General features: G+C 71.4%; 55 protein-coding genes and 1 pseudogene (1 of these 56 cut by a window edge). 34 read left to right on the top strand and 22 right to left on the bottom strand.

The window, feature by feature from the left end:
* Both GCN81_RS16800 and GCN81_RS31885 read right to left on the bottom strand, forming a co-directional pair.
* Positions 1-342 carry the 5' portion of a basic amino acid ABC transporter substrate-binding protein gene (locus GCN81_RS16800; RefSeq protein WP_156725582.1) on the bottom strand. 447 nt of this gene lie to the left of the window's left edge, so 342 of the gene's 789 nt are visible here — the first part of the coding sequence; the start codon lies at positions 340-342; its stop codon lies beyond the left edge, outside the window.
* A 324-nt stretch (positions 343-666) separates the two neighbouring features.
* On the bottom strand, positions 667-879 hold the full coding sequence (locus GCN81_RS31885; protein WP_197287674.1) for a hypothetical protein: 213 nt from the start codon (positions 877-879) through the stop codon (positions 667-669).
* Between GCN81_RS31885 and GCN81_RS16790 the strand changes: the two genes are divergently transcribed.
* Positions 878-1,600 (top strand): PDZ domain-containing protein, encoded by a 723-nt coding sequence (locus tag GCN81_RS16790; RefSeq protein ID WP_231626776.1) that lies wholly within the window; start codon positions 878-880, stop codon positions 1,598-1,600. The genes GCN81_RS31885 and GCN81_RS16790 overlap by 2 nt on opposite strands.
* A gap of 9 nt (positions 1,601-1,609) precedes the next feature.
* On the opposite strand, the gene GCN81_RS16785 is transcribed toward GCN81_RS16790, so the two are convergent.
* Positions 1,610-2,353 (bottom strand): phosphodiesterase, encoded by a 744-nt coding sequence (locus GCN81_RS16785; protein ID WP_156725445.1) that lies wholly within the window; start codon positions 2,351-2,353, stop codon positions 1,610-1,612.
* Between the two features lie 103 nt (positions 2,354-2,456).
* Between GCN81_RS16785 and GCN81_RS16780 the strand changes: the two genes are divergently transcribed.
* Positions 2,457-3,110: a LysE family translocator gene (locus GCN81_RS16780; RefSeq protein WP_156725444.1), complete on the top strand. Its 654-nt coding sequence runs from the start codon at positions 2,457-2,459 to the stop codon at positions 3,108-3,110.
* Between the two features lie 37 nt (positions 3,111-3,147).
* Here GCN81_RS16780 and treZ read toward each other — a convergent pair whose 3' ends face one another.
* Positions 3,148-4,905, bottom strand: coding sequence for a malto-oligosyltrehalose trehalohydrolase (treZ, locus tag GCN81_RS16775; protein WP_156725443.1), 1,758 nt, complete (start codon positions 4,903-4,905; stop codon positions 3,148-3,150).
* A 133-nt stretch (positions 4,906-5,038) separates the two neighbouring features.
* Positions 5,039-5,941, bottom strand: a complete 903-nt coding sequence (locus tag GCN81_RS16770) for a GNAT family N-acetyltransferase (protein WP_156725442.1) — start codon at positions 5,939-5,941, stop codon at positions 5,039-5,041.
* 452 nt (positions 5,942-6,393) lie between these two features.
* Between GCN81_RS16770 and GCN81_RS16765 the strand changes: the two genes are divergently transcribed.
* Positions 6,394-7,008 (top strand): DNA polymerase ligase N-terminal domain-containing protein, encoded by a 615-nt coding sequence (locus GCN81_RS16765; protein ID WP_156725441.1) that lies wholly within the window; start codon positions 6,394-6,396, stop codon positions 7,006-7,008.
* A gap of 28 nt (positions 7,009-7,036) precedes the next feature.
* Here GCN81_RS16765 and ligD read toward each other — a convergent pair whose 3' ends face one another.
* Positions 7,037-7,966 carry a non-homologous end-joining DNA ligase gene (ligD, locus tag GCN81_RS16760; RefSeq protein WP_156725440.1) on the bottom strand — a complete coding sequence of 310 codons (930 nt, stop codon included), beginning with the start codon at positions 7,964-7,966 and terminating at the stop codon, positions 7,037-7,039.
* Positions 7,963-8,178, bottom strand: a complete 216-nt coding sequence (locus GCN81_RS16755; RefSeq protein ID WP_156725439.1) for an ATP dependent DNA ligase — start codon at positions 8,176-8,178, stop codon at positions 7,963-7,965. Before GCN81_RS16755 ends, ligD begins: the two co-directional genes overlap by 4 nt.
* A 140-nt stretch (positions 8,179-8,318) precedes the next feature.
* Between GCN81_RS16755 and GCN81_RS16750 the strand changes: the two genes are divergently transcribed.
* Positions 8,319-8,876, top strand: coding sequence for a DUF1707 and FHA domain-containing protein (locus GCN81_RS16750; RefSeq protein WP_156725438.1), 558 nt, complete (start codon positions 8,319-8,321; stop codon positions 8,874-8,876).
* On the opposite strand, the gene treY is transcribed toward GCN81_RS16750, so the two are convergent.
* Positions 8,862-11,402 (bottom strand): malto-oligosyltrehalose synthase, encoded by a 2,541-nt coding sequence (treY, locus tag GCN81_RS16745; protein ID WP_156725437.1) that lies wholly within the window; start codon positions 11,400-11,402, stop codon positions 8,862-8,864. The two genes, GCN81_RS16750 and treY, sit on opposite strands and share 15 nt — an antisense overlap.
* A gap of 86 nt (positions 11,403-11,488) precedes the next feature.
* On the bottom strand, positions 11,489-13,606 hold the full coding sequence (gene glgX, locus GCN81_RS16740) for a glycogen debranching protein GlgX (RefSeq protein WP_156725436.1): 2,118 nt from the start codon (positions 13,604-13,606) through the stop codon (positions 11,489-11,491).
* Positions 13,607-13,877: 271 nt separating this feature from the next.
* Between glgX and GCN81_RS16735 the strand changes: the two genes are divergently transcribed.
* Both GCN81_RS16735 and GCN81_RS16730 read left to right on the top strand, forming a co-directional pair.
* A complete protein-coding gene (locus GCN81_RS16735) occupies positions 13,878-15,185 on the top strand; it encodes an SAV2148 family HEPN domain-containing protein (protein ID WP_156725435.1) in 1,308 nt (435 codons plus the stop codon).
* Between the two features lie 109 nt (positions 15,186-15,294).
* The gene (locus tag GCN81_RS16730; protein ID WP_156725434.1) at positions 15,295-15,999 is read left to right on the top strand and encodes a 3'-5' exonuclease; all 705 of its coding nucleotides are present in this window, start codon (positions 15,295-15,297) and stop codon (positions 15,997-15,999) included.
* Between the two features lie 92 nt (positions 16,000-16,091).
* On the opposite strand, the gene GCN81_RS16725 is transcribed toward GCN81_RS16730, so the two are convergent.
* Positions 16,092-16,946, bottom strand: coding sequence for a phosphotransferase enzyme family protein (locus tag GCN81_RS16725; protein ID WP_156725580.1), 855 nt, complete (start codon positions 16,944-16,946; stop codon positions 16,092-16,094).
* 117 nt (positions 16,947-17,063) lie between these two features.
* Between GCN81_RS16725 and mgt the strand changes: the two are divergent.
* The 3 genes and pseudogenes from mgt (at position 17,064) to GCN81_RS16710 (ending at position 19,408) form a co-directional block, all read left to right on the top strand.
* A pseudogene (mgt, locus tag GCN81_RS16720) lies at positions 17,064-18,331 on the top strand (macrolide-inactivating glycosyltransferase).
* Positions 18,332-18,468: 137 nt separating this feature from the next.
* Positions 18,469-19,029 carry a DUF1697 domain-containing protein gene (locus GCN81_RS16715; RefSeq protein WP_156725432.1) on the top strand — a complete coding sequence of 187 codons (561 nt, stop codon included), beginning with the start codon at positions 18,469-18,471 and terminating at the stop codon, positions 19,027-19,029.
* Positions 19,022-19,408 carry a nuclear transport factor 2 family protein gene (locus tag GCN81_RS16710; protein ID WP_156725431.1) on the top strand — a complete coding sequence of 129 codons (387 nt, stop codon included), beginning with the start codon at positions 19,022-19,024 and terminating at the stop codon, positions 19,406-19,408. Before GCN81_RS16715 ends, GCN81_RS16710 begins: the two co-directional genes overlap by 8 nt.
* Here the strand turns inward: GCN81_RS16710 and GCN81_RS16705 are convergent.
* Positions 19,389-19,892: a GNAT family N-acetyltransferase gene (locus tag GCN81_RS16705; protein ID WP_156725430.1), complete on the bottom strand. Its 504-nt coding sequence runs from the start codon at positions 19,890-19,892 to the stop codon at positions 19,389-19,391. The genes GCN81_RS16710 and GCN81_RS16705 overlap by 20 nt on opposite strands.
* A gap of 89 nt (positions 19,893-19,981) precedes the next feature.
* Between GCN81_RS16705 and GCN81_RS16700 the strand changes: the two genes are divergently transcribed.
* The 9 genes from GCN81_RS16700 to GCN81_RS16665 all read left to right on the top strand — a co-directional run bounded on the left by GCN81_RS16700 (position 19,982) and on the right by GCN81_RS16665 (position 27,160).
* Positions 19,982-20,518, top strand: coding sequence for a GNAT family N-acetyltransferase (locus tag GCN81_RS16700; protein ID WP_156725429.1), 537 nt, complete (start codon positions 19,982-19,984; stop codon positions 20,516-20,518).
* On the top strand, positions 20,422-20,694 hold the full coding sequence (locus GCN81_RS32990) for a putative leader peptide (protein WP_407697977.1): 273 nt from the start codon (positions 20,422-20,424) through the stop codon (positions 20,692-20,694). Before GCN81_RS16700 ends, GCN81_RS32990 begins: the two co-directional genes overlap by 97 nt.
* A 125-nt stretch (positions 20,695-20,819) precedes the next feature.
* Entirely contained in the window at positions 20,820-22,517 is a 1,698-nt protein-coding gene (locus GCN81_RS16695; protein WP_156725428.1) for a nitrite/sulfite reductase, read from the top strand.
* A complete protein-coding gene (locus GCN81_RS16690; protein WP_156725427.1) occupies positions 22,514-22,699 on the top strand; it encodes a hypothetical protein in 186 nt (61 codons plus the stop codon). The genes GCN81_RS16695 and GCN81_RS16690 overlap by 4 nt, the downstream gene beginning before the upstream one ends.
* Complete coding sequence (locus GCN81_RS16685) at positions 22,696-23,406, top strand: phosphoadenylyl-sulfate reductase (RefSeq protein WP_156725426.1); 711 nt, start codon at positions 22,696-22,698, stop codon at positions 23,404-23,406. Before GCN81_RS16690 ends, GCN81_RS16685 begins: the two co-directional genes overlap by 4 nt.
* A 20-nt stretch (positions 23,407-23,426) precedes the next feature.
* The gene (cysC, locus tag GCN81_RS16680) at positions 23,427-23,960 is read left to right on the top strand and encodes an adenylyl-sulfate kinase (protein WP_156725425.1); all 534 of its coding nucleotides are present in this window, start codon (positions 23,427-23,429) and stop codon (positions 23,958-23,960) included.
* Complete coding sequence (gene cysD, locus GCN81_RS16675; RefSeq protein WP_156725424.1) at positions 23,957-24,907, top strand: sulfate adenylyltransferase subunit CysD; 951 nt, start codon at positions 23,957-23,959, stop codon at positions 24,905-24,907. The genes cysC and cysD overlap by 4 nt, the downstream gene beginning before the upstream one ends.
* The gene (locus GCN81_RS16670) at positions 24,908-26,260 is read left to right on the top strand and encodes a sulfate adenylyltransferase subunit 1 (RefSeq protein WP_156725423.1); all 1,353 of its coding nucleotides are present in this window, start codon (positions 24,908-24,910) and stop codon (positions 26,258-26,260) included.
* A gap of 159 nt (positions 26,261-26,419) precedes the next feature.
* A complete protein-coding gene (locus tag GCN81_RS16665; RefSeq protein WP_231626775.1) occupies positions 26,420-27,160 on the top strand; it encodes a sirohydrochlorin chelatase in 741 nt (246 codons plus the stop codon).
* A gap of 56 nt (positions 27,161-27,216) precedes the next feature.
* Here the strand turns inward: GCN81_RS16665 and GCN81_RS16660 are convergent, their stop codons facing one another.
* Positions 27,217-28,497: a GAF domain-containing protein gene (locus GCN81_RS16660; RefSeq protein ID WP_156725421.1), complete on the bottom strand. Its 1,281-nt coding sequence runs from the start codon at positions 28,495-28,497 to the stop codon at positions 27,217-27,219.
* Between the two features lie 276 nt (positions 28,498-28,773).
* Between GCN81_RS16660 and GCN81_RS16655 the strand changes: the two genes are divergently transcribed.
* Together GCN81_RS16655 and GCN81_RS16650 are read left to right on the top strand one after the other, a co-directional pair.
* A complete protein-coding gene (locus GCN81_RS16655) occupies positions 28,774-30,072 on the top strand; it encodes a YihY/virulence factor BrkB family protein (protein ID WP_156725420.1) in 1,299 nt (432 codons plus the stop codon).
* A gap of 10 nt (positions 30,073-30,082) precedes the next feature.
* Positions 30,083-30,397: a hypothetical protein gene (locus tag GCN81_RS16650; RefSeq protein WP_231626774.1), complete on the top strand. Its 315-nt coding sequence runs from the start codon at positions 30,083-30,085 to the stop codon at positions 30,395-30,397.
* Between the two features lie 11 nt (positions 30,398-30,408).
* Here the strand turns inward: GCN81_RS16650 and GCN81_RS16645 are convergent, their stop codons facing one another.
* Positions 30,409-31,224 (bottom strand): NmrA family NAD(P)-binding protein, encoded by an 816-nt coding sequence (locus GCN81_RS16645; protein WP_156725579.1) that lies wholly within the window; start codon positions 31,222-31,224, stop codon positions 30,409-30,411.
* A gap of 146 nt (positions 31,225-31,370) precedes the next feature.
* Between GCN81_RS16645 and GCN81_RS16640 the strand changes: the two genes are divergently transcribed.
* Entirely contained in the window at positions 31,371-32,306 is a 936-nt protein-coding gene (locus GCN81_RS16640; protein ID WP_156725419.1) for an AraC family transcriptional regulator, read from the top strand.
* Positions 32,307-32,308: 2 nt separating this feature from the next.
* Positions 32,309-33,052, top strand: a complete 744-nt coding sequence (locus tag GCN81_RS16635) for a helix-turn-helix transcriptional regulator (RefSeq protein WP_231626773.1) — start codon at positions 32,309-32,311, stop codon at positions 33,050-33,052.
* Here GCN81_RS16635 and GCN81_RS16630 read toward each other — a convergent pair.
* A complete protein-coding gene (locus GCN81_RS16630; protein WP_156725418.1) occupies positions 33,036-33,473 on the bottom strand; it encodes a VOC family protein in 438 nt (145 codons plus the stop codon). The genes GCN81_RS16635 and GCN81_RS16630 overlap by 17 nt on opposite strands.
* Positions 33,474-33,632: 159 nt before the next feature.
* Between GCN81_RS16630 and GCN81_RS16625 the strand changes: the two genes are divergently transcribed.
* On the top strand, positions 33,633-34,409 hold the full coding sequence (locus tag GCN81_RS16625) for a 4'-phosphopantetheinyl transferase family protein (protein ID WP_156725417.1): 777 nt from the start codon (positions 33,633-33,635) through the stop codon (positions 34,407-34,409).
* Between the two features lie 42 nt (positions 34,410-34,451).
* Here the strand turns inward: GCN81_RS16625 and GCN81_RS16620 are convergent, their stop codons facing one another.
* Positions 34,452-35,609, bottom strand: a complete 1,158-nt coding sequence (locus GCN81_RS16620; RefSeq protein WP_156725416.1) for a MalY/PatB family protein — start codon at positions 35,607-35,609, stop codon at positions 34,452-34,454.
* Positions 35,610-35,886: 277 nt separating this feature from the next.
* On the opposite strand from GCN81_RS16620, the gene GCN81_RS16615 reads away from it, so the two are divergent.
* The 5 genes from GCN81_RS16615 (at position 35,887) to GCN81_RS16595 (ending at position 41,337) form a co-directional block, all read left to right on the top strand.
* The gene (locus GCN81_RS16615; protein ID WP_231626772.1) at positions 35,887-37,194 is read left to right on the top strand and encodes a TrkH family potassium uptake protein; all 1,308 of its coding nucleotides are present in this window, start codon (positions 35,887-35,889) and stop codon (positions 37,192-37,194) included.
* Positions 37,187-37,906, top strand: coding sequence for a potassium channel family protein (locus GCN81_RS16610; RefSeq protein ID WP_156725414.1), 720 nt, complete (start codon positions 37,187-37,189; stop codon positions 37,904-37,906). Before GCN81_RS16615 ends, GCN81_RS16610 begins: the two co-directional genes overlap by 8 nt.
* A gap of 316 nt (positions 37,907-38,222) precedes the next feature.
* Complete coding sequence (gene rsgA, locus GCN81_RS16605; protein ID WP_156725413.1) at positions 38,223-39,308, top strand: ribosome small subunit-dependent GTPase A; 1,086 nt, start codon at positions 38,223-38,225, stop codon at positions 39,306-39,308.
* A gap of 125 nt (positions 39,309-39,433) precedes the next feature.
* Positions 39,434-40,846 (top strand): DNA-3-methyladenine glycosylase 2 family protein, encoded by a 1,413-nt coding sequence (locus GCN81_RS16600; protein WP_407697983.1) that lies wholly within the window; start codon positions 39,434-39,436, stop codon positions 40,844-40,846.
* Complete coding sequence (locus GCN81_RS16595; protein ID WP_156725411.1) at positions 40,843-41,337, top strand: methylated-DNA--[protein]-cysteine S-methyltransferase; 495 nt, start codon at positions 40,843-40,845, stop codon at positions 41,335-41,337. The genes GCN81_RS16600 and GCN81_RS16595 overlap by 4 nt, the downstream gene beginning before the upstream one ends.
* Positions 41,338-41,361: 24 nt before the next feature.
* On the opposite strand, the gene GCN81_RS16590 is transcribed toward GCN81_RS16595, so the two are convergent.
* From GCN81_RS16590 to GCN81_RS16580, 3 genes are all read right to left on the bottom strand, one after another.
* Entirely contained in the window at positions 41,362-41,736 is a 375-nt protein-coding gene (locus GCN81_RS16590; protein WP_156725410.1) for a PPOX class F420-dependent oxidoreductase, read from the bottom strand.
* A gap of 57 nt (positions 41,737-41,793) precedes the next feature.
* Positions 41,794-42,276 carry a DUF456 domain-containing protein gene (locus tag GCN81_RS16585; RefSeq protein ID WP_156725409.1) on the bottom strand — a complete coding sequence of 161 codons (483 nt, stop codon included), beginning with the start codon at positions 42,274-42,276 and terminating at the stop codon, positions 41,794-41,796.
* An 82-nt stretch (positions 42,277-42,358) separates the two neighbouring features.
* Positions 42,359-43,348: a helix-turn-helix transcriptional regulator gene (locus GCN81_RS16580; RefSeq protein WP_156725408.1), complete on the bottom strand. Its 990-nt coding sequence runs from the start codon at positions 43,346-43,348 to the stop codon at positions 42,359-42,361.
* 291 nt (positions 43,349-43,639) lie between these two features.
* Here GCN81_RS16580 and GCN81_RS16575 point away from each other — a divergent pair, with 291 nt between their 5' ends.
* The 3 genes from GCN81_RS16575 to GCN81_RS16565 all read left to right on the top strand — a co-directional run bounded on the left by GCN81_RS16575 (position 43,640) and on the right by GCN81_RS16565 (position 47,504).
* Positions 43,640-45,079 carry a protein phosphatase 2C domain-containing protein gene (locus GCN81_RS16575; protein ID WP_156725407.1) on the top strand — a complete coding sequence of 480 codons (1,440 nt, stop codon included), beginning with the start codon at positions 43,640-43,642 and terminating at the stop codon, positions 45,077-45,079.
* 70 nt (positions 45,080-45,149) lie between these two features.
* Entirely contained in the window at positions 45,150-46,892 is a 1,743-nt protein-coding gene (locus GCN81_RS16570; RefSeq protein ID WP_156725406.1) for a pyruvate dehydrogenase, read from the top strand.
* 165 nt (positions 46,893-47,057) lie between these two features.
* Positions 47,058-47,504: an ATP-binding protein gene (locus GCN81_RS16565; protein WP_156725405.1), complete on the top strand. Its 447-nt coding sequence runs from the start codon at positions 47,058-47,060 to the stop codon at positions 47,502-47,504.
* A gap of 49 nt (positions 47,505-47,553) precedes the next feature.
* Here GCN81_RS16565 and GCN81_RS16560 read toward each other — a convergent pair whose 3' ends face one another.
* Together GCN81_RS16560 and GCN81_RS16555 are read right to left on the bottom strand one after the other, a co-directional pair.
* Positions 47,554-48,606 carry a DUF2637 domain-containing protein gene (locus GCN81_RS16560; protein WP_156725404.1) on the bottom strand — a complete coding sequence of 351 codons (1,053 nt, stop codon included), beginning with the start codon at positions 48,604-48,606 and terminating at the stop codon, positions 47,554-47,556.
* A gap of 187 nt (positions 48,607-48,793) precedes the next feature.
* A complete protein-coding gene (locus GCN81_RS16555; RefSeq protein WP_156725403.1) occupies positions 48,794-49,657 on the bottom strand; it encodes a (2Fe-2S)-binding protein in 864 nt (287 codons plus the stop codon).
* A 161-nt stretch (positions 49,658-49,818) separates the two neighbouring features.
* On the opposite strand from GCN81_RS16555, the gene GCN81_RS16550 reads away from it, so the two are divergent.
* Complete coding sequence (locus GCN81_RS16550; protein ID WP_231626770.1) at positions 49,819-50,634, top strand: GntR family transcriptional regulator; 816 nt, start codon at positions 49,819-49,821, stop codon at positions 50,632-50,634.
* A 194-nt stretch (positions 50,635-50,828) separates the two neighbouring features.
* Here the strand turns inward: GCN81_RS16550 and GCN81_RS16545 are convergent, their stop codons facing one another.
* The gene (locus GCN81_RS16545; RefSeq protein ID WP_156725401.1) at positions 50,829-51,617 is read right to left on the bottom strand and encodes a hypothetical protein; all 789 of its coding nucleotides are present in this window, start codon (positions 51,615-51,617) and stop codon (positions 50,829-50,831) included.
* Positions 51,618-51,746: 129 nt separating this feature from the next.
* The gene (locus tag GCN81_RS16540) at positions 51,747-53,423 is read right to left on the bottom strand and encodes a PucR family transcriptional regulator (protein WP_156725400.1); all 1,677 of its coding nucleotides are present in this window, start codon (positions 53,421-53,423) and stop codon (positions 51,747-51,749) included.
* Between the two features lie 300 nt (positions 53,424-53,723).
* Here GCN81_RS16540 and GCN81_RS16535 point away from each other — a divergent pair, with 300 nt between their 5' ends.
* Together GCN81_RS16535 and GCN81_RS16530 are read left to right on the top strand one after the other, a co-directional pair.
* Positions 53,724-54,623, top strand: coding sequence for an FAD binding domain-containing protein (locus tag GCN81_RS16535; RefSeq protein ID WP_156725394.1), 900 nt, complete (start codon positions 53,724-53,726; stop codon positions 54,621-54,623).
* Positions 54,569-54,871, top strand: a 303-nt coding sequence (locus GCN81_RS16530) for a (2Fe-2S)-binding protein (RefSeq protein ID WP_407697982.1), incomplete at its 3' end; no start/stop codon positions are given. The genes GCN81_RS16535 and GCN81_RS16530, both read left to right, overlap by 55 nt.

Raw genomic sequence — 54,871 nt, 5'->3', positions numbered from 1 at the left:
GTCGCGGTCCTCGGTGATCGTCATCCCCGCGGCCGCCAGATCGCACTTGCGGATCTTGAAGTCCTGGCCGGTCTCGATGCCCTCGAAGGGCGTGTTGACGATCTCCTGCTTGACGCCCAGCTCCTTGGCGACGAGGTCGACCAGATCCACGTCAAAGCCGACGATCTTGCCGTCCTTCTTCGACTGGAACGGCGGGTACGGCAGATGGGTGCAGGTCTTGAGCTTGCCGGACGAGACGAGCGCGATCTCCGAGCCCTTGGAGCCATCGCCGCCGCCATTGCCGTCGTTGTCTGGCTTGGTGCTGGTGCATCCGACGGCCGTCACTATCGCTATGACGGGCATCGAAGAACGAGCGGACACAAGACCTCCAGGGCAGATGAGATCAACGGCGCTGCGATCGACGGCGTACGTGATCAACAGCGCCTTGTGGTGCGCGAGTTGCGATGCATCCTGCCACTGGTCACCGTCCCTGTCTCTGGCGCGTCGATTGCGTCTGGGTAACGCCCCTTACCGCGAACCGTGTCGTGGCGCGGTCGCGTCAAGGACGCGTCAAGGTGGTGTGGGGTGCCGTAAGAGAGGTGTCAACGACGGACCGATCGGGGCGGATGAGGGGTTTGCTCTCACGAGGCCTCCGTCGTGGAGGCCGCATGCCCCCTCCCGTCTCACTCAGGAGTTCGCGATGGCCGATGTGGCCTTCGTCGTCACCATGATCGCGGTCTTCGCTCTGGTGGCCTTCATCGCCAAGCGTGTCGCGAAGCTGTGACCGCCGCCCGCTCCTGACCTCGGTGTGTTCGTACGGGTGTGCCCGTCGGGTGTCACTCTTCCGGGGATCGTCGTGTGGTTGCGCGCCGGGTAGAGCACTCGGCGGAGGTCAGCCATGGACGAGACAGCTTGGACGGCCGAGACAGTCGAGATGGCCGGGACGGCGTTGCGCCCCAAGTCGATGCCCGGCTCCGCCAGTATGTCTGGGACTGAGTCCGGGGCTGAGTCCGAGACTCAGTCCGGGACGGATGCCGGGGTGGGTGCCGGGGCGGGCAGTGGTCGTCGGCAGCGGGCGGCGCACCGGCGTAGGAGGCGGCCGCTGACCGCTGTTCTGGGCGTGGTGGCCGTACTCGTGCTGGTGTTGACGGGTGTCGGACTCGGCACCGTGGGTGCCACGGTCATCAGCATGGGCAAGCTCGCGGACCTGAAGGAGCGGCCGGGCGAGAGGCCGCCGGGAGGCGCGCCGGACACCCCGGCGAAGCCGGACGGTACGCCACGGCCGTCGGGGCCTGAGCCGCAGGGCGGGCAGAGCGCCACGGCACCGGACGCGGTGCCGGACCGGCCCGCCGCCCGGGCCACGCTCGGCATCGAGGCCATCGACGCCGAGCAGGGCGCGGGGGCGCTGCTCGTGGGCGTGCACATCCCCGGCCCCGGGTACAGCGCGGGACTCGTACGCGGGGATGTGCTGCTCGCGATCGGCGGCCACCCGGTCCGTACGGCGGCGGAGCTGGCCGCCGAGGTGGCGGCGGCGCGTCCCGGCAAGGCGGTGGCGGTGACGGTACGGCACGAGGACGGCGCGCGGGAGTCGCTGTCGGTCAGGCCGGGCGTCGTGACCTGAGAGGGCGGGTCACGCGGGCACCGTGCGGTAGTGCGTCGTCAACCGCCCCGCGTCGTCCAGGACATGGAAGGCGAACCCCGGATCGGCCGCGCGGTCCGCGATCTGCTCGCCCTCCCACGGCAGGCGCAGCGTCCAGGTGACTCCGGGCCCGACGAGCAGCGGCCGTCCCCCGAAGGTGGTGGCGGCGGGGGTGTGGGCGTGCCCGGTGATCAGCGCCGTGATCTCGGGGTGCCGGTCGAGCAGGGCGGCCAGCCGGTCAGGCTCCTGGAGCTGGTACCTGTCCGGGAGGGGGTGGTGCAGGGCGACCGGTGGGTGGTGGAAGGCCAGCAGTACGGGGATGTCGCCGCCCAGCTCGTCGAGGGTGGCCTCGATCCAGGCGTACGTCGTGTCGTCGAGCAGCCCCTCGTCCTGGCCCGGAATGCTGGAGTCGCACATCAGGATCGCGGCGCCGCCCACGCGGTGAACCCTGTTGACAGGGTCGTCCGACGCGGGCTCGCCAAGCAGCGCCTTGCGGTAGGGGCCCCTGCTGTCGTGGTTGCCGGGGCAATGCAGTACCGGGAACGGCGCGTCGAGTACGCGTGCCGCCTCCTCGTACTCCGCCTCCGTGCCATGGTCCGCGATGTCCCCGGTGACCAGCAGCGCGTCCACTCGCGTACCCAGGCCGCGCAGGTGGCCCATGACGCGCTCGGCGCGCTCGGTCCCACGGGCCGTCCCATCGAGATGAAGGTCGCTGATCTGGGCCAGCACGAGCATGGCGACACCTCCAGGCGTTAATGGTTGCAGCGCTATCTAAGCATTAGATCGTGGAGGGGAAAACCCCTGGCTCCGCTGTCGGCCCGCGCGCATGATGGGCCGCATGCTGAGCACCCTCGTCGCCTTCCTCGGCGCCTGCCTCCTGATCGCCGCTTCGCCGGGACCGAGCACCATCCTGATCATCAGGAACTCGCTGCGGAGCAGGCGTTCCGGTTTCTTCACCGTGCTCGGAAACGAGACCGGTGTGTTCGTCTGGGGCCTGTTCGCGGCCTTCGGGCTGACCGCGCTGCTGGCCGCGTCACAGTTCGCGTACGACGTGATGCGCGTCGTCGGCGCCGTGGTGCTCGTCGTCTTCGGCGTCCAGACCCTGTGGCAGGCGCGGCGTGCCAGGCGGGGCGAGGGTGGGGCTGAGAGCGCGGGTGAGGGCCTCGCAGCGGTCGGGGAGGCCCAGCCGGTGCGCACCGGCTGGGCCTCCTACCGAGGCGGGCTGCTGCTGAACCTGGCGAACCCCAAGGCCGCGATCTTCGCCATCTCCTTCCTGCCACAGTTCGTGCCCGCCGGTGCCCCGCAGCTCCCGGCCATGGTGGCCCTCGCCGCGATCTGGGCGGTCTTCGAGGTCGCGTACTACAGCGGGTACGTCTGGTTCGTCGCCCGGCTGCGGGGCGTTCTGTCGCGGGCGGCGATCCGGCGCAGGCTGGAGCAGGTCTCCGGTGGTGTGCTGGTGGCCCTGGGCGCGCGGCTGGCGCTGGAGGGCTGAGCGCCCGCCCTTGACGGTTGACGGGCTGTTTGCGGCTTTACGGCGCGGGCGCGAGCAGGACGCAGGACTCGCCCGGCAGGTTCAGCCGCCCATCCGCCCCCGGCGCCTCGGTCGGCTGCCACGCGGCCAGTACGCGCGCCGCCCCGCCCTGAAGCGGGATCGCGGCCGGTTCCCTGGACAGGTTGACCGCGATCCGTACCTCCCCGCGCCGGAACGCGAACCACCGCGCTGACTCGCTGTAGGCGCTCCGGACGGCCGCCAAATCCGGGTCCAGGAGGTCTGGTTGGGCACGGCGCAGGGCGATCAGCTTGCGATGCCAGGCCAGCAGGCGCGCGTGCGGGTCCTTCTCCAGCTCGTTCCAGTCGAGGCAGGAACGGTCCCGGGTGCCCGGGTCCTGCGGGTCAGGGACGTCCCCCTCCGCCCAGCCGTGCGCCGCGAACTCCCGTCTGCGGCCCCGTCGTACCGCATCCGCCAGCTCGGGGTCCGTGTGGTCGGTGAAGAACTGCCAGGGCGTGCGCGCCCCCCACTCCTCGCCCATGAACAGCATCGGCGTGAACGGCGAGGTCAGCGTCAGCGCGGCGGCGCAGGCCAGCAGCCCAGGCGAGAGCGTCGCCGAGAGCCGGTCGCCCATGGCGCGGTTGCCGATCTGGTCGTGGTTCTGGGCGAACCCGACGAAGCGGTACGCGGGTGTGGTCGTACGGTCCACCGGGCGCCCGTGCCGACGGCCGCGGAACGACGAGTACGTACCGTCGTGGAAGAAGCCGCGGCTGAGCGTCTTGGCGAGCGCGGCCAGCGGCGCCCGCGCGAAGTCCTCGTAGTAGCCCTGGGATTCGCCGGTCAGGGCGGTGTGCAGGGCGTGGTGGAAGTCGTCGTTCGCTTGCGCGTGCAGCCCCAGGCCCCCCTGGCCGCCCCGCGCCCGAGGCGTGATGACCCGGGGATCGCCCAGGTCGGACTCGCCGATCAGGAACAGCGGACGGCCGACCTCGTCGGCGAGCGCGTCCACCGCGGCCGACAGCTCCTCCAGGAAGTGCTGGGCACGGGTGTCGCGCAGCGCGTGTACGGCATCCAGCCGCAGCCCGTCGATCCGGTACTCCCGCAGCCAGGCCAGCGCGCTGCCGATCAGATACGCGCGAACCTCGTCCGAGCCTGGGGCGTCCAGGTTGACGGCGGCGCCCCAGGGGGTCTGGTGGGTGTCGGTGAAGTACGGCCCGAACGCCGGGAGATGGTTGCCGGACGGGCCGAGATGGTTGTGTACGACGTCCAGGACCACGCCGATGCCCAGCTCGTGTGCCCGGTCGACAAAGCGCTTCAGCGCCTCGGGCCCGCCGTACGGCTCATGCACGGCCCACAGCGACACACCCTCGTACCCCCAGCCGTGCCGACCGGGGAACGGGCACAGCGGCATCAGCTCGACATGCGTGACACCCAGCTCGATGAGATGCCCGAGCTGCCGCGCCGCCGCGTCCAGGGTGCCTTCGGGGGTGTACGTGCCGATGTGCAGCTCGTACAGCACCGCGTCCCGCAGTCCGCGCCCGGCCCACTCGGCGCGCCAGTCGTAGCGGGTGTGCTCGACGACGGCGCTCAGGCCGTCGGGGCCGTCCGGCTGCCGCGCGGAGCGCGGGTCGGGGCGTACGGGGCCGTCGTCGAGTACGAAGCCATAGCGCGCTCCGTCGCCCGCCTCGGCCTCGCCCGCCCACCAGTCCGTACGGTCCGGGTCGCGCTCCAACGCGAGGGTGGTGCCCTCCAGTTGGAGCGCGACCCGGTCTGCTTGTGGTGCCCACACCTCGAACCACACGGACGGTTTCCCCCTCGTCCCCTCGCCGATATCGCGCCGTTGCCCGTTGCGCGTTGTCCGTTGTCCCCACTTCCGGCGTCCATCGTGCTCCAGAAGTGATCGACGCGCCGGGGAATCGGGGAGACAGGGCCGCCTAGATGAGGTCGATGCGCTTCTGGACGACGGGATACCCGGCCTTAGCGAAGTTCGCCAGCATCGGGAAGTTCCCGTCATCGGTCGCCGCCACGATGCGCGTCGCGCCCCGCTCCACGAGGAAGTGCGTCGACTCGACGACCAGGTCGTACGCGTAGCCGTGCCCCCGTTGCCCGGGTACGACCCCGATGAACCCGGCCGCGAAGCCGGACGGGACACGGCACGGCAGATGCAGCCCGACGAGTTCGCCCCCCGGCGTGAAGGCCAGCTGCGGCCACGCCTCGGGGCACCAGTGGATGTAGTCCAGGTCCTCCTGGGCGGCCGTATCCAGACCGTGTTCGGCGGTGGCGTGCAGCGCGTGCGCGTCCAGGGTGGCCGAGCTGATCTGGCGCAGGACGTCGAGGAGCACCTGGTCGTCCCGCTCTTCCCGGAAGACCAGCCGCCCTGGGCGCTCGGGAAGCCCCTGCTCGGGCGTCCACGCGTAGCGGCAGCGCTCGACCAGGGCGCGCTTGCCCGCGGCCTCGGCCGCCGCGACCCGGGCCTCACCCGCCGCCAGAGTCGCGGGGTCAGCGCGCCAGTCGGACGGCAGGATGAGCTCGTACTCGACGTCGAACGGAGCCTGGCGCAGCAGCTCGGTACCGGCCTCCTGCTCGCCGTCGGCGAAGTCGAACCAGTTGATGTTGATCGGGGCGGTGTCGTCGGGCCCGCCCCACCACGCACCGCGCGCCACGACCTTGCCGTCGCGCAGGGCGACCAGGGTCCACTCGGGGCGGTAGTCGCCGCCCTGGGCGATGGTGCGGTACTCGATGCCGGTGACGATCCGGCCGACGAGGCCGGGGTCGGCGAGGGTGTGGAACAGGTGTGCGTCGCTCTCGGTGAGCGCGCGGATGACCAGATCGGTCATGGGGGAGATCCTCCGGAAGGTTGGCGCGCTCCCGGCGAGGTGGGGAGGTGGTCAGACAGCCAGACGCGTCAGACCTGGGACGCCGCGGGGACGGGGCGGGAGCGCGGGGATACGTCGATGACCTGCACAGCTCTCGCCTCCTTCCCATGGTGATGGCGTCGTGGCGACGATAGGGGTAACTGGGCCGTCCCGTCCAGGGAGTTTGTTGCCCCGAGGGCCAGGCGGCGAGGACCGGGCAGGCACCGCACTGCGCGTGGGCGTGATTCGGGCCGGGGCAGGGGTACCCGGGTCCATGACTGAGCTGCCCGATGTCGAGGGGTTTGGAGAGGTCCTGGCCTCCTGTGCGCGCGGCTGCCGGATCAAGCGGCTCGAAGTCATGGACGCCGATGTGTCCGCACCGACAGCTCCACCGCGCTCACCGACCTGCACGGACCTGAAGGGAGTCGTCGATCATGACTGGCAAGGCCAGGTCCGGCAAGGCCGTGAGCGGTTCACTGGAGCAGTACCGCTCCAAGCGGCACCCTGACCGCACGCCCGAACCGATGGGCAGTACCTCGGGCAGAGGCGGTCGGCGGCGTTTCGTCGTGCAGAAACACGCGGCCACCTCACTGCACTACGACTTCCGGCTTGAGGCGGGCGGGGTGCTGAAGTCGTGGTCGGTGCCCAAGGGGCCGTCCACCGATCCGCGGGAGAAGCGTCTGGCCCTGCGCACCGAGGACCATCCTGTGGACTATGCCGACTTCGAAGGCACCATCCCGGAAGGGGAGTACGGGGCCGGTGCGGTCATCCGCTGGGACGTGGGCACCTACCGGAACCTGGCCGAGCGCGGCGGAAAGAAGGTCCCCGTGGCCAAGGGGGTGAGCGACGGGCATGTGAAGGTGTGGCTGGAGGGGGAGAAGCTCCGCGGCGGCTACGCCCTGACACGGACGGGGCCCGAGGGCGGGAAGGAGCGGTGGCTCCTGGTGAAGGTCAAGGACGAGGAGGCCGATGCCCGCCGTAATCCGGTGAATTCCGAACCCGCCTCGGTACGGACCGGCCGCACAGTGGAGGACGTCGCCGAGGAGTGACACGCTCGCCGACGCCGGGCGCAGTGGGTCAGCGGTCGTCTTCCTGGGCGAGGGCGTCGAGTCGGCGCCGGGCCGGTCCCAGGGAACGCCGACAGCGGTTCAGCCCCTTCCAGGGGTCGCCCTGCGCGGACAGCCGGTCGGGGAGGGTGCGCAGGGTCCAGCTCTGTGGGCCGGTCCGGCGGTCGTCGAGTTCCTCCCATGTGAGCGGGGTGGCCACCGGGGCGTGCGGACGCGCCCGGACGGCGTAGGGCGCCACTGAGGTCTGGGCGTAGCCGTTGCGCTGCGTATCCAGGTACAGCCGGCCGCGGCGCTTGTTCTTGCGCATCTCGGTCGTCAGCTTGTCGGGGTGCCGTGTGGCGAGGAGATCGGCCACCTGCTGGGCGAAGGCGCGTGTGGTGTCGAAGTCGGCGCGGCGGTCGAGGAGCAGGACGAGGTGCAGGCCGCGTGAGCCGGTGGTCATCAGGGCGGGCCGCAGCCCGAGTTCCGTAGTCAGGAGGTCGCCCAGCTTCCGGGCGGTCCAGCGCACGATCTCGAAGTCCTCACCCGGAGGGTCCAGGTCGAAGATCAGCCGGTCCGGGCAGTCGAGGCGGTCGACACGGCTCAGCCAGGGGTGTGGGGTGATGCACGCCTGGTTGGCGAGGTAGGCGAGGGTGGCGGCGTCGTCGCACACGGCCATGGTGAGGGTCCCGCCCTCCTTGGCGACTTCCTGGCGGTGAATCCAGTCAGGGAAGTAGTCGGGGACGTCCTTGTGGAAGAACGACGTCCCGCCGTACCCGTCGGGGTGGCGTTCCATGGCCACCGGCCGCCCCCGCAGGTGGGTCAGCATGGGGCGGGAAACGCTGCGATAGAAGTCGATCAGTTCGGCTTTGGTGATGCCGTCATCGGGAAACAGCTCCTTGTCCGGATTCGAGATCGCGACGGTCCGCTTTCCGACGCGGATGCTGTCCTGCGTGCTCACCGTTCCTCCTTCGGTCTCTCGCGTACCACCTGCTCGGCGGGCTTGTCGCTACGCAGGCCGACGAACCGGGGGTGGCGCAGCCGGTCGGCTTCGGTCCACTCGGTGAAAACGATCTCGGCGACGAGTTCGGGCCGCACCCAGTGCACGCCGCGCTTGCGGACCGGGCCGCCGGTGAACGGCTGCTGTGCGCATTCCCCCTCGTCTTCGCTCACCTCTCTTGTGTACGGCTACCGAGGTCCAGCCGCTACCGCAACGGGGGTCCTTCAGGGAGCGGAGGATTCAAGCAGGTCAGGGAGGGTCGGAAGTGTCGGGGCCGCTGGACACCCCAGCCGCGCTACCCGACAATCGCTTGGTGACATCGTCCTTCGAGTTCCCTACGTCCCCCGAGCGGGTCTCCGACGCTGAGCGAGACAAGGCCCTCCAGCTCCTGCGCGACGGCGCGGTCCAGGGCAGGCTGTCGCACGACACCTTCGTACGCCGCATGGGACTCGCGCTCGGCGCCCACAGGCCGGACGAGCTCGCCGCGCTCACCGCCGATCTGCCACGTCGGCAGGGCAGGCTGACGCGGCTGGTGACCGGCGCGGTCGGCGCGGTGTCCGCGTTCACGGTACGGGTACGGGGGGCCTGGCAGGCCGAGCGGCTGCCGCAGCTGCTGCTCCCCCTCCCGGCCAGCGCCCCGCATCCGCTGCGGATCGGCCGCGACCCGGCGAGCGGGCTGCGGCTCACGCATGAGTCCGTCTCGCGGGCGCACGCCGAACTGCGGGCGCAGAGCGGCCGCTGGGTGCTGTACGACCTCGGCTCGACCAACGGCACCAGCGTGAACGGCAGGCGGGTACTTGGGGCCGCCATCGTCCAGGTGGGCGACCAGGTGTCCTTCGGCTCGGTGAGCTACCGTCTATCGGTGCAGTGAGTGGGGGGCGGGCCCTAAGCCCAGCAGGGCTACCGGGCGCGTGGCGAAAAGGTCCCGCGCGCGGGCGTGCCCGGAGAACTCCCGGCCCCGCTCTCCCTCCGCGGGCTCCTCGGGGGTGAGCAGGTCGACAAAGCGCCCTGCGGGCAGCGGCAGTTCGGTGTCCCCCCAGCCGCCCGCGTCGGCCAGCCGTAGCGGCAGCCGGGTCACCGCGGTCACCACGCGTTCGGAGCGGGTGAACGCCACGCAGTGGTCGGCGGCCGGGCCGCGCGCCCAGAGCGGCCGGTAGGCCGCCGTCTCGCCGAAGGCCTCCGGGAGGGCGCGTCGCAGCCGCAGGGCTACGCGGGTGAGGGCCAGCTTCTCGCCATCGAGGTCGTCGCGGTCGTCGAGGTCGTCGCGGTCACCGATGTCGCCGAGTGCGTCGAAGTGCACCGGCCGTCGGTTGTCCGGGTCGACCAGCGTCGCCCGCGCGTATTCCGTGCCCTGATAGAGGTCGGGGACCCCCGGCATCGTCAGGTGCAGCAGCGCCGCGCCGAGCACGTTGACCCGTACCCAGGGGCGCAGTTCGGCCGCGAACTCAAGGAGAGTCGCAAGCGGCGGGCCGTGCGTCGCGGCGTCGACGAAGGCGGTCAGGGCCTGCTCGTAGCGCGGGTCCTGCTCGGTCCAACTGGTGAACAGACCCGCCTCGCGCGCGTGCTTCAGCATGGCGTGCCGCAGCCGGACGCTGGGCGGGTCGCCCACCCCTACGGCCGTCTCGCCTACGGCCGTCTCGCTCAGCTCCCGCGCGAAGCCAAGCGCCGTCTGCCAGGTGGCCCACGCGAGGTGCGGATCGGGCGGCTGCCCGCCCTCGCCGCGCGCGGACGCGGCCGCGATCCCCGCGACGAACTCCGCCCACCGGCCCGGGCATTCGGTGAGCACCGCGATCCCCGCCCGGACCTCGGCGCTTCGTTTGGCGTCGTGCGTGGACAGCACCGTGCCGGTGGTGGGCCAGTCACGCTGCACGCGCGCGCCGTACGCGTGGAACTCCCCGGGGGACACGGCGGGCCGCCCAGGGTCCCCGCCCACCTCCGCCGCCGAGACCAGCGGAAAATAGCGATAGAAGGCCGTGTCCTCGACCGCCTTGGCGCGCAGCGCCGACGCTGTCTGCCCGAACCGGGCACGAAACGCCCGTCGCTCCGGACCGCCGTCGCCATCGTCGCCGTCGCCGCGCGGCCCACCGAGCAGCAGATCCCGCACGTCATCGACCACCCGCGCCTCATCCGCCACCGCGAACGCGGCCTTCGCCTCCCGTGCCGCCCGCTCGGTCAGCACGGCCCTGACCGCGTCCCCGGTGCCGTACGGCCGGTACACCGGAATCCGTACGAGGAGCTCGCGTAAGGCCGTACGCAGCGCCCAGGGGGCGTGGTCACGCGACGCGAGACCGACGCCGAGACCGACGCCAACGCCGACGTCGAAGCAGCGGGCGGCGTCGCGGGCCAGCCGGTCGACCTCGGCGGCCAGCTCATGGGTGATGACCCGGTACGCGGCACGGCGCGCCGTCGGCTCCCAGGCGCCGCCACGGTCGGCGGGGCGGCCGGTGAAGTCGCGGTACTGACCGATGAGTTCACCGACGCCGACGGGGTCAACGAACAGCCCGTCGATATGCCGCAACGCGTCATAGCCGGTGGTGCCCGCGACCGGCCAGGAGGCGGGCAGCCGCTCGCCGTCAGCGAGGATCTTCTCGACGACCGTCCAGCGCCCTCCGGTGGCCTCGTGCAGCCGCTGGAGGTAGCCGCCGGGGTCCGCGAGACCGTCCGGGTGGTCGACGCGCAGCCCGTCGACCACACCGTCCCGCAGGAGCTCCAGAACCTTGGCGTGGGTGGCGTCGAAGACGTCCGGGTCCTCGACCCGTATCCCGATGAGTTCCGAAATCGTGAAGAACCGGCGGTAGTTCAGCTCGGTACGGGCCAGCCGCCACCACGCCAGGCGGTACCACTGCGCGTCCAGGAGCGCGGGTAGCGGGAGTCCGGCCGTCCCCTCGCGGAGCGGGAACGCGTGCGCGTGGTAGCGCAGTACGTCGCCCTCCACCCGCAGTGCGTCCAGCTCCGCGCCGATCCGGCGCGCGAGAACCGGCAGCAGCAACCGGCCGCCGTGCGCCGCCCAGTCGATGTCGAAGCAGCGGGCGAACGGCGAGTCCTGGCCCTCGCGCAGTACCTCCCACAGCGCTCTGTTGTGGCGCGGTACGGCGGCCATGTGGTTCGGCACGATGTCCAGGACCAGGCCGAGGCCGTACGAGCGTGCGGTCGCCGCCAGCGCGCGCAGCCCCCGCTCACCGCCGAGTTCGGCCCGTACGCGCGCGTGGTCGACGACGTCATAGCCGTGCGAGGACCCCGGAACGGCCTCAAGTACCGGCGACAGATGCAGATGCGAGACGCCGAGCGCGGCCAGATACGGCACGGCGGCCTCGGCCGCGGCGAACGGAAACGCGGGCTGGAGCTGTAGCCGGTAGGTGGCGGAGGGCGTCGCGGGGCTCAGCGGCACAGGGCTCATGCGCACGTACGTACCCGACCCGCCGCGACCTCAGCCACTCCGCCGCGCAGCCGCGCAGGCCCGCAGCCACTCCGCCGCGCAGCCGCTCAGGCGGGACGCTGCAACACCGTGAGGCTCCGGTCGAGCAGCCTCAGCCGGTCCCCGGCCCGCACCTTGGGACCGGTACGCGGCGGCACCCCCTCCGGCCGCGCCGTATCGGCCACCACCTGCCACTGCCTCCCGTGATTGACCGGAACCACCAACTCCAGTGGCTCGGCCGACGCGTTGAACATCAGCGGGAACGAGTCGTCCTGGATACGCTCCCCGCGCAGTCCGGGCTCGGAGATCGCGTTGCCGTTGAGGAACACCGTCAACGCCCCCGCGCTTGCCCCACTCCAGTCCCGCTGCCGCATCTCCTCGCCCCGCGGGGTGAACCACGCGATGTCGGACAGCTCGTCGTGGGTGCCCTCGACCGGCCGCCCGTGGAAGAACCTGCGCCTGCGGAACACCGGGTGGTCACGGCGCAGCCAGGCCATGGCGCGGGTGAACTCCAGCAGGGGGTCCGGCTCTTCGCCCCGCGCGGGCCAGTGCACCCAGGCCAGCTCGCTGTCCTGGCAGTAGGCGTTGTTGTTGCCGCGTTGGGTGCGCCCCAGCTCGTCGCCGTGCGACAGCATGGGCACGCCCTGCGACAGCATCAGCGTGGCGATGAGGTTCCGTGTCTGCCGCGCGCGCAGCTCCCGCACGGCGGGATCGTCCGTCTCACCCTCTACGCCGCAGTTCCAGGAGCGGTTGTGACTCTCGCCGTCGCGGTTGTCCTCGCCGTTGGCGTGGTTGTGTTTCTCGTTGTACGAGACCAGGTCGCGCAGCGTGAAACCGTCGTGACACGTCACGAAGTTGATGGAGGCGAGCGGCCGCCGCCCGTCGTCCTGATAGAGGTCCGATGAGCCCGTCAGCCGGGATGCGAACTCCGCCAGCGCCCGCGGCTCGCCGCGCCACAGGTCCCGTACCGTATCCCGGTACCTGCCGTTCCATTCGGTCCACAGCGGCGGGAAGTTGCCCACCTGATATCCGCCCTCACCGACGTCCCACGGCTCCGCGATCAGCTTCACCTGGCTGACCACCGGGTCCTGCTGCACCAGGTCGAAGAACGACGACAGCCGGTCCACCTCATGGAACTGCCGTGCCAGCGTGGCCGCGAGATCGAAACGAAAGCCGTCCACCCGCATCTCGGTCACCCAGTACCGCAGCGAGTCCATGATGAGCTGCAGTACGTGCGGAGACCGCATCAGCAGCGAATTCCCCGTCCCCGTAGTGTCCGTGTAATAGCGGCGGTCATCGGCCAGCCGGTAGTACGAGGCATTGTCCAGCCCCCGGAACGACAGCGTGGGCCCCAGATGGTTGCCCTCCGCCGTGTGGTTGTAGACGACGTCCAGAATCACCTCGATCCCGGCCTCATGCAGGGCGCGCACCGCCGACTTGAATTCCAGCACCTGCTGACCTCGGTCACCCCAGGACGCGTAGCCGTTGTGCGGAGCGAAGAAACCGATGGTGTTGTAGCCCCAGAAGTTGCTCAGCCCCTCATCCACCAGCCGGTGATCGTTCACGAACTGGTGCACCGGCATCAACTCAAGGGCGGTGACGCCCAGTCCGGTGAGATGTTCGATGACCGCTGGGTGCGCGAGAGCCGCGTACGTCCCGCGTAACTCCTCGGGCAACTCCGGGTGCAGCATGGTCAGACCCTTCACATGGGCCTCGTAGAGCACCGTTTCGTTGTACGGGGTCCGGGGCGGCCGGTCGTCGCCCCAGTCGAAGTACGGGTTGACCACCACGGACGTCATCGTGTGCGGCGCCGAGTCCAGGTCGTTGCGCCGCTCGGGCGCCCCGAAGTGATACCCGTACACCTCCTCGCCCCAGTCCACCTGGCCGCACACCGCGCGCGCGTACGGGTCGAGCAGCAGCTTCGCCGAGTTGCAGCGCTGCCCGCGCTCGGGGGCGTACGGGCCATGCGCCCGAAAGCCGTACCGCTGGCCTGGCATGATCCCCGGCAGGTAGGCGTGCCGCACGAACGCGTCGACCTCGCGCAGCTCGACGGCTGTCTCCGAGCCGTCGTCGTGCAGCAGGCACAGCTCGATACGGTCGGCGGCCTCCGAGAAGACCGCGAAGTTGGTCCCGGCGCCGTCGTACGTGGCACCGAGCGGATACGCCTGTCCAGGCCAGACCTGCATGGACAGGACTCTTCCACGTCACCCCCCGCCCTGGGGGCCCACTCACCCAACCTCGGTCCCCGTCTTCGCACCCAACTCGGCGTGTGCGGAGTGAGGGCGCTCACTTTTCGCGGGCTCCCGACGGACAATGGGCGGGCCAGGGTGTGGAGTTGCGGTGCAGGCGGGGCAAGGGGCTGCATCCCCCGTCGCTCGCGGAGTACCCTTCCTTGATCGTGAACGGGGTCCCTGTGGGGGGCTAAGAGAGCCTCAGGGGGCGGAAGGCGGTGCGCGGGTGAGCTCGGGAGGGCTGGAGCTGCCCCCAGGTGACTCGGGTCGCGAGGATCGGGACGGCCGGGACGGCCGCGAAAGCCGCGAAGGCCGCGATTCGGGGCGTGCGGGGGACTCCATGGAGGTTCCGCCTTCAGCGGTCTCCGTGGCGCGTCCGATGGAGACCGGGTCCCAGATAGGCCCGGAGCTGGACTGGGGCAGCGACGCCTGGCGCGAGGTGCGTACGCGCGCCCAACGCGCCGGGCGGGCCTACATCTGGCTGAACCTGGTGGAACAGCGGCTGCGCGCGGTCGTGGGCGCCGTCCTGCGTCCTGTCTACGAGCCGGTGCACGGCGAGGACTGGGTGATCGCCGCGGCCGGGCCAGCGGGGCAGGAGTGGGTGCAGCGGGCCGTCGCGGTGCGGGAGGTCAGCCGCCGTAAGGGGTACCTGCTCGATCCCGCCGATGACAATGTGCTGAGCTTTCTGACGCTGCCGCAGTTGCGTGAGCTGATGGTGCAGCACTGGCCGTGCTTCGAGCCGTACTTCGACGATCGCCGGGATGTCGAACTGGCCCTGGACGAGCTGGAGGTCACGCGGAACGTGGTCTCGCGCAACCGAGCCTTGTCGCAGGCCGTGCTGGCTCAGGCGGAGCGTGCCGCGTCCCGGCTGCTGGAGATACTGGGCGCCGACACCGACGTACCGTCGTCGCGGCGGCTGCCGGTGGACGCCGTGGAGGACCTCGTCGGCGACCGGTACGCGGATGTGGTGGGGGTGCACTCCGACCGGGTGCGGCTGCTGCGGCAGTTCCCCGCCGAGGATCTCTTCGGTGAGGCACGGCGTCTGGACGCCATCGGGATAGGCCTGAATCTGCTGGTGCAGAACTTCTCCGGGCGCCGTCTGGTGCGGCTCGCGGAGGCGGGCTGCCGGGTGCGGCTGCTCTTCCTCAATCCGGCGAGCAGCGCGGTCCGGCGCCGGGAGCGGGAGCTGGGGCTGAAGAAGGGGGAGCTGAGCCGCGCGGTGGAGATGAACATCCTCCATATGCGCCGGGTGCGCTCCCGGTTGCGTGACCCGGACGCCTTCGAGATCCGGGTGTTCGACGAGACGCCGCGCCTCACGGCGTATCTGGTCGACGGGGACGGCCCGGACGGCATCGGCATCGTGCAGTCCTATCTGCGCCGGACGCGGGGGATGGAGGCGCCGGTTCTCGTGCTGCGGGGCGGGGGCCGGGTGGTGAAGGCCGGGGAGAGCGGGGAGAGCGGGGAGTACGGGCTCTTCGCGACCTACCGGGAGGAGTTCGAGTCGGCGTGGGCTGACTCGCGGCCGGTGTCCTGAGCCTGGTCCGGCTGAGGCTGGTCCATCTGCGGCCGGGTTGTCAGTGGTGCGTGCGAGGGTGGAACCCAGAAGGAACACGGGGGAAGCACCACTAGGGAGGGGGGCCATCATGAGCTGGCACCGGGAGCTGCTGATCGGGTTTGACCTGGAGACCACGGGCACCGACCCGTGCGAGGCGCGGATCGTCACGGGCGCGCTGGTGGAGGTCAAGGACGGAGTACCGGGAGGGCGGCGCGAGTGGCTGGCCGACCCGGGGGTGGTGATTCCGCAGGACGCCGTGGAGGTGCACGGCGTCACCAACGAGCGGGCGGCGGCCGAAGGACGCCCGGCCGACCGGGTCGCCGACGAACTGGCCAGCGCGCTGGCCGGATACTGGGCCGCGGGTGTCCCGGTGGTGGCGTACAACGCCGCGTTCGACCTGTCGCTGCTCGCGGCGGAGTTGCGGCGGTACGGGCTGCCGTCGCTGTCCGAGCGGCTTGGCGGCACCGACCCCGGCCCGGTCGTCGATCCGTACACGATCGACCGGGCCGTGGACAAGTACCGCAAGGGCAAGCGCACCCTGGAAGCGGTCTGCGCGGAGTACGGCGTCGCGCTGGACTCGGCACACCACGCCTTGGCGGACGCGCTGGCCGCGGTCCAGGTCGCCCGTGCGATAGCCGAGCGGCACGACAAGGTCGCGATGATCGGCCCCGCCGAGCTGCACCGCAGACAGATCGAGTGGTACGCGCAGTGGGCCGCCAGCTTCCAGGACTTCCTGCGCCGCAAGGGGAACGCGGAGGCGGTGGTGGACGGGCAGTGGCCGCTGCGCGGCTGATGCGGGCGGCGTAGGGGCGTACGGGGGTGGGGTGCGTACGTCGGGGGGGAAGCGCGGGGGCGCGTACGGCGGCTGGGGTGCGCCGGGTCGGGTCAGAACGGGTGCCAGCGGACCGCGGCATCGCCGTCGCGCAGCGAGGCCACCCGGCGCTCGAACTCCGCCAGGGCCCGGGGGTTGCTCGGCGCGTGCTGGGCGACCCAGGCGCAGCTCGCGGTCTCCCGTGCCCCGCGCAGTACGGCGCAGCATTCCCACTCCCGTACGTCCCATCCGTAGGCGGAGGTGAAGGTGTCGTAGGCCTCGGCGGGCAGGCCGTACCGGTCCCGGGACAGCGCCATCACCACCAGGTCGTGCTCGCGGAAGTCGGCGGCGAACGTCTCCAGGTCCACTAGCACGGGACCGCCCGCGCCGACATGGACGTTGCGGGGGAGTGCGTCGCCGTGGATGGGCCCCACCGGCAGGTGCGGTACGAGCGCGGCCGCCGCTGCCGCGAAACCGTCCCGGCGCTCGCGCAGATACTCCGCGTCGGTGGGCGCGATCGCCTCACCCGCGAGGCGCAGCCAGCGCTCGACGCCGCCCAGCAGCTCACGGCGCGGCAACGCGAAGTCGGGCGAGGGCAGGGCGTGCACCAGCCGGAGCAGCGCGGCCAGATCGGCCGGCTCGGCGGGGCGTACCGGCTCCGCCAGCCGGTACCACAAGGTCACCGGATGCCCGTCGGCCGAGCGGGGCTCCGGCTCGGCGGCCCGTACGGCGGGGACGTCCGCCTTCTCCAGCCACCCCGCGACACGTAGCTCGCGCTGGGCGCGGTCGTGCAGTTCGGGGGCCGCGCGCCCCACCTTGACCGCCAGCTCACCCGAGGCGAACACCGCGTTCTCCCCTAGGGCCAGGAGTTCGGCGTCCGGGTCCAGGCCCGCCGCGCTCAGCACGTCCCGTGCGCGCGCCTCGTCCATCCGGTGCCTCCCGTACTGCTGCTCGCGATCGCGTTCGACGACAGTCTCCCAGGTCTCCCAGATCTCGCGTTTCTCGCAGGGCTCGCATGGAGGCAGTCCAGAGAAGGAGGATTTCGCTTGCACGATACGTATCGTCTCGTTAGGGTCTGATCATGACCAGTCGCCAGCGTGTCCATATCGCCATGTTCTCCATCGCCGCGCACGGCCATGTGAATCCCAGTCTGGAGGTGATCCGTGAGCTCGTCGCCCGGGGGTTCCGGGTGACATACGCGATCCCCGAGTCCTTCGCCGACAAGGTCGCCGCCGTCGGCGCCGAGCCCAGGATCTGGTCCTCGACGCTGCCCACCGATGACGATCCGGACGCCTGGGGCACCGAACTCGTCGACCATATGGAGCCGTTCCTGACCGACGCCGTCCAGGCGCTGCCGCAACTCGCCAAGCTGTATGACGGGGATGAGCCGGATCTCGTCCTGTACGACATCACGGCCTACCCGGCGCGGGTGCTCGCACACCGCTGGGGCGTCCCGATCGTGCAGCTCTCGCCGAACCTGGTGGCCTGGAAGGGGTACGAGGAGGAGGTCGCGAACGCGACCTTCGAGCAGCTCAAGCAGACGCCCCGGGGCCAGGCGTTCTACGACAACTTCGCCGCGTGGATCGCGGAGAACGGCATGAGCATGGAGGTCGAGCGCTTCATGGGCCACCCCGACCGGTGCCTCGTCGTGATCCCCAAGGCCCTCCAACCCCACGCCGACCGCGTGGACGAGACTGTGTACACGTTCGTGGGTGCCTGTCAGGGTGACCGTGCCGAGCAGGGGGAGTGGCAGCGTCCGGCCGGTGCCGAGAAGGTCGCGCTCGTCTCGCTCGGCTCCTCCTTCACCAAGCAGCCCGCCTTCTACCGGGAGTGCGTCGAGGCCTTTCGCCCGCTGCCGGACTGGCATCTTGTGCTGCAGATCGGCAAGCACGTCGAGATGGAAGAGCTGGGTGACATTCCCACCAACGTCGAAGTGCGGAGCTGGGTGCCGCAACTGGCCATCCTTCAGCAGGCCGACGTCTTCGTCACGCACGCGGGCGCGGGCGGCAGCCAGGAGGGCCTCGCCACGGCGACGCCGATGATCGCCGTCCCGCAGGCCGTCGACCAGTTCGGCAACGCCGACATGCTGCGGTCACTCGGCGTCGCCCGCCACATCCCGACCGACGAGGCGACGGCCGATGTGCTGCGTGAGGCGGTGCTCGCGCTCGCCGCTGACCAGCAGGTCGCCGAGCGGCTGCGGGAACTCCAGCGACAGACCGCCCAGGAAGGCGGCACACGGCGCGCGGCCGACCTGATCGAGGCCGAACTTCCCGGCGGGCGCGCGTCGTCCTCCTCGACGGATCGCGTCACGTAAACCCGTGAACCCGTGTCGTCCGCCACGCGCACGACCCGTCGGGCGCTCCGCGATCTGCGCGGAGCGCCCGCATGGTCAGGGCGGACGCCTCCCGTGTCTGTCCGTCCGCGACGCCCGCACGCGCCTATCGTGGGCGCATGACGACGACGTACGCGGCCCTGCTGCGCGGCATCAACGTGAGTGGCCACAACAAGGTCCCCATGGCCGAACTCCGCTCCCTGCTCGGCGAGCTGGGGCATGGCGAGGTACGCACCTACCTGCAGAGCGGTAACGCCGTCTTCACCAGCGCCTCACGCGACGAGGAGGCGCTCGCCGACGAGCTGCGCAAGGCCATCGCCGACCGCTTCGGCTTCTCCGTCGACTGCCTGGTCCGCGGTGGGGCGTATCTGAGAGCCGTAGCCGATGCCTGCCCCTTCCCCGTGGCCTCACTTGAGGGCAAGCAGCTCCATGTCACCTTCTTCTCCCGGTCGGTGACACCCGAGCAGCTCTCCTCCGTCGACCCGGCCGACTACGCGCCCGAGGACTTCCAACTCGGCGACCGGGCGCTCTACCTCTACGCCCCGAACGGCCTCGGCCGCTCCAAGCTGGCCGAAGCGCTGGCCAGGCCAGCCCTGTTCAAGGGCGCCCTGCGCGGCACCATCGCCACCACCCGTAACTGGAACACCGTCGCCAAACTGGTGGAGATGACCGGTGCCTGAACGCTCACCCGCCGTCGCCGCGGCCATCGAGAACGAACTGCGTCTGCTCGCCCCCGAGGTGCGCGGCTCGGCCGAGCTGGTGGCCGCCCTGCTGCACCCGGAGTTCACCGAGATCGGTGTGTCGGGGCGCTGCTGGGACCGGGCGTCGGTCATCGCCGAACTGACCGCGCACAAGGCAGCACCCGACCGCCCCGCGACCACATCGCGGATGCGCGGTGTCCAGCTCGCGGACGATCTGGTCCATCTCACCTTCGACACTGACACCAACGGCCGCCCGGCGCACCGAAGTTCCCTGTGGCGCCGCACCGAGCAGGGCTGGCTGCTCTGGTTTCACCAGGCGACGCCGTTCAGGGCCCGCCTCACAGCCGCCGGTGGGTGAGCAGCTGGGTGGTGGTGCCGTCGTCCTCCGGGACGTCCCGTACGTGGACGTAGCCCGCCTTCTTCAGCACGCCCAGTGAGGCGGCGTTCCGCGCGTCCACGGTCGCGTGCACCTCGCTCAGGCCGAGCTCGTCGTATCCGTACGAGGTGAGCGCCCGCACCAGCTCCGAGCCGAAGCCCTGGCCCCAGCTCGCCGCGGTGAGCCCGTAGACGATCTCCTGCCCGTCGAGCCAGGACTCCGGGGACGGCTTGATCTCGGCATGGCCGATATACCGTCCCTCGTGCCGCACGGCCCACACCTTGAAGCGGTCCTCCGCGTACACGAGGCTGAAGACCCGCTCGAAGACCCCGCGGATCTCGTCTGGGGAGTCGTCCCCGAACCACTGCCCGACCCGCTGGTCACCGAAGAACGCGACAAAGTCGCTCTCATCGGAGCGTGTATAGGGAGAAAGGACCAGACGGTCGGTCCGCAGTTCGGGAGTCACTCGGGGAGGCTAATGGGGTCCGACGCGGGTGGTCAAAGGTTTTACCACCTGTCATTGGGCCGCCCCTGGGGTTGTGGTTCCCTGGCTACATGGACACCCCCGCCACCACCGTGACCACCTGGTCCCTTGAGCAGACGTCCTCGGCCGACCTGCGGCCCGCGTCCGCCCCGGACGGGGACGACGTACGGATCGTACGGGCCGAGGTGCCGTCGCCGGAGTTCAGCCGCTTCCTCTATACGGCGGTCGGCGGGGACATCAGCTGGACCGACCGGCTGGTCCTGAGCCCCGACCAGTGGCGCGAGCAACTGGAGCAGCCGGGCGTGGAGACCTGGGTCGCCTACGAGAAGGGGACACCCGCCGGGTACGTCGAGCTGCGGGCCCAGGACGAGGGCGTCGTGGAGATCCTCTACTTCGGACTGATCCCGGCCTTCCGGGGGCGGCGGATCGGCGGCCACCTGCTGACGTACGGCACCGCACGCGCCTGGGACCTCGCCGAGCGCTGGGAGGGGCTCGCCCCCACCAAGCGGGTATGGCTGCACACCTGCAGCAAGGACGGCCCGCACGCCATGGACAATTACCTGAAGCGCGGATTCCGGCTCTTCGACACCCAGGTCTCCACGGGGTGATCAAGAGCACACTGTCCCATGATGCGGGACTGTGTTGTCCAAATACCGGACTAAGGTGGACTGAGTCTAAAGTCCCATGCCACGCTTCCGTCATGTCTCGAGCTGGAATTGCCTTGGTGAGTCGGCGGCACGTCGACCTCGGCCGCATGTCCAGTGCCATCTGTTCGGCGGGCTGACGGACCAGCTTCCACCGCCGTATCCCCTTACCTGACATTGCTGCGCAACGCCGCGCGTGCCGTATTCGTATGCCCGTATGCGCAGGTCAGAGCCGCATTCCCGCTGTTCAGAAGGACGTATCGCCATGGCTGCCACCCCGGAGAAGCCCGCTGTCGCCACGCCACGCCGCAAGGCGAGCCGTCACCGTGGCGAGGGACAGTGGGCCGTGGGGCACTTCACCCCGCTCAATGGCAACGAGCAGTTCAAAAAGGACGACGACGGTCTCAATGTGCGGACACGCATTGAGACGATCTACTCCAAGGCCGGATTCGACTCGATCGACCCGGCCGACCTTCGCGGACGGATGCGCTGGTGGGGCCTCTACACCCAGCGCAAGCCCGGCATCGACGGCGGCAAGACCGCGATCCTGGAGCCGGAGGAGCTGGACGACCGCTACTTCATGCTCCGGGTCCGTATCGACGGCGGACGGCTGACCACCGAGCAGCTCCGCGTCATCGGCGAGATCTCCCAGGAGTTCGCGCGCGGCACCGCCGACATCACCGACCGGCAGAACATCCAGTACCACTGGATCCAGATCGAGGACATGCCGGAGATCTGGCGGCGCCTGGAGGCCGTCGGCCTCTCCACCACCGAGGCCTGCGGTGACACGCCCCGTGTCATCCTCGGCTCCCCGGTCGCCGGAATCGCGGCGGACGAGATCATCGACGGCACGCCCGCCATCGAGGAGATCCAGCGCCGCTTCATCGGCAACCCCGACTTCTCCAACCTGCCCCGCAAGTTCAAGTCGGCCGTCTCCGGCTCCCCACAGCTCGATGTCGCGCACGAGATCAACGACATCGCCTTCGTCGGCGTGAACCACCCCGAGCACGGCCCCGGCTTCGACCTGTGGGTCGGCGGCGGGCTCTCCACCAACCCCAAGCTGGGCCAGCGCCTCGGCGCCTGGGTGCCGCTGGACGAGGTCGCCGACGTGTACGGCGGCGTCATCGGCATCTTCCGCGACTACGGCTACCGCCGCCTGCGCACCCGCGCCCGGCTGAAGTTCCTGCTCGCCGACTGGGGTACCGAGAAGTTCCGGCAGATCCTCGAAGACGAGTACCTCAAGCGCAAGCTGGTCGACGGCCCCGCCCCCGAGCAGCCCGCCGGAACCTGGCGCGACCACCTCGGCGTGCACCAGCAGAAGGACGGCCGCTTCTACGTCGGCTTCGCGCCCCGTGTGGGACGCGTGGACGGCACGACGCTCACGAAGATCGCCGAGGTCGCGGCCGCGCACGGCTCCGGACGGCTGCGTACCACCGCCGAGCAGAAGATGATCGTGCTCGACGTGGCCGAGAACCAGGTCGCCTCGCTGGTGGCGGGCCTGGAGGCGCTGGACCTGAAGGTCAACGCCTCCCCGTTCCGGCGCGGCACCATGGCCTGCACCGGCATCGAGTTCTGCAAGCTGGCCATCGTCGAGACCAAGGCGCGCGGCGCCTCGCTCATCGACGAGCTGGAGCGCCGCATCCCCGAGTTCGACCACCCGATCACCATCAACATCAACGGCTGCCCCAACGCCTGCGCCCGTATCCAGGTCGCGGACATCGGTCTCAAGGGTCAGCTGATGCTCGACGCCGACGGCAACCAGGTCGAGGGATTCCAGGTGCACCTCGGTGGCGCGCTGGGCCTGGAGGCCGGATTCGGCCGCAAGGTCCGTGGCCTGAAGGTGACGTCGGCGGAGCTTCCGGACTACGTCGAGCGGGTCCTCACCCGCTTCCAGGCCGAACGCGAAGAGAACGAGCGGTTCGCCACCTGGGCCGCCCGCGCCTCCGAGGAGGCCCTCTCATGAGCGAGCGAGCCGCCCCCTTCTACTGCCCCTACTGCGGCGACGAGGACCTGCGCCCCAACGAGACCGGGCACGGCGCCTGGGAGTGCGCCGCCTGCAACCGCGCCTTCCAGCTGAAGTTCCTCGGGCTGCTGACCCGTGGAGTGCGGCGCGACCCCAACTCCGATGGAGGGGAAGAGATATGACGATCGTTCAGGGCCGACGTACGGCAGCGGAGCTCAAGGAGCTCGCCGAGCGCGCCGGGCGTGAACTGGAGGACGCGTCCCCGCTGGACATCCTTGGCTGGGCGGCGGAGACCTTCGGCAAGACCTTCTGTGTCACCTCCTCGATGGAGGACGCGGTGGTCGCCCACCTCGCCTCGCGCGCACTGCCCGGCGTGGACGTCGTCTTCCTCGACACCGGCTACCACTTCCCCGAGACCCTCGGCACCGCGGACGCGGTCGGGGCCGTCATGGACGTCAACCTCATCACCCTGACGCCCGTACAGACCGTCGCCGAGCAGGACGCCGAGCACGGCCCGAAGCTGCACGACCGCGACCCCGACCTGTGCTGCGCCCTGCGCAAGGTCAAGCCCCTGGAACAGGGCCTGGCCAGCTACGACGCCTGGGCGACCGGGCTCCGCAGGGACGAGTCCCCGACCCGGGCGAACACCCCGGTCGTCGGCTGGGACGAGAAGCGGCAGAAGGTCAAGATCTCGCCGATCGCCCGCTGGACCCAGGACGACGTGGACGCGTACATCGCCGAGCACGGCATCCTCACCAACCCGCTCCTCGAGGACGGGTACCCCTCCATCGGCTGCGCGCCCTGCACCCGCAGGGTCGCCCCGGGCGAGGACGCACGGGCCGGACGCTGGGCAGGCCGCTCCAAGACGGAATGCGGGCTGCACGGGTGACGAACTTTCAGGAGAAGCACATGACGGGAGCCACGGTCTGGCTCACCGGCCTGCCCAGCGCCGGCAAGACCACCATCGCCTACGCACTCGCCGACCGGCTGCGCGCGGCTGGCCAGCGGGTCGAGGTGCTGGACGGCGACGAGATCCGCGAGTTCCTCTCCGCGGGCCTCGGCTTCAGCCGCGAGGACCGGCACACCAACGTGCAGCGCATCGGCTTCGTCGCCGAGCTGCTCGCCTCCCATGGGGTCACCGCGCTGGTGCCGGTGATCGCCCCGTACGCCGACAGCCGCGAGGCCGTCCGGGGGCGCCACCAGTCCGAGGGCACCCCCTACCTGGAGGTGCATGTCGCCACCCCGGTGGAGGTCTGCTCGGAGCGCGATGTGAAGGGCCTGTACGCCAAACAGGCGGCCGGAGAACTCTCCGGTCTGACCGGGGTCGACGACCCGTATGAGGAGCCCGCGGCCCCCGATCTGCGGATCGAGTCGCACCAGCAGACCGTGCAGGAGTCCGCAGCCGCGCTGCAGGCGCTGCTCACCGAAAGGGGACTGGCGTGACCACCGCGACCACCGTCACTGACGCTGTACCCAACCCTGAGGGCGACAGCCCGTACGCGCTCAGCCACCTGGACGCCCTGGAGTCCGAGGCGGTGCACATCTTCCGCGAGGTGGCGGGCGAGTTCGAGCGGCCGGTGATCCTCTTCTCCGGCGGCAAGGACTCCATCGTCATGCTGCATCTGGCGCTGAAGGCGTTCGCCCCCGCGGCGGTCCCCTTCTCGCTGCTGCACGTCGACACCGGGCACAACTTCCCCGAGGTGCTCGACTACCGCGACCGCGCCGTCGCCCGGCACGGGCTGCGGCTGCATGTCGCCTCGGTGCAGGAGTACATCGATGCGGGCAAGCTGCGCGAGCGCCCCGACGGCACCCGTAACCCGCTGCAGACCGTGCCGCTGACCGAGAAGATCCAGGCCGAGAAGTTCGACGCCGTCTTCGGGGGCGGGCGCCGCGACGAGGAGAAGGCCCGCGCCAAGGAGCGGGTCTTCAGCCTCCGGGATGAGTTCTCGCAGTGGGACCCGCGCCGCCAGCGCCCCGAACTGTGGCAGCTCTACAACGGCAAGCACGCCCCCGGCGAGCACGTCCGGGTCTTCCCGCTCTCCAACTGGACCGAGCTGGACGTATGGCAGTACATCGCCCGTGAGGGCATCGAACTGCCGGAGATCTACTTCGCCCACGAGCGCGAGGTCTTCCAGCGCTCCGGGATGTGGCTGACCGCGGGCGAGTGGGGCGGCCCCAAGGAGAGCGAGCCCGTCGTCACCCGCCAGGTCCGCTACCGCACGGTCGGCGACATGTCCTGCACCGGTGCCGTCGACTCCGACGCCACCACGCTGGACGCCGTCATCGCCGAGATCGCCGCGTCCCGGCTCACCGAACGAGGCGCCACCCGAGCCGACGACAAGATGTCCGAGGCCGCGATGGAAGACCGCAAGCGCGAGGGGTACTTCTAAATGTCCACCAGCACCAACCAGTTGGCCGAGCAGCTGTCGGCCACCACGCTGCTGCGGTTCGCCACCGCCGGATCGGTCGACGACGGCAAGTCCACCCTGGTCGGCCGCCTGCTGCACGACTCCAAGTCGGTCCTCACCGACCAACTGGAAGCCGTCGAGCGGGTGTCGGCCAGTCGCGGCCAGGAAGCGCCCGACCTGGCGCTGCTGACCGACGGGCTGCGGGCCGAGCGCGAGCAGGGCATCACCATCGATGTCGCCTACCGCTACTTCGCCACCGCCCGGCGCCGGTTCATCCTCGCCGACACCCCCGGGCATGTGCAGTACACCCGGAACATGGTCACCGGCGCCTCCACCGCCGAGCTCGCCGTGGTCCTGGTCGACGCCCGCAACGGCGTGGTCGAGCAGACCCGTCGGCATGCCGCGGTCGCCGCGCTGCTGCGCGTGCCGCACGTCGTCCTGGCCGTGAACAAGATGGACCTGGTCGACTACCAGGAGTCCGTCTTCGCCGCCATCGCCAAGGAGTTCACCACGTACGCCGCCTCGCTCGGCGTCCCGGAGATCACCGCGATCCCGATCTCGGCGCTGGCCGGGGACAACGTCGTGGAGCCGTCGGCGAACATGGACTGGTACGGCGGCCCCACCGTCCTGGAGCACCTGGAGACCGTCCCGGTCAGCCACGACCTGGCCACCTGCCACGCCCGCTTCCCGGTCCAGTACGTGATCCGCCCGCAGACCGCCGAGCACCCCGACTACCGCGGCTACGCGGGCCAGATCGCGGCCGGTACCTTCCGGGTCGGCAAGACGGTGACCGTACTGCCGTCCGGGCGCACCTCGAAGATCTCCGCGATCGACCTGCTCGGCGAGCCGGTCGACGTGGCGTGGACGCCGCAGTCGGTGACCATCCGGCTCGAGGACGACATCGACATCTCGCGCGGTGACCTGCTGGTCCCGGCCGGGGACGCCCCCGCCACCAGCCAGGACCTGACCGCGACCGTCTGCCATGTCGCCGACACCCCCCTCGCCGTCGGCCAGCGGGTGCTGCTCAAGCACACCACCCGCACCGTCAAGGCGATCGTCAAGGACATCCCGTCCCGGCTCACCCTGGACGACCTGTCCCAGCACCCGGCCCCCGGGCAGCTGGTCGCCAACGACATCGGCCGGGTCGTGGTCCGTACCGCCGAGCCACTGGCCATCGACAACTACGCCGACTCCCGGCGCACCGGCTCGTTCCTGCTGATCGACCCGGCCGACGGGACGACGCTCGCCGCGGGCATGGCGGGCGACGCCTTCGCCCAGGCCACCGAGCCCGCCGAGCAGACGGCCGAACCGGCCGACGACGGCTGGGACTTCTGACCACCCCTGGTGGTCAGAACCTGGCACGGCACGGCACGGCACGGAAAGGAACGGGAGGAACCCGTGACGCGCGATTCGACGCGGGGGACGCGAGGCGTACAGGGTGTGCGGGGTGCACGGGGTGCACGGGGTGCACGGGGTGCACGGGGTGCGCGGCCCGTGCTGCTCGTGGTCGCTCACGGCAGCCGCGACCCGCGGCACGCCGCGACCGTGCGCGCCCTGGTGCGGCGGGTGCGGGCGCAGCGGCCCGGGCTGCGTGTGGAGACCGGTTTCCTGGACTTCAACGCGCCGACCGTGCCGCAAGTGCTGCGGCGGCTCGACGCCGACGGCGTACGCGACGTGGTCGCCCTGCCGCTGCTGCTGACCCGCGCCTTCCACGCCAAGGCCGACATCCCGGCCGTCCTGCACGACGCCACCGCCCGGCTGCCGCGGCTGTCCGTACGGCAGGCCGAGGTGCTCGGCCCCTCGCCGCTACTCCAGGACGCGCTGGAGCGACGGCTGTACGACGCCGGGCTCCGGCCAGGCGACAAGAGCTCGACCGGGGTCGTCCTGGCCTCGGCGGGCTCCACAGACCCGGAGGCGATCGCAGTGATCGCTGAAATCGCGCGGGAGTGGCGGCGCACCGGTTGGTGTGCCGTGCGGCCTGCGTTCGCCTCCGCATCCCTGCCCCGCACCGAAGACGCGGTGGCGCAGCTGCGCGCCGCGGGCGTGCGCCGGGTCGCGGTCGCCCCGTACGTCATCGCACCCGGCTTTCTCCCGGACCGCATCGCACGCGGCGCCCGGACCGGCGGCGCCGACGTCCTGGCCGACGTCCTGGGCCCAGCCCCCGAGCTGGCCCGCCTCCTCCTGACCCGCTACGACGAGGCGACGATCCCGGCCCTGGCCACACTGGGCGCCTGACGGATCCGGGGCCCGGCTGGCGGACGACCAGGCCAGCCAGGACCTTTAGACGCCCCCTATCCGAGGCGCGCTCGGGTCACCGCCGGGGCCGTCGAGTGCGGCAGCAGGTCCGTCCGCTGCTCGGGCCAGCGCATCTCGACCGTGGCGTTCTCGCGGAAGCGGTACGGGCGGTGGTCGAGCAGACCCGCCAGGTAGCGCCGTATCCGGGAGAGCTCCGCACGCACGGTCACGCGGCGGCCCGGGTCGGCGAACACGGCGTCGGCGAGCTGGGCCGCGGTGCTGCCCGCGGGGTGCGCGGCCAGCAGGTAGAGCAGTTCGGCGTGGCGGGGGCTCAGCTCGTGGGTCCAGTCCCCGGCGTACCCGGACACGGTCACCGCGTAGTGGCGCGGGCTGGACAGGTCAAGTACGACCCGCGTGGCGGGGCCCTGGCCGGTCGGTTCGCCGTCGGGCCGCACCAGCCAGCCACCGGGCAGCGGCTCGACCGCGCACGCGCCCAGCGACGGCAGCCAGGCCCGCCCCGGGCCGAACGCCTTGGGCAGGGGCAGCCGGTCGACCGGGGGCATCCCGGTGACCGCGGCGGTCCAGCCGCTCGGATCAACGGCGAGGGCGCGGCCGCCGACCCGGGCGAGCAGCGGCGCCGCCACCGTGCGCAGCCGGTCCAGGTCGGCCAGATGCCGGGTGCGCAGCTCGGCCTCGGCCAGCTTGGCCGCCGTACTCACCAACGCGAGGGTCGCCGGATGCAGGCTCTCGAGCGGGCCGCTGAGGTTGAGGACGCCGATCAGTCGTCCGTCACGCGGATCGGTGAGCGGGGCCCCGGTGCAGGTCCAGTCGTGGTGGGTGCGTACGAAATGCTCCGCCGAGAACACCTGGACCGGCCCCCGGACCACCAGCGCCGTGCCGATGCCATTGGTGCCGACCGTGGACTCGCTCCAGTCGGCGCCGAGTTCGAAGCCGTGTACGTCGGCCCGGCGCAGTACCGCGGCGCTGCCCTCACGCCACAGCACCCGGCCGTCGGCATCCGCGACGACCATGATGTGCCGCGCGGCGTCCGCGATCGACAGCAGACTCTCGCGCAGCACCGGCAGGACGCCGTGCAACGGGGAGTCGTGGCGGCGCCGCTCGATGTCCTCGCGGGTGAGCAGCCGGTTCCGGTGATCGTGGTCGGGGTCGACTCCGCGGCTCAGCATCCGCTCCCAGGACTGGCCGATGACCGGCCGTGGGCCGACGGACGGCCGCTGACCGGAGAGCGCGGCGGCGTACACACCCTGGAGCAGCCGGGCGGCCCGGCCGGAATCCGTGGCCGCGATCCTCCCGAGATCGATGGTCGAGTGTGTCACCAGCGCCTCCCCGCAACGTGCTTCGCCCCGTGGGCTGTGTCCATCGTCGCGCCCCGGCCACCGGGTGAGGGGATGTTCGGACAGGGACGATGCAACCTTCCGCAACCCTGGCGAACATCCGAGCGGGTGCCCGAAACTGAGAGCGACGCCGCTTCCGTGGCGTTCACGCTCCCGTCTTCCGGGGCTCGTGAGCCAGGGTGATGCCGTGTCGGCGCGGCATCACCCTCGCCGCATGGGTGGGACCGCCTCCCTCTGACGTGCCGCTACGGTAAGGAGGTGCACCAGGCAAAGGAAAATCCCGAGCGGCCGCCGGGCCGGATTCACCGGGCGCGACGTCTCTACCGGAACGTGTCGAAACGCAGGACCGCCTGGCTGCTCCTGAAGGACACCGTCAACTCCTGTATCGAGTACCGCATCCTGGGTCTCGCGGCCGAAGCGGCGTTCTTCACGCTGCTGTCCGTGCCGCCGCTGCTGCTGAGCCTGGTCGGGCTGCTCGGCTACGTCGACGCCTGGGTGGGCGTCGAAACGATCGAATCGGTCGAGACGAACATCCTGGACGCGGCGGGCACGATCCTGTCCGAAAAGGGTGTTCAGGACATCGCGCAGCCCATCCTCGACGATGTGATCAAGGGCGCGAAACCCAATGTGATCTCGATCGGCTTCCTGCTGGCGGTGTGGTCGGGTTCGCGCGCGGTGACGGTATTCGTCGACACGATCACCGTGATGTACGGACTCGACGGGGTGCGCGGCATCGTCAAGACCCGGCTTCTCGCGTTCCTGCTCTTCGTGATGGCGCTGCTGATCGGTTCGGTCGCCCTGCCGCTGCTGGTGGCCGGTCCCGACCGGGTACTCGACGTCCTGCCCTGGAGCGAGAACCTGGTTCAGATCCTGTACTGGCCGGTCGTCATCGTGCTGGGGATCGCCTTCCTGACGACGCTGTACCACGTCTCGGTGCCGGTGCGCTCACGCTGGGTCGAGGACATTCCGGGGGCGCTGGTGGCGCTCGGACTGTGGGTGCTGGGCAGCTTCCTGCTGCGGATGTACCTGACCCGCACGATCGACACGCCGGGCGGGCCCTCCATCTACGGCTCGTTGGCCGCGCCCGTGGCCGTGCTGCTGTGGGTGGGCGTCTCCGCCTTCGCGGTCCTGGTGGGGGCGGCCGTGAACGCCGCCGTGGACCGGGTGTGGCCCTCCATCGCCACGGCCGCGGCCCGCGCCGCCAACGAACGCGCCCGGGAGGCCGCGGCCGCTGAGATGGTCGCCAAGGCCGCCGCCGCCCGCGCCGAAGGCCACGACCCCGACGACCCCGACGACCCCGACGGCGACGACGATCTGGACGACCCGGGTATGCCGTCGGAGTTCCCCGAGCGCTGGGCGCAGTTCCTTCCCCCGGACGACGTCACCGGCCGACTCCGTACACCCACCAAACGCAAGAGCGATCCGCCGCGGCCCGAGGGCCCGGCCGAAGGGGAGCCCCCGTCGCCCCCGCCTCCTCCTCCGCCGTCGCAGCCGCCCCCGTCGTCGCACCGGGGCCAGGACGCGCAAAACAGGCGCGGTGACCGGCCCGGCCCGTAACCTCGGGAGCATGAGCACCTCACCGCGCCGTTTCACCGTCGTGCTGAAGCCCCAGCTCACCGATGCCGAAGGCCATCCCGACCACGGCGGCGTACTGCGCTCCGCGACCGTGGAGGCCACGGGCGGCACCGGCGAGTCCGGCTACCCGCGCTATGAGGGCGAGGGGATCACGGCGGACATCGACCCCAGGACCCGGACGGTGGAGGCGGTGAGCGTCGACGGCCGCGAGCTGCCGTACGGGTGGGTGGCGGAGGTCGCCGACGAGGACGGGGAGCACGGGGAGGACGCGGGAGACCCCTCGACCCCGTCCGCCTCACCCGTCTGAGTGCCGGTGCGTCACCCCTTCCAGGTCCCGGCCGCCGCATCCGTGCGCGCGAACGCCGTGAAGTCCCGCGGCTCGCGCCCCAGCACCTGCCGCACCCCGTCCGCCAGCCGGGCGTTGTGCCCGTCCAGCAGATCGGTGAACAGCGCGGTCAGGAACTCCACCTCCGGGTCCGGCATCCCGATCTCGCGCATCACGGTGGCGTAGTCCCGTACCGGAACCGGCACATAGTGGATCTCCTGGCCCGTAGCCCGGGAGACCTCGGCCACGGCCTCCCGCCAGGTCAGCAGCCGGGGCCCGGTCAGCTCGTACACCCGCCCGCTATGCCGCTCATCGGTCAGCGCGGTCACCACCACATCCGCGATATCCCGCGCGTCGATGAACGGTTCGCGAATCTCCCCGGCCGGAAACGCCAGCTCGCCGCCGCGCACGGCCTCAAGGAGCGGCCCCTCGCTGAAGTTCTGGGCGAACCAACTGCACCGAAGGATCGTCCAGTCGGCCCCCGACTCGCCCAGGGCCCGCTCCGCGGGCAGCGCCAGCTCCTCGCCGCGCGCCGACAGCAGCACCAGCCGCCGCACCCCGCTCGCCACGGCCTGCCGCGCCAGCGCCCCGATCGCGTCGGCCGCCGTCGGGGCGCCGATGTCCGAGTAGTACGCGAGATACGCCGCGTCCACGCCGTCCAGCGCGGCCGCCCAGGTCGACCGGTCGTCCCAGTCAAAGGGCACCGCCGCCGACCGGGAGACCGCCCTCACTCCGAGCCCAGCCGCCGCCGCGGCCTCGGCCACCAGCCGTCCCGTACGCCCCGATCCACCCGTCACCAGTACCTTCATGTCCCGCACACACCCTTCTCTCGCCGCGCTTACTCGGTCACATCCACCAGTGAACCGCCGGGAGATGAGCGCGCCCATGGCTCAGAGGCTCATCCGCATAAGCGAGCGTCTCTGTGTGCACGGGCTGTGCGACTACCCTGGCCGTCATGGACGCACTGGCAGGTCTCCTCGAAGGCCCGCGTGCCCGGGGGGCCTTCATCATCCGGGCGTGCTTCGACCCGCCCTGGTCGGTACGGATCGAGGACCAGGCCCCGCTGACGGTGATCGTCCAGGCGCGGGGCGACGGCTGGGTCATCCCCGACGAGGGCGAGCCGCTGCGGCTGCGGGAGGGCGGCGTCGCGATCGTCCGTGGCCCCGACCCGTATGTCTGCGCAGACGACCCGGCGACCGCACCGCGCGCCGTGATCTACCCCGGCGGGCGGTGCGCGACGCCGGACGGGCAGGAGATCAAGGACTACCTCGACCTGGGTACCCGTACCTGGGGCGGCCGGGCCGACGGCTCCGTGGTGGCGCTGATCGGGACGTACCAGATGCGCGGTGAGCTCACCGACCGGCTGTTGGACGCACTGCCGCCGCTGCTCTCCCTGTCGGCGGACGCGTGGGCCTGTCCACTCGCGCCGATGCTCGCCGAGGAGATCACCCGCGACGAGCCGGGCCAGGAGGTCGTCCTGGACCGGCTGCTCGACCTGATGCTGATCGCGGCCCTGCGCGCCTGGTTCTCCCGCCCTGAGGCCGAGGCCCCCGCCTGGTACGCGGCCCTCGGCGACCCCGTGGTGGGCCGCGCCCTGCGGCTGATCCAGGACCACCCGGCGCACCCGTGGACGGTCGCGGACCTCGCCGCCAAGGCCGGGGTCTCGCGGGCCGCGCTGGCGCGCCGCTTCAGCGAACTGGTGGGGGAGCCGCCGATGGCGTACCTGACCGGATGGCGCCTGGCGCTCGCCGCCGACCGGCTGCGCGACACCCCCCAGACCGTCGGCGCGATCGCCCGCGAGGTCGGGTACGGCAGCGCCTTCGCGCTCTCCAACGCCTTCAAGCGGGTGTACGGGGTCAGCCCCCAGGAACACCGGGCGGGAGCGGCATAGGCGTGGGCGCGGGCGTGGGTGCGGACCCCGAGGACCTAAGCGGCGGCTACCGCGAGCGGCCGTCGCGATTGCGTGGCGCGGTGCTCTGGACCCATAGAGCCAGGGCTCACGCCACCGCGCCCTATCCGGTGCTGCCCGACGGCTGTATGGACCTGCTGTGGTCCGACGGGCGGCTGCTGGTCGCCGGACCCGACACCCGCGCATATCAGCCGGGCCCCAGGCCGGGCGGCGCGCTGGTCGCCGGAGTCCGGCTGGCACCCGGCACCGCACCCGCGCTCCTCGGCGTACCCGCCCACGAACTACGCGACCAGCGCGTCGACCTGGCGGACCTGTGGCCGTCCGCCGATGCCCGCCGCCACGCCGAACGCGTCCACGCCTCCGGCGACCCGGCGGCCGCACTCGAAGCGCTTGCCGTCCGGCTGGCGGCCAGCGCCGCCCCGCCGAACCCACTGCTGCTCCAGATCGCCGCCGACCTGGACACCGGCCGGACGGTCGCCGACACGGCCGCCCGAGCCGGCCTCGGCGCACGTCGGCTGCACCGGCTGTCGCTGGCGGCGTTCGGGTACGGGCCCAAGACGCTGGCCCGCGTACTGCGGCTGCAACGCGCCCTGGCACTGGCCCGCACCGGGCTGCCGTACGCGGACACGGCGGCCGCCGTCGGCTTCGCCGACCAGGCCCACCTGGCACGGGACTTCCGGGACCTGGCGGGCCTGCCCCTCACCGACCTGCTCAGCGCCCGCCCGTAGCCTCCGGGCTCCGCGTAGCCTCCAGCGGCGCGAAGAGGTCGACGCCGTTCCCGTCCGGGTCCTCGACCGTGGCGTACCGCTGCCCCCAGAAGGCGTCGAACGGAGCGAGCACCCCCTTGCCCCCGGCAGCGGTCAGCTCCGCGTACCGCGCGTCCACGGAGGGCGCGTCGCCGCACAGGAACGCCAGGCCGATCCGGCCTTCGGACGTCGGGGGCCGCCAGTCGGGGTGGAACGAGCGGACCGTCTCCTCGGTGTCGAGCGCGAACCGCAGCCCGCCCGGCAGTTCGGCCTCCACATGTGGCTGGTCTTCGGCGGCTTCGGGGAAGACAAGGCCGAGGCGGCGGTAGAAGGCGAGTGAGGCGGCCAGGTCGGAGACGACGATGCCGATGAGGTCGAAGCGTGGGGTGGTGTGCGTGGTCATGAGGGCAGCCTAGGAAGCGGTTCGGCCACGGTCTTGAACGAATCGGACACCTGGCCACCCCGCGCACCGCGCCGACGAAACGGAACGGCGCATGGAGCTGCCACCGGCCCGCGAGAACGCCGTACCCTCAACGAAGGCGGCTGACGTACCTCGGTCCGCATGGCACTCTGGAGCACCGTGAACACCACCGACAGCACCGCCCCAGCCCCCCTGCCGGTGCGGCCTCTTCCCGGGCCGCCGTCGAGTTCGCTGCGCCGTGCGCGGCTGCGGACGCCGGTGGGCGTGCCCCAGGAGTCCGGCCCCTGGCCGCAGTTGTGGCTGGTGTCCGCGGACGAGGCCACGGCCGCCTCGTACGCCCCGCTGCTCAGCGCGGCGGAGCGGGAACGCGCCGAGGGCTTCCTGCGGCCCGCCGACCGCGCGCTGTACGTCACCTCGCACGGCGCGCTGCGGCAGCTGCTCGGGGCGTACGTGGACGAGGACCCGGCCGCGCTGGAGTTCGTACGGGAACCCTGCCCCGGCTGCGGCGGCCCGCACGGGCGGCCCGCCCTGCCCGGCGAGCCCGGCCCGCCGATCCACTTCTCGCTCTCGCACACCGGCAGCCTGGCCCTGCTCGGTTTCGCGGACCGCCCGGTGGGTGTCGACATCGAGCAGCTTCCCAAGGACAGCGTCGTGGACGAGGTCGCCGCCGCGCTGCACCCGCGCGAGCGGGAGGAGCTGGCGGCACTGGTGCCGGTCGCCCGCTCCGCCGCCTTCGCCCGCTGCTGGACCCGTAAGGAGGCCTACTTCAAGGGGCGAGGCGACGGCATAGCCAGCGAGGAGTTCACCACCTCCGTGGTCGGCACCGGAGCCTCCCCGCAGCAGCTCCCCGGCTGGACCCTCGCCGACATACCCGCGCCCCCGGGCTTCGCGGCGGCCTGCGCCCTGCGCGACGCCTGAGAGCGGTCAGCCGAGAGCCGCCCGTCAGCCGAGAGCCGCCCGTCAGTCGAGCGCCGCCGCCATCCGCCGTACGCCCTCGGCGAGCAGCTCGGGTGACGTCGCCAGGTTCAGCCGTACGTGCCCGGCCCCGCCCGCGCCGAACGCCGTGCCGCCGCTCAGCGCCACCCGGCCGCGCTCCAGGAAGGCGGCCGCCGGATCGTCCCCCAGGCCCAGCTCCCGGCAGTCCAGCCACGCCAGATACGTCCCCTCCGGCGACCGGTGACGCACCCCGGGAAGCTGACGGGCCAGCAGCTCGGCCAGCAGCTGGCGGTTCTCGTCAAGACCGGCGAGCAGCGCGTCCAGCCACCCGCCGCCGTGCCGGAGCGCGGCGGCATGGGCGATGATCCCCAGGTGGCTCGGGCCATGGCTCACCTCCTCCGGCATCCGCGCCAGATCCGCCACCGCCTCCGGGCCCGCCACCGCGAGGGCCGCCTTCAGCCCGGCCAGGTTCCAGGCCTTGGACGCGGACATCAGCGAGACACCGTTCTCCGCGCCCGGAACCGACAGATACGGCACGAAGGTCGCGCCCGGCAGCACCAGCGGCGCGTGGATCTCGTCGGCGACGACCCGCACCCGATAGGCGTGCGCCAGCTTCGCCACATCGGCCAGCTCGGCCCGCGTGTGCACAGCCCCGGTCGGATTGTGCGGGCTGCACAGCAGGTACGCGGCCCGCCGCCCGCCCGCCACCGCCTCCCGGAACGCCGACTCCAGCGCGCCGAGATCGAGTCGGCCCCCGCTGAGCGGCGCGCCGACCACCCGCCGGTCCATATGCTCCACGAACGCGTAGAACGGCGGGTACACAGGCGTGTTGACCACCACCGCGTCCCCGGTCCCGGTGAACAGCTTCAGCACCTCGACCACCCCGAGCATCACATCCGGCACGATCGCCGTACGCTCCGCCCGCACCCCCTCAAAGCCCCACCGCTCACGGGCGAACGCGTCCAGCGCATCGGCGTACGCCGTGCCCGTCGGATAGCCGGTGTCCCCGATGGCGAGCGCGTCCGCCAGGGCTTCCGCGACCGGCTCGGGCACGGGCACATCCATCTCCGCCACCCACAAGGGCAGCACATCGGGCGGATAGGCCCGCCACTTCATGCTCGTACGGAGTCGCAAGGTGTCGAGGGAGAGCTGCCGCAGCGGATTCTCGGGTGGAGTGGTCATGACATCGAGTATGCCCACGGTCACCGACGGTCTAGTCGAGCCGCTCAGGCGGCGTACGGCGCGTATCGATCGCGTAGGGAACGCGTAGGGAACGCGTAGGTAATCCGTTTGCGCGCGACGCCACTTCCCGTTCCGGATGATCCACCTCTTATCGTTTCGCGTACGTGCCGGAACGGTTCGGCGCGCGTACGGGACGAGAGGGGTCGACGGAGTGGTGGCACGCACGCCACGGGCGTGGGCGTCAGTATTCACGGCTCATCCCGCACGGACGCTGGTGATGGCCTTCGCCGGCGTCATCCTGCTCGGCACCGTCCTGCTCTCGCTGCCCTTCGCGACGGCCGACGGCGCCGCGACCAGCCTGGTGGACGCCCTGTTCACCGCCACATCGGCGGTCTGCGTCACCGGCCTGGCGGTGGTGGACACCGGCACCCACTGGACCGGATTCGGCCAGGGCGTGATCCTCGCGCTGATCCAGGTCGGCGGCTTCGGCATCATGACGATGGCCTCACTGCTCGCCCTGCTGATCTCAGGGCGGCTGCGGCTGCGGATGCAGCTGACCGCGCAGGCCGAGACCAAGAGCCTCGGTATCGGCGACGTCCGCAAGGTGCTGCTCGGCGTCGCCGGAACCACCGTGGCCGTGGAGCTGACGGTCGCCGCGATCCTGGCGCTGCGCCTGAGATTCGCGTACGACTACGCCATCCTCAAGGCCGTCGACCACGGTGTCTTCCACGCCATCTCGGCGTTCAACAACGCCGGGTTCGGCCTGCACGCCGACAGCCTCACCCCGTTCGCCACCGACCCCTGGATCACCCTGCCGATCGCCGTCGCCGTCATCCTCGGCGGCATCGGCTTCCCCGTACTCCTCGAACTGCTGCGCCACCGCAACCGGCGCCTCCGGACCGGTCACCGCACCTGGTCGCTGCACGCCAAGCTGACCCTGATCACCACGGCCGCGCTGCTGCTCACCGGCACTGTCCTGACGACCGCCCTGGAGTGGACCAACCCGGGCACCCTCGGCTCCTTCGACTGGGCCGAGAAGCTCCTGAACGGCTTCTTCCACTCGACGATGTCCCGGACCGCGGGCTTCAACGCGATCGACATCGGCGCCCTGCACCCCTCCACGCTGCTGCTCACCTGCGCCCTGATGTTCATCGGAGGGGGCAGCGCGGGCACCGCGGGCGGCATCAAGGTCACCACCTTCGCGGTACTGGCCGTCGCCATCGTCGCGGAGACCCGCGGCGAACCCACCACCGCCATCCTGGGCCGCAAACTGGGGCCGCACGTCCTGCGGCAGGCGCTGACCGTGGCCCTGCTCGGCGTCGGCCTGGTGATCAGCGCCACCATGGCCCTGCTGACCGTCACCGACGCGCCCTTCGAGGCTGTGCTGTTCGAGGTCGTCTCGGCGTTCGCCACCGTGGGCCTGTCCACCGGCATTACCGCCGACCTGCCGACCATCGGGCACCTGATCGAGATCGGGCTGATGTTCGTCGGCCGACTCGGTCCGATCACCCTGGTCTCCGCGCTCGCCCTGCGCGAGCGGACCCGCCGTTACGAACTACCCGAGGAGAGACCCGTCATTGGGTAACTACCTGCACTCTCTGCGCCGACGCCGCCGCAAGCGGCTGGCCGGAAGCTACGCCCAGCCCGGCGAGCAGCGGGTCGCCGTCATCGGCCTCGGCCGGTTCGGCAGTTCACTCGGGCACGAGCTGATGCGCCGCGGCTGGGACGTCCTGGGCATCGACACCGACGCCCGGCTCGTCCAGCGCAACAGCGACGAACTCACCCACACCGCTGTCGCGGACTGCACCGAGATGGAGGTACTGCGGCAGCTCGGAGTCCACGAGTTCACCAGTGCCGTCGTCGGCATCGGCACGGACATCGAGGCGTCCATCCTGGTCACGTCGAACCTGCTCGAGGCCGGGGTGCCCAACATCTGGGCGAAGGCCATCAGCCGCCAGCACGGCCAGATCCTGGAACGCCTCGGCGCCCACCATGTCGTCCTGCCCGAGCACGAGATGGGCGAGCGCGTGGCCCACCTGGTGACCGGCCGGATGCTCGACTTCATCGAGTTCGACGACGACTACGCCCTGGTCAAGACCGTCGCCCCGGACATCGCCACCGGCATCCCGCTCGGCCAGTCCCTGGTGCGCAGCAGGTACGGCGTCACCGTCGTCGGTATCAAGCGCCCCGGCGAGGACTTCACCTACGCCAGCGCCGAGACCGTGGTGGACAAGGGCGATGTCATCGTCGTCACGGGCAAGACGCGCGCGGTGGAGGCCTTCGCCGAACTGAGTTGAGGCAGCCGAACCGAGCCGAGGAAAAAAGAGGTGGCGGGGGCTGGCTGCGGCGGGCTAGCCTGACGCAGTCGCTGCCGGGACAAGGCGACGACATGGCGGCGACGAGCCGTGAACGAGCCGTGTGCGTGCCCGAGTTGGCATGCCGTAGAGGAACCAGGAGGTCTCGCCGATGACTGTGATCGCGGCGGGCGTTGCCCGCACTCAGCAGACCATCACTGACACCTCCGTGGTCTCCGGCTAACCCACTCTCGCCTCTCGCAGGACTTTTCTCGCGCCCAGCGCGCGCAGCCGGGGCCACCCTTGTGAAGGGTTCCCCTTGACTTTCCCCTCCGCCCTGGCCTCGTACGGCTGGGACACCCACTGGGCCGCCGCCTTCGCCCCGTACGCCGAGCAGGGCCTGGTGCCCGGCCGAGTGATACGCGTCGACCGTGGCCAGTGCGACGTCGTGACGGCCGACGGCACCGTACGCGCCGACACCTCGCTGGTCACCCCGCGCGATCCGATGCGGGTGATCTGCACCGGTGACTGGGCCGCCGTCGACCCCGAAGGCAGCGACCCACGGCTCGTACGCGACTATCTGCCGCGGCGTACGGCCTTCCTGCGCAACACCTCCACCCGGCGCTCCGAGGGCCAGGTCCTCGCGGCCAACGTCGACCACGCGATCATCGCCGTATCGCTCGCGGTGGAACTCGACCTCGGCCGTATCGAACGGTTCCTCGCGCTCGCCTGGGAGAGCGGCGCACAGCCCCTGGTCGTCCTCACCAAGGCCGACCTGGTGCCCGACCCGGTCACCCTTGGACACCTGGTCTCGGATGTCGAGACGACGGCACCGGGCGTGCAGGTACTGGCCGTCAGCGCGGCGACCCGCGAGGGGATCGAGGTCCTCGGAGCGGTGGTCGCGGGTGGCACCAGTGTGCTGCTCGGCGTGTCCGGCGCGGGCAAGTCCACGCTGGCCAACGCACTGCTCGGCCAGGACGTCATGGAGGTCCAGGCCATCCGCGACGTCGACGGCAAGGGCCGGCACACCACGACCACCCGCAACCTCCTCGCGCTGCCCGGCGGCGGTGTCCTCATCGACACCCCAGGGCTGCGTGGAGTCGGCCTGTGGGACGCCGAGTCGGGTGTCGGTCAGGTCTTCTCCGAGATCGAGGAGCTGGCCGATGCGTGCCGGTTCCACGACTGCGGGCACGAGGCCGAGCCGGACTGCGCGGTGCTCGCGGCACTCGCGGACGGCACACTGCCTGAGCGCCGACTCGACAGCTACCGCAAGCTGCTGCGCGAGAACCAGCGGATCGCCGCGAAGACCGACGTCCGGCTCCGCAAGGAGCTCAGCCGGGAGTGGCGCCTGAAGCTGCAAGCGGGCAGGGCGTCCCTGGACGCCAAGCGGGGCCGCTTCCGCTGACCTCATCCCGCACGGCACGCCCCCACCGCCCCCACCGGACCAGCCGGGTCCGGTGGGGGCGGTGGCTCCGGTGGGGGAGTGCCGCGTCCGAAAACCGCCAGCCGGTGTCTCCGGCACACCGCACACTGGACGGTGTGAACGATGAAGACACCAGGTACGAGGCGGTGCGCAGCCGCGACGCACGCTTCGACGGAGAGTTCTTCTTCGCCGTCGAGACCACCGGTATCTACTGCCGCCCCAGCTGCCCCGCCGTCACCCCCAAACGCCGCAACGTCCGCTTCTACCCGACCGCGGCCGCCGCCCAGGGCTCCGGCTTCCGAGCCTGCCGACGCTGCCGCCCCGACGCCGTACCCGGCTCCGCCGAGTGGAACGCCCGCGCCGACATCGTCGGCCGGGCCATGCGCCTCATCGGCGACGGAGTCGTGGACCGCGAAGGCGTGCCGGGGCTCGCCCTGCGCCTCGGCTACAGCTCCCGCCAGGTACAGCGCCAGCTGACCGCCGAACTGGGCGCGGGCCCCGTCGCGCTCGCCCGCGCCCAGCGGGCACACACCGCGCGGCTGCTGCTGCAGACCACCGAGCTGCCCGTCACGGACATCGCCTTCGCCGCCGGGTTCGCGAGCGTACGGCAGTTCAACGACACCATCCGGCAGATCTACGCCCGCACCCCCAGCGCCCTGCGCGCCGAGACAGGCACCCGGCTGAGCCGGGCACCCGCCCTGCCCGTCGGCAGCGCCGAATCAGGCCTGGTCGCGGGCGTACCGCTGCGGCTCGCCCACCGTGGCCCGTACCACGCCACCGCCGTCTTCGACCTGCTCGCCGACGACGCCATCCACCGCGTCGAGGAGGTCACCGGCACCCCCGGCGCCCGCACCTACCGGCGCACCCTGCGGCTGCCGCACGGCACCGGCATCGGCGCCGTGGACGAGCGGCAGACCGGGCCCTGGCTGGACGCCCGCATCCACCTCACCGACCTGCGCGACCTCACCACCGCCGTACAGCGGCTGCGGCGGCTGTTCGACCTGGACGCCGACCCGTACGCCATCGACGAGCGGCTCGGCGCCACACCCCGGCTCGCGCCGCTGGTGGCCGCCCGCCCGGGCCTGCGCTCGCCGGGCGCGGCCGACCCCGAGGAACTGGCGATCCGTACCGTCGTCGGACCGCGAGCGGCCGAGCGTCTGGTGGCCGAGTACGGCAAGGCCCTGGACGTCCCGTGCGGCTCGCTCACCCACGTCTTCCCCGCACCGGCCGCCCTCGCCGCCGCGTCGGCGCTGGACCTGCCCCTAGACCTGCCGCTGGCCGCCGCGCTCGCCGACGGCTCGGTGCGCCTGGACGCGGGCGCGGACCGTGACGACGCCGAGCGGGATCTGCTCCGGGTACCCGGGGTGGACGCCTGGACGGCGGCGTACATCCGGATGCGGGCGCTCGGGGACCCCGACGTGGGGCTGCCGGGGGCGCCGGTGAGCGATGCGTGGCGGCCCTGGCGGTCGTACGCCGTACAGCACCTTCGGACACAGCGAGAATTGGAGACCAGACGATGACCACGACCGCCACCACGTATTACGCGACCCTCGACAGCCCGCTCGGCGAGCTGCTGCTCACCGGCGACGGCTCCGGCGCCCTGACGTCGCTCTCCGTACCGGGGCAGCGCGGCGGCCGCACTGTACGGCCCGACTGGCGCCACGCACCCGGCGCGTTCCGGGACGCCGAGGCGCAGCTGCGGGCCTACTTCGCGGGGGAGGTCAAGGACTTCGACCTCGTCCTGCGCACCGACGGCACCGACTTCCGCGAGCGGATCTGGGCCGCCCTCGACTCCGTACCGTACGGAGCGACCACCACCTACGGCGCCCTGGCCGCCGCGACCGGTGCCTCACGCGCCGCCGTACGCGCCGTCGGCGGCGCGGTCGGCGCCAACCCGCTGCTGATCGTGCGCCCGTGCCACCGCGTGATCGGCGCGGATGGCTCGCTCACCGGCTACGCGGGCGGTCTGGACCGCAAGCAGCGACTGCTCACACTCGAAGGAGCACTCTGACGAAGGAGCACTCTGACCTGTGGCTCAGCCCTCGTCCTCCAGGCCCCAGCTGTGAATCCTCTTCGGGTGGATACGGATGACCTCGTCGCTGAAGTGCGGGCCCAGGTCGTTCGGCCCGGTCAGCAGCTCCGCCTCGCCGCGGATGTCCACACCCCGCACATGCCAGGGCGTGACGCTGGCCAGGTCGTCCACGACCAGGGCGACCTTGGGATTGTGCTGGAGGTTGCGCCACTTCTTGGTCGTACCCAGCGCGTATCCGCCGACCAGGATCGTCCCGTCGTCCTGCGGGAAGAACCCGACCGGGTTCGCCTGCGGCTGCCCCGTCGGATCGACGGTCGCCAGCCGTCCAAGACGCTGGGTCTTCAGATACGCGCGCTCGGCCTCACTGAATGCGGTCATACGGCGAGCCTGACACGTCCACCCCGCTCCCCGCGGCAGTTTGAACGCCTGCCCGTGTCACCCCCAGATCAGCGCCCCCAGCCACGCCCCCATGACCAGCAGACACGCGAACAGCTCGACCAGCACACTCGTCCCCGCCGCCCGCATCAGCACCCGGGTGGTCGCCTTCGCCGCCCCGTGGCTGCCGAGCCGGCGCCGTTCGCAGACGTAGATCCCGCCCACGAATCCCGGTACCGCGCCCACCACCGGCACCACGAAGAACCCGATCAGCGCCCCGAACCCCGCGTACTCCACCAGACGCCGGTCGACCCCGAGGCCGCGTATGCGGCGCGGAGGCAGCAACAGCAGCACGGCCTCGGCCAGCAGCAGCACGACGGTCGCCCCCACCAGCACCCACCAGGCCACCTGCGTCTGGATGCGCAGGGACCACCACAGGATGGCGCCCCACACCAACCAGGCCCCGGGAACGCCGGGTATGAGCACCCCGCTCAGGCCGAGCAGCATCACCATGCTGACCAGCAGGAGCTCGGAGACGCCCATCTGCCCAGCGTGCCGGAGCTCGGGCGATCTGGCAGGTCAGGGCGCCCCCGCAAGGCATCGGGGGAGCCGTGAACACGGGACGTCAGCGCGGCTCCCGTGCCACCCAGCCCCGTTCGTACGCGTGCCACCCCAGCTGGAGCCGGGTCGTCACGTCCGCCAGTTCCATCAGCCGCTTCACCCGGCGCTGTACGGTGCGCAGCCCCAGCTCCAGACGCTTGGCGACGCTCGCGTCGGTCAGCCCGGCCAGCAGCAGCGAGAGGATCTCCAGATCCGTGGCGTCCGGGCCGTCCGGACGCTCCTCGACCGGCTCGCCGCCCCCACTGAGCCGCAGCGGCAGCGCCTCCCGCCACACCGCGTCGAACAGCCCGGTGAGCGACTCCAGGAGGCCACTGGCACGGACGACCAGCGCGGCCGGTTCCGCGTCCCGTGGGGTGAGCGGCACCATCGCCAGCGAGCGGTCGGCGATCACCAGCTTGGTCGGTACCCGGTCGACCGTCCGTATCCGCTCGTTCCTGCCGAGCGCGGCGGACAGCTCGCCGCGTCCGGTGGGCAGCAGCAGCACGTCCCGCTCGACCACCACCCGGTAGTCGACGCCGCGGTCCGTGGACTCGGGCCCGGCGTCGTGGTCCATCCCCGAGACCACGTCCGGCTTCCCGGTCACCAGGGCGCACACCTCCTGGGTCGCCCCGAGCCGCAGCTGCAGGAAGCGGCGGCCGACGGCGCCCGCGCCCGTCACCACCTCGACCAGGTCACGTACGCCGGGCTCGCTGGCCTGGGCCCGGTAGTCGTCGGCCAGCAGTGCTGCCGCCAGCTCCGCCTTCTCCAGCTCATGGCGTTGCTGGGTGAGCAGGGGGCCGAGCGCGACCCCGGGCGGGGCCGCCACCCAGCGGCGCGGGCACGCGGACGACTGCGCCGCGAGGCCGTGGTGTTCGAGGCGGCGCAGCGCGCGCTCCATCTCGTGCTCGCCGAGCGCCAGGCGGCGCGCCAGATCGGGCACGTCAGCGACGCCGAGTGAGACGAGCGTGCGATACGCCGACTCCTGCGCCTCGTCGAGTCCTATGGCCGCTAGCAAGCCAGTGTCTTTTCCCACGCGCTGTTTTCCCCGATTCCTGGTCTCCGCCCCGCTCCCCAAGCCCTTCCCCCGGACCCGCGAACGCAGCGGTCGCCCACCACGGTCGCCCCCACTTTGGCGGGAAACGGCCACGGCGCGAACCCGCCGCACGACATCATCCACGCACCACCCGCCACTTCGCCACGCGTCTTCACCGCAGACTCGATCGCGGGCCGAATCGCGCATACGTTCCGGCCGACTATTTCCGGATGCCCCGTTTTCGTACGCCCCTCGCGGTGGACAATAGGGGGCATGAGCCAGCAGGGGGACAGGTACTCCGGCACCTCCGGCCAGGAGGACGACTGGTGGGGCCAGTTATACGACGACTCGACCGACGACACGGGCCCGGCGGCCGGCCCCGACACGCTGGACGACCGCTTCGCCTCAGCCGCGGGCACCCTCGAGACGGCGCCACCCCGCCGCCGCCCGGCGCAACCGCACTACACCCCGCCCCGCGCGCCCTGGGAGGTAGCCGGTACTCCACCGGCGCCCACGACGTTCGGCCCGCGTCCCGCCTCGCCTGACCGGAGCCCCGGTGGGTCCGCGCCGGGCCCCGGCGCTGGCCCCGACCCGGACCCCGGCTCCGGCCTCGCGGGGGCCGCCTCCGGCTCCCGGGCGCCCGTGGTGGGCGTACCCGCACAGCGGCCCGCCGCGCCCCCGCCGCGCCCCTCGGTGGGCCATGTGGGTGACGGGCCGCCGACGTACGACCCCGAGCCCAGCACCCTGCCCGCCGCCGAGCCGGACGCACTCGACGAGCTGGTGACGGACACGGTGCTCGAGGGCGCCCGCTACGGGACCTGTACCTTGCGCGCGACCTCCCTGCGCGGGGACTCCGCGCGCTACCGCGGCGAGCCGCGCAGGGACTCGCTGCTCACCGCCCGCTTCGGCACGGGCGAGGCCGCGCTGATCCTCGTCGCGATGGCCACCGGCGCCCGGGCCACACCCGACGCGCACCGCGCCGCCGCCGAAGCCTGCCAGTGGATCGGCCGTGCCGTGGGGCGCAGCCACGAACGGCTCGCCGAGGACATCAGGGCCGCCCGGCGCGGCGACCTGAAATCCGGGCTGCACCGGCTCACCGACCGCAGCCTGGGCAGACTACGGGCGGCCGCCGCCGAACGCGGCGTCCCGCCCGAGGAGTTCACGACCACCAGCCTGCGCTGCCTGCTGATCCCCGCCGCCCCCGAGTGCCGTACGCGCGTGTTCTTCGGCGTCGGTGGTGGCGGGCTCTTCCGGCTCAGGGACGGCGAGTGGCAGGACATCGAGCCGACGGTCGCCGAATCGGCGGGAGAACCCGTTGTCGGCTTCGGCTCCACCCCGGCGGACCCGGCAGCCCGGACACCAGCGACCCAGACACCAGCGCCCCAAGCATCGGCGGCCGAGACTCCGGAAGGCGACCGGCTCACCATGGACCTGGGCATCCCCGCCCTGGCCAGCCCCTACGAACCCACCCCCGAGCCCCTGCGGGAACCCTTCCGCTTCCGCGCCTCGGTAGCCCGCCCGGGTGACACCTTGCTGCTGTGCACCGGCGGCCTGGCCGAGCCGATGCGCGGCCAGCCCGAGCTCGCCGGACACCTCGGGGAACGCTGGTGGGCCCAGGCCCCGCCGGGCCTCGCCGCCTTCCTGGCCGACACCCAGATCCGGGCGAAGGGCTACGCCGACGACCGTACGGCGTGCGCTGTCTGGGAGGCATAACCGCACGCCCCATGCGTGGATGGACGTATCACGGCCATCAGACCCACGACGGCAGAGGGGTGCGCGCACCATGGGAAAGCAGAACGTCGCCGAACAGTTCGTGGACATCCTCGCGCGCGCGGGGGTGCGGCGGCTGTACGGAGTCGTCGGCGACAGCCTCAACCCCGTCGTGGACGCCGTCCGCCGCACCCCTGACATCGACTGGGTCCATGTCAGGCACGAGGAGACCGCCGCCTTCGCGGCCGGCGCCGAGGCCCAGATCACCGGCAAACTCACCGCCTGCGCGGGCTCCTGCGGCCCGGGCAACCTGCACCTGATCAACGGCCTGTACGACGCCCACCGTTCGATGGCCCCGGTCCTCGCCCTCGCCTCGCACATCCCCTCCAGCGAGATCGGTCTCAGCTTCTTCCAGGAGACCCACCCGGACCAGTTGTTCCGCGAGTGCAGCCACTACAGCGAACTGGTCTCCACCCCCCAGCAGATGCCCCGCCTGCTCCAGACCGCCATCCAGCACGCCATCGGCCGCGGCGGCGTCAGCGTCGTCTCGCTGCCGGGCGACATCGCCTCCGCACCCGCCCCCGAGCGGGCGCCGGAGCTCGGCCTGGTCACCTCCCGGCCCTCCGTACGTCCCGGCGACGCGGAGATCCACCAACTCGTGTCGATGATCGACGAGGCGGACAAGGTCACACTCTTCTGCGGCAGCGGCACAGCGGGGGCGCACGCCGAGGTGATGGAGTTCGCGGAGGCCGTCAAGGCCCCGGTCGGTCACGCGCTGCGCGGCAAGGAGTGGATCCAGTACGACAACCCGTACGACGTCGGCATGAGCGGCCTGCTCGGCTACGGCGCGGCCTATGAAGCCACCCACGCGTGCGATCTGCTGATCCTGCTCGGCACCGACTTCCCGTACAACGCCTTCCTGCCCGACGACGTGAAGATCGTCCAGGTGGATGTCCGCCCCGAGCGCCTCGGCCGTCGCTCCCGGCTGGATCTCGCGGTGTGGGGCGACGTGCGGGAGACGCTGCGCTGTATCACGCCGCGGGTGCGGCCCAAGGCCCACCGCAGGTTCCTCGACAAGATGCTCGAGAAGCACGCGGACGCGCTGGAGGGCGTGGTCAAGGCCTACACCCGCAAGGTCGACAAGCACGTCCCGATCCACCCCGAGTACGTCGCCTCGGTGCTCGACGAACTCGCCGCGGACGACGCCGTGTTCACCGTGGACACCGGCATGTGCAACGTCTGGGCGGCCCGCTATCTCTCGCCCAACGGACGGCGCCGGATCATCGGCTCCTTCTCGCACGGCTCGATGGCGAACGCGCTACCGCAGGCCATCGGCGCCCAGCTCATCGACCGCGACCGCCAAGTGATCTCCATGTCGGGCGACGGCGGATTCGCCATGCTGATGGGCGACTTCCTGACCCTGGTCCAGTACGACCTGCCGGTGAAGGTCGTGCTCTTCAACAACTCCTCGCTGGGCATGGTCGAGTTGGAGATGCTCGTCTCCGGACTTCCCTCGTACGGCACGACCAACCACAACCCGGACTTCGCGGCGATCGCCCGTGCGGCGGGCGCCCACGGAGTCCGGGTGGAGAAGCCCAAGCACCTCGCGGGCGCGCTCAAGGACGCCTTCAAGCACCAGGGCCCGGCCCTGGTGGACGTGGTCACCGACCCGAACGCGCTCTCCATCCCGCCGAAGATCAAATCCGAGATGGTGACGGGCTTCGCGCTCTCCGCCAGCAAGATCGTGCTGAACGGCGGGGTGGGCCGGATGGTCCAACTGGCCCGCTCCAACCTCAGGAACATCCCCCGGCCCTGAGCGTCGCGGTGAGCCGTTCTGAGTCGTTCTGAGCCTGACGATCTGGTGGTTGAAGAATGGACATGAATGTCACGATCCACGTCAGGGCATGCATCCCGTGAGCATGTTCGACCTGACCGAAGCAGGCACACGAAGGAAGTCGACCACAGCGTGCGGGCGGGGACCATGACGAGGCAGGCACAACAAGGGGTGGCAGGGGTGGCCGAGAGCGCCACGGCCGAAGACGATCTGGCCCAACTCCGGTGCACCCTGGGGCGGTCCGACTTACGGGCGGTTTCCGAGGTGCGGCGCGCCGTGCGCGAGTTGCTGCGGCACTGGGGGAAGCCGGGCGGATCGGATGTCGCGGAGCTGCTCACCAGCGAGATCGTCACCAACGCCCTGGTGCACACCGATGACGACGCGGTACTGACCGCGACCCTCGGCCCGCGCGGACTGCGGGTGGAGGTAAGGGACTTCGTAGGACGACGGCCAAGGCTGCGGGTACCGAACGCCGACGACAGTACGCACGGCAGAGGCCTGATCCTGGTCCAGTCACTCGCGGACGCCTGGGGTGTCCGCGTCCATGGAGTGGGGAAGGCGGTGTGGTTCGAGCTGGACGGGGGAACCATCTGAGAGCCCCTCGGATGCCCCCGCCCAGCCCGTCGCCCGTACGCCCCAGGGATCAGCCGAACTGCTGCTCCAGGTCCTTGAGCTTCTGCTCCAGGGAGTCGAGCCGGGGCAGGGTCTGCGTGTCGTCCTCCGCGGTGAGGTCTACCGTGACGGGAGGGTCAACTCCGGTCACGGGCTTGAGGGATGGACGGCCGCGTACGGGCAGCTGCTCGGGACCCGATATCGCGGGGTCCGAGCCGACCTGGCCCGTGGCGTTCCCCGACGTCACCGCGGGGACCTCGATGCGGCCCGCCGGGCGGGCGCGCTGGCCGCCGTTCCAGGAGCGGTGCCCCCGGCTGACCGCCTTGAGGTGCGCCCGCTCCAGCTTCTCGTGCTCGCGCCTGCGCTGGCGTTCCTGCTCCTTCTGCCTGCGGTCCTCGCGCACGTCGTCAACGGCGTCGTCCAGCGTCCGTACGTTCTCCAGGAGCATCAGCGACCAGGCGGCGAAGGTCTCCCGGGGCGCCCGAAGCCACCGTACGATCCGGATCTGCGGCAACGGCCGTGGCACCAGGCCCTGTTCACGCAGGGCCGCGCGACGGGTCTGCTTCAGCGCGCGGTCGAAGAGCACCGCGGCCGACAGCGACATCCCGGCGAAGAACTGCGGGGCGCCCGCGTGGCCGAGCCCCCGGGGAGCGTGCACCCAGTTGAACCAGGCGGCCGCGCCGGCGAACGTCCACACCAGCAGCCGTGAGCCGAGCGCCGCGTCACCGTGACTGGCCTCCCGCACCGCGAGCACCGAGCAGAACATGGCCGCGCCGTCCAGGCCGAACGGGACGAGGTACTCCCAGCCGCCGGAGAGGTTGAGGTTCTGCCGTCCGAATCCGACCAGTCCGTGGAAGGAGAGCGCGGCGGCCACCGCGGCGCAGCAGAACAACAGCACATAGGAGGCGGTCCCGTAGATCGCTTCCTTGCGTCTGCGGCGCTCCTCGCTCCGCTCCCAGGAGTCATCCGCCGCCTTGCCCCCGGCGCGCTTGCCTCGCGCGATCACCGTCACCGCCACCAGCACGCCCAGGAGCATCACGGAGCCCGGAAGCAGCCAGTCCAGCGATATGTCGGTCATTCTCATCTGGGGTCCCTTGCATCGCATGAAGGCGTTTCGGGCGCCATATTGGCTTAATCCCCAGGGCCTTCAGGGTGTTTCGAGGCAACAGGACGCCAAGGTGGTGCAGGGGGCTCCGGATAGCGCGTGTCGGGTCGAACTCGTTTACGTGCGGCGATAGTTGAGTTCGATTAATCGCACCCGTGTGGGTGGTTCAGCGCGATGCGTTTGCGGTCAGTCGCTCAATGCGATCCGCGTCGCAGGTACGCGGGCAGGTCACACAGGTGTCCTCGGGACGCAGCGTGTAGAAGAGGCAGCAGCTGGCCCGGTCCCGGGTCGGCAGCTTCTCGCCGCTGGGCCCGGTCAGTTCGCGGAACGCCGCGGCGCCGACGTACGGCTTCGTCGTACCGGGCAACAGGAGCTCCAGCTCCGTCATGGCACGCTGCTCCTCGCCCATCAGATGGGCGATGTACCAGAGGCTCTCGACGATCTCGTCCGTGGCCGTACCCCACAGCGCGCGCCGTCCACGCCGCATCCGCGGCCCGAAGCCGAGCAGCACCGGCTCCAGATGCTCGGCCACCGCCTGGCGCAGCTCAGCGCGCAGCGCCTCCTCGTCGGGCACGACCCGCGCGCCCGGGAGTGCGGCGGCCGGATCGTCCGGCAGACACGCGAAGTCCTCGACGCGGACCGCCATCCGGCCCAGGGTGCGCTGGAAGGTGACGTTGCCCACCGGGATGCGTGGCACCCGGCGGTGAGTGAACCACGGGACGGTGATCAGCAGGCAGGCGGGCCAGGCGTAGCGATGCAGCCCGAAGCTGGCGATGACGTCCGGCCTGGCCTGCTGACCGTAGTCACGCAGGACCTGTGCGTTGTCCCAGGCCAGGAAGGCGTCCAGGGCGGCCCCACCTTCCGCGAGCTGCGCGGCCCCGACCCAGCCGCCGCCCTGCGGGGCTGGCTCCGACGCGTCGAGTTCCTCGATCCGCAGGCCGGGGAAAGCCTCGGCCAGGCGTGCGTACGCTTCCCCGACAGCCGAGGAGGCCGCGCGGTCGGCGCCTGGGAGCAGGGCGGGAACTGACATGCGGGGACCACCGAATCGCGATCGTTAGCAGGTTAGCCTTACCTTACCCGAAGCTTCGGATGTTTGAACTCGCGCCCCACCCGCCTATGGTGCTGCTCGGACCCTGGACGCCTGAGCCGTACCGCGCGCGGGGCCGCCAGAGGGCCAGGAGGAAGACCCGAGTGGAGCAATCGGAGCAGTGGGAGCAGCGGGAGTGCGCGGAGCGGGTGGAGCGGCCCAGGACGGGTGAGGGCCCCGCCGTCGCGGCGCGGCGGATCGCCACGGCCCGGGCGGCCCTCCCTGAGCAGCAGGGCGCCGAGCAGCAGGCCGCTGCCCGTGGCGAGCACACCCACAGCGAGCCCCCGGCCCCCGTGCTCCCCGTGCGGCACTCCGTACGGGGGCAGATCCTCGACGCCCTGCGCGCCGCCCTCGTCGGCGGCGAGCTGGTGCCCGGCGAGGTCTACTCGGCGCCTGTGCTCGGGGAGCGCTTCGGGGTCTCCGCGACGCCGGTCCGCGAGGCCATGCAGCAGCTCGCCCACGAGGGCGCGGTCGAGGTCATCCCGAACCGCGGCTTCCGGGTCGCCGAGCGCACCCCCCGTGAGGCGGCCGAACTCGCCGAGGTCCGGGCCCTGCTGGAAGTCCCGGTCGTCCTCCGCCTGGCCCGGACGCTGCCGTCCGAGCGCTGGGCCGAACTCTGGCCCCTGGCCGAGGCGGCGGCGGGCGCGGCGGCGCGGGGCGACGTGGCGTCATACGGGGACGCCGACCGCGCCTTCCACCGGGCGCTGCTCGCCCTCTCGGGCAACCAGCAGCTGGTGCTGATCTCGGACGACCTCCACCGGCGCGCGCAGTGGCCGCTCGCCCGGGGGCCGCTGACCCGCCGCGCGGACCTCGTCGTGAACGCGGCGCAGCACACGACGCTCCTGGAGGCCCTGACCAACCAGGACCTGGAGGCCGTCCAGCCCTTGATGCACGCCCACTTCAGGGGCGCGAGCTCCTGACGCGGGGCCGTCCGACTTTTTCTCTCCCCTACCCCGCCCCTTCCCGAAACTGGGGGCAAGCCCCCAGGCCCCCGGATCGCCCTTCGGGCTCGTCCTCAAGCGCCGGACGGGCTGAAGTCTTCAGCCCGTCCGGCGCTTGCGGACAAACGGGGTCTGGGGCGGAGCCCCAGTTACGGGAAGGGGCGGGGTGGGGGCTATATCTCTGACCCGAGCTCACCCTCCAGCGCAGGTGGCGACAACTGCCCCGCCAGCCAGGTGGGGACGCCGCCGAGGAGGCGGAACAGGCGCGCCGCCTCCGCCCTCAGCCGCACCGCGTCCGCCCCGGTCTCCGCCTCCGCGAGCGCGGCCAGTGCCGGAGCCGTACCCACCAGGTACCCCAACTCCTCGCGCAGCCGGAGCGATTCGGCGAAGCCGTGGCGTGCCTCGGTCAGCTCGCCGTCGCGGAGCGCGAGTCCGGCGAGGTGGCGCCAGGTGAAGGAGAGCAGCAGCAGGTCGCCACGGGCCGTGGCGCCCGCGTGGGCGCGGCGGTACGCGGCGAGCGCGGACTGCGGTGAGTCGGCGATGTGCTCGGCGACGAGTCCGCGTCGGAAGTCGAGCAGGGGGCGCCCCGCCGCGTGGGGCGAGAGCAAGGCCGCCCCGCGCCCCAGGGCCGCCCGCGCCTCGTCGGCCCGGTCGTGTACGCCCAGCACGGTGGAGGCGTACGCGAGCTGGCCGCGCTCGCAGGCCGCGGACCCGCGTTCGTCGTCGCTCTGGGCGAGCGCCTCGGCGGTACGCAGCGCGTCCTCGGCCTCGCTCCAGCCCCGCTCGGTGAACAGGCAGCGTTCGACGAGGAGCGAGGCCCGTTGCAGGGCCGTACCAGGTCTCGGGTCGTCCTCGATGAGGGCGGCCGCGTCGGTCCAGCAGCCGCGCGAACGCAGTCGCCATACCGCCGTCTGGAGTGCGGTCGTCTTGGAAGACAGAGCATCTGACACAGAACCAGACATGGCGGTATCCGCCACAGTCCCCTCCCCGGGAGCGCGTCATTGAGCTGTGGCCCGCATCTCAGCATGAATTGGCGCGGCCCGCCAAGGGGACGGGTGAAAGATTTCACGATCTAGGACGCCAGCTCGCGATCAGCTCATGCGCAGCGCCAGGAAGAAGTCCAGCTTGTCCTCCAGGCGGGACAGGTCGCGCCCGGTGAGCTGCTCGATCCGCCCGACCCGGTAGCGCAGCGTGTTCACATGCAGGTGCAGCCGTGAAGCGCACCGGGTCCAGGAGCCGTCGCAGTCCAGGAAGGCCTCCAGGGTCGGGATCAGCTCGGCCCGATGGCGCTGGTCGTAGTCGCGCAGCGGGTCGAGCAGCCGCGCGGTGAAGGCGCGGCGCACGTCGTCGGGGACGAACGGCAGCAGCAGGACGTGCGAGGCCAGCTCCTGGTGCCCGGCGGCGCACACCCGCCCCGGGCGGGCCGCCGCGACCCGGCGGGCGTGCCGGGCCTCCTCCAGCGCCCCGCGCAGCGCCTCCGCGGAGTGCACGGTGGCGCTGACGCCGAGGGTGAGCCGCCCGTCGTCGGCGAGCCCCGCGGTGAGCGGCGTACGAACGGCTTCCAGCAGGGAGTCGGCGAGCAGCCCGGACTCGGAGCCGTCGTGTTCGGCGGACACCGCGGGCAGCGGTACGAGGGCGATCGCCTCGTCACCGGTATGCGCGACCGCGATCCGGTCCGAGGGTTCGGGGCCCGACGCCAGCGGGTCGACCAGGATCTCCTCCAGCAGTGACTGAGCGACCGGGCCGCCCTCGACCTCGCCGCCGTCCCACTCGACGCGGGCGACCACCACCTGCCAGTGCGGGGCCGCGCCAAGGCCAGGCAGCAGCACCGGGGCCGCGACCCGCAACCGGGCGGCGATCTCGGCGGGCGCGGCGCCCGTCTGCACCAGCTCCAGGACCTCCTGTGCGAGCCGACGCCGCACCGTACGGGCCGCGTCCCGGCGGTCCCGCTCGACGGCGATCAGCTGGGTGACGCCCTGGAGCAGGTCGAGCCGCTCCTCGGGCCAGTCCCCGGCGTCCGCCTCGACGGCGAGCAGCCAGTCGGACAACACGGTCTCGCGGACGTCACGCGAGGCGGACGCGGCGCCACGGCCGCTGGTCCGGATCGGGAAGAGCGAGTACGTGACGCCCTTGGCGTTCACCCGGTGCGGCCCACGGCGCCCGGTGCGGGCCGCGCCCAGGTGCGCGGCGGCGAGCGTGCCGCACACGTCGGCGGGCAGCGGCGCCCCCGCCGTGCTGGAGCCCGCGATCGGCCGTCCCGTCGTGGAGAGCACCCAGGCGCGTAGGTCCAGGTCGCTGCCGAGCAGGTCGAGCACCACATCGGGGCCGCCGCCGGCGGGCCCGGAGGTCATCATCCGGCGGTGTCGCTCGACCACGGCGGCCAGGTCACCCGCCCGCTCGCCGGAGACCTGCCGTACGACATACTCCGTGATCGTGGCAAAAGCCACGCGCTCATTTACGGCGAAAAGGGGCAGTCGGTGACGTACGCAGGCGTCGACGAGATCGTCGGGGATGTCGCCGAGTTCCGCCTCGCCCGCCGCGAGACCCGCGACTCCCGCCGCCGACAGGATGCGGACGAACGGCTCCGAGTCCGCCGCGTCACGCCGCCAGGCGAGCCCGGTGAGGACCAGCTCGCCGCCGGACAGATAGCGACTCGGGTCCCTCAAGTCCGTGGTCATGACGCCGCGTACGGTCCGGTCGAGCTCGTCTTCGCCGCCGAGCAGCCGCAGCCCCAGGGCGTCGGTTTCCAGCAGTGCGCGCAGGCGCATGGGTGTCGCCGCCGATCTGTCTCGTTCTTGCGGTTGGTCAGGGGGAGCAGGTTTCCCCAGGACATCCGTGGGGTTACTGAGCATCGCCTTTCATACGAATCTACAAGACGACCACCACGGCCAGCCAACTCCTTCATGGTTTCGGTGACTGACCACGGGGCGCGCCAGCCGGGTGTACTTACGGCAATCCGAGTGAACAGCACATGAACGAGCCAGCCGCGACAGCGGCTCCGATGGCTCGAAACGCTCGAACGAACGACCTGCTCCGACTTGCCCGACCTCGAATGAAGAGAGCCATCCATGGACTTCCTTCGCCCCGCCAGCTGGGAGGAGGCGCTTGCCGTGAAGGCAGCGCATCCCACGGCTGTGCCGATTGCGGGTGGCACCGATGTGATGGTCGAGATCAACTTTGATCATCGGCGTCCTGAGTACCTGCTGGACCTGAACCGGATCAGTGAGCTCGGTGAGTGGACGGTCGGCGAGGAGAAGGTCGCGCTGGGGCCGTCTGTCCCGTACACGAAGATCATGGAGAATCTGCGCTCTGAGCTGCCGGGGCTGGCGCTGGCGTCGCACACGGTGGCGTCTCCGCAGATCCGTAACCGTGGCGGGGTGGGCGGGAACCTGGGCTGTGCCTCGCCCGCGGGTGACGCGCATCCGGCGCTGCTGGCGTCGGGGGCCGATGTGGAGGTCGAGTCGCAGGCGCGTGGTGCGCGGCTGATCGCGATCGATGACTTCTACAAGGGTGTGAAGCGCAATGCGCTGGAGCCCGACGAGCTGATCAAGGCTGTGCACATTCCGAGGGCGGATGGGCCGCAGCAGTTCTCCAAGGTCGGTACGCGTAACGCGATGGTGATCGCGGTGTGCGCGTTCGGTCTGGCGCTGCATCCGCGGACGCGTTCGGTGCGTACGGGGATCGGTTCGGCGGCGCCGACGCCGGTGCGGGCGACGGCGGCGGAGGAGTTTTTGAACGCGGCGCTGGAGGAGGGTGGCTTCTGGGACAACGGGAAGATCATCACTCCGTCCATCGCGAAGCAGTTCGCCCAGCTGGCGTCCGGGGCCTGTAACCCGATCGACGATGTGCGGGGCAGTGCCAGCTACCGCCGTCACGCGGTGGGTGTGATGGCCCGCCGGACGTTGATGTGGACCTGGGAGTCCTACCGCGGTGGCAATGGCCGCGGCGCTGTCGAAGGAGCTGCGTAACCATGCGCGTCAATTTCACGGTCAATGGCCGTAAGCAGGAAGCCGACGATGTGTGGGAGGGCGAGTCCCTGCTGTACGTGCTGCGTGAGCGGATGGGCCTGCCGGGTTCGAAGAACGCCTGTGAGCAGGGTGAGTGCGGCTCGTGCACGGTGCGTCTGGACGGTGTGCCGGTGTGTTCGTGTCTGGTCGCGGCCGGTCAGGCCGAGGGCCGCGAGGTCGTCACGGTCGAGGGCCTGGCGGACTTCGCC

Origin of the sequence: Streptomyces apocyni (assembly GCF_009739465.1) — a bacterium.
In the GTDB taxonomy this organism is placed as follows: Bacteria; Actinomycetota; Actinomycetes; order Streptomycetales; family Streptomycetaceae; genus Streptomyces; species Streptomyces apocyni.
The sequence above is the reverse complement of the archived record's forward strand: the minus strand, read 5'-3'. Positions and strand labels throughout refer to the sequence as shown.

Bases quoted from the DNA above. Each gene is read 5' to 3' on its own strand.
- GCN81_RS16790 (WP_231626776.1), top strand. From the start codon at position 878: ATGGACGAGACAGCTTGGACGGCCGAGACAGTCGAGATGGCCGGGACG.
- GCN81_RS31885 (WP_197287674.1), bottom strand. From the start codon at position 879: ATGGCTGACCTCCGCCGAGTGCTCTACCCGGCGCGCAACCACACGACG.
- GCN81_RS16785 (WP_156725445.1), bottom strand. From the start codon at position 2,353: ATGCTCGTGCTGGCCCAGATCAGCGACCTTCATCTCGATGGGACGGCC.
- GCN81_RS16780 (WP_156725444.1), top strand. From the start codon at position 2,457: ATGCTGAGCACCCTCGTCGCCTTCCTCGGCGCCTGCCTCCTGATCGCC.
- GCN81_RS16770 (WP_156725442.1), bottom strand. From the start codon at position 5,941: ATGACCGATCTGGTCATCCGCGCGCTCACCGAGAGCGACGCACACCTG.
- GCN81_RS16765 (WP_156725441.1), top strand. From the start codon at position 6,394: ATGACTGGCAAGGCCAGGTCCGGCAAGGCCGTGAGCGGTTCACTGGAG.
- treY (WP_156725437.1), bottom strand. From the start codon at position 11,402: ATGAGCCCTGTGCCGCTGAGCCCCGCGACGCCCTCCGCCACCTACCGG.
- glgX (WP_156725436.1), bottom strand. From the start codon at position 13,606: ATGCAGGTCTGGCCTGGACAGGCGTATCCGCTCGGTGCCACGTACGAC.
- GCN81_RS16730 (WP_156725434.1), top strand. From the start codon at position 15,295: ATGAGCTGGCACCGGGAGCTGCTGATCGGGTTTGACCTGGAGACCACG.
- GCN81_RS16725 (WP_156725580.1), bottom strand. From the start codon at position 16,946: ATGGACGAGGCGCGCGCACGGGACGTGCTGAGCGCGGCGGGCCTGGAC.
- GCN81_RS16715 (WP_156725432.1), top strand. From the start codon at position 18,469: ATGACGACGACGTACGCGGCCCTGCTGCGCGGCATCAACGTGAGTGGC.
- GCN81_RS16700 (WP_156725429.1), top strand. From the start codon at position 19,982: ATGGACACCCCCGCCACCACCGTGACCACCTGGTCCCTTGAGCAGACG.
- GCN81_RS32990 (WP_407697977.1), top strand. From the start codon at position 20,422: ATGGCTGCACACCTGCAGCAAGGACGGCCCGCACGCCATGGACAATTA.
- GCN81_RS16695 (WP_156725428.1), top strand. From the start codon at position 20,820: ATGGCTGCCACCCCGGAGAAGCCCGCTGTCGCCACGCCACGCCGCAAG.
- GCN81_RS16690 (WP_156725427.1), top strand. From the start codon at position 22,514: ATGAGCGAGCGAGCCGCCCCCTTCTACTGCCCCTACTGCGGCGACGAG.
- GCN81_RS16685 (WP_156725426.1), top strand. From the start codon at position 22,696: ATGACGATCGTTCAGGGCCGACGTACGGCAGCGGAGCTCAAGGAGCTC.
- cysC (WP_156725425.1), top strand. From the start codon at position 23,427: ATGACGGGAGCCACGGTCTGGCTCACCGGCCTGCCCAGCGCCGGCAAG.
- GCN81_RS16670 (WP_156725423.1), top strand. From the start codon at position 24,908: ATGTCCACCAGCACCAACCAGTTGGCCGAGCAGCTGTCGGCCACCACG.
- GCN81_RS16650 (WP_231626774.1), top strand. From the start codon at position 30,083: ATGAGCACCTCACCGCGCCGTTTCACCGTCGTGCTGAAGCCCCAGCTC.
- GCN81_RS16645 (WP_156725579.1), bottom strand. From the start codon at position 31,224: ATGAAGGTACTGGTGACGGGTGGATCGGGGCGTACGGGACGGCTGGTG.
- GCN81_RS16640 (WP_156725419.1), top strand. From the start codon at position 31,371: ATGGACGCACTGGCAGGTCTCCTCGAAGGCCCGCGTGCCCGGGGGGCC.
- GCN81_RS16630 (WP_156725418.1), bottom strand. From the start codon at position 33,473: ATGACCACGCACACCACCCCACGCTTCGACCTCATCGGCATCGTCGTC.
- GCN81_RS16625 (WP_156725417.1), top strand. From the start codon at position 33,633: ATGGCACTCTGGAGCACCGTGAACACCACCGACAGCACCGCCCCAGCC.
- GCN81_RS16620 (WP_156725416.1), bottom strand. From the start codon at position 35,609: ATGACCACTCCACCCGAGAATCCGCTGCGGCAGCTCTCCCTCGACACC.
- GCN81_RS16615 (WP_231626772.1), top strand. From the start codon at position 35,887: ATGGCCTTCGCCGGCGTCATCCTGCTCGGCACCGTCCTGCTCTCGCTG.
- GCN81_RS16595 (WP_156725411.1), top strand. From the start codon at position 40,843: ATGACCACGACCGCCACCACGTATTACGCGACCCTCGACAGCCCGCTC.
- GCN81_RS16590 (WP_156725410.1), bottom strand. From the start codon at position 41,736: ATGACCGCATTCAGTGAGGCCGAGCGCGCGTATCTGAAGACCCAGCGT.
- GCN81_RS16585 (WP_156725409.1), bottom strand. From the start codon at position 42,276: ATGGGCGTCTCCGAGCTCCTGCTGGTCAGCATGGTGATGCTGCTCGGC.
- GCN81_RS16575 (WP_156725407.1), top strand. From the start codon at position 43,640: ATGAGCCAGCAGGGGGACAGGTACTCCGGCACCTCCGGCCAGGAGGAC.
- GCN81_RS16570 (WP_156725406.1), top strand. From the start codon at position 45,150: ATGGGAAAGCAGAACGTCGCCGAACAGTTCGTGGACATCCTCGCGCGC.
- GCN81_RS16565 (WP_156725405.1), top strand. From the start codon at position 47,058: ATGACGAGGCAGGCACAACAAGGGGTGGCAGGGGTGGCCGAGAGCGCC.
- GCN81_RS16560 (WP_156725404.1), bottom strand. From the start codon at position 48,606: ATGAGAATGACCGACATATCGCTGGACTGGCTGCTTCCGGGCTCCGTG.
- GCN81_RS16555 (WP_156725403.1), bottom strand. From the start codon at position 49,657: ATGTCAGTTCCCGCCCTGCTCCCAGGCGCCGACCGCGCGGCCTCCTCG.
- GCN81_RS16545 (WP_156725401.1), bottom strand. From the start codon at position 51,617: ATGTCTGGTTCTGTGTCAGATGCTCTGTCTTCCAAGACGACCGCACTC.
- GCN81_RS16540 (WP_156725400.1), bottom strand. From the start codon at position 53,423: ATGCGCCTGCGCGCACTGCTGGAAACCGACGCCCTGGGGCTGCGGCTG.
- GCN81_RS16535 (WP_156725394.1), top strand. From the start codon at position 53,724: ATGGACTTCCTTCGCCCCGCCAGCTGGGAGGAGGCGCTTGCCGTGAAG.